This window comes from Parapedobacter deserti (assembly GCF_042646065.1).
GTDB lineage: Bacteria > Bacteroidota > Bacteroidia > Sphingobacteriales > Sphingobacteriaceae > Parapedobacter > Parapedobacter deserti.
Window position 1 is genome coordinate 115,343 of record NZ_JBHRTA010000016.1, and the last position, 57,671, is coordinate 173,013.

Consider the following 57,671-nt stretch of genomic DNA (forward strand, 5'->3'; position numbering starts at 1 on the left):
CTCCTTAGCAGAAAGGAAAATTTATCGAACGATGAGATCGCGGACCGATTGGGCATTTCGAAACGCAGTGTAGAAAACCAAATCACCCGTGCGCTCAAGCATTTAAGGGTTCAGTTGAAAACGTTAACCTATTTTGTCTGGTTGATCATAACAATTTTTCTATTCCTATGATCAACAACGTGTTTTATGACAACAACACCGAAGTGCGGTGCGGAAGTGCGGTGCGCAAAAAACGACTGGGCGGAGGGAAATGACGAAGTCGAAAAACCGATAAAAAAAGCCCCGAAATTGAGAAATCCGGGGCTTTAAACTAACCAATTATTAACCTAACTTATGAAAAGACAACCTTCATTATACGTAAAACGGATAAGCTATCGTTTTAGTATACGGTGCTCAAACTCTTTATCCCTTTCCCAAAATATTCAAGAAATCCATTCATAGCATTATGCTGAGGTTATTTCCTGACAAAGAAAGGGATATTGGCTGTGGCCACGTTGTTATTACCATCCGATACGTAAAGAAATAACCGATAAGCTCCTTCTTTTTCAGGCGCCGTCAGCAATGCTCGATCATACGCCTGCGCTTCAACGAGTCCCGGAAGGGCCTCCGGCCTGCTTTCACGGTCGCCCCCCTCTTTCAGGTCTGTGCTTTCCGGCAGAAGTTCCCAACGCGTCGTCAACTCATCACCATCCGGATCGGATACAAAGACATCTGCTTCATACACATCGCCTGGCTGGAGGTAGATGAAGTCAAGCGTCCGTTTGCCGTCAAGCAGTACCGAGTCCAAATGCGGAGCCCGATTCGCTGGCCATTGACCTGTCCAAAGATACTGCATCACATCGACCACTTCGCTTTCCTCGCCCGCTTCGGTAAACAACCCATACCATGTGGGCGTCCGCTCCTGTTTCTGCCCCCACAAAAATACGTAGGAACCTATGCACCGCTTGTCCTTGGCGATAGAAGCTTCATAGCGACTTTTGTAAACTGCGGCCTTTTCACTGCTCGTTTCCTCCACGGAAGCGTTCCACGGCGTCTGCGGACCTTCCCAGTGACCCGTGGGACCCCATTCAGTAACCATATAGGCTTTGTCCCAGCCTACGGCACTGATCCGCTCAGGCACGGAGGCCAGTCCCCCATAGACCTGCACCGCAATCAGATCCAACGCCGGACACCGCGATCTGATATGGTCAATTTCGTCCTGATTGATTCCTGCCAGCATGGTGGTGACGAGGTGATTGGTGTCAAGTTCATGAATCATTTCGGCCACAGCATTAACCGCATCCCAAACCTTCGGATTGGTGTAATGCAAATTCAGCTCATTGCCAATGCCCCAGGCGAGCAATGCCGGGTGGTCTTTGTATTTCAGCACTTCTTGACGGACTCGTTCCAACTGTTCCGCTACGGCGGCTTCGTCATCATAGTCGAATCCATGTCGCTCGGTGCCCATGCTAATCCCCATGGTTACAGTCAGCCCCAATGCATGCGCTTTGTCAAGCAGCTCCTGTCCGTTATGTGTGCTCCACGTCCTGATGGAATTTCCACCATAGGCCTGCAGTCGATCTAGGTAGTTGGTCCCACCGGCGCCCTTGATGAAGTATGGCTCACCCCCGCGCAACAGAGTGAATCCCCCATCGTGGGCAACAATCTCCACCTTTACAGGGCCATCACTTGTTTTCGTGCAGGAGGTGAGCCCCATGCAAAACAGCCCAAAAAACATCAGCATCGTTAACCTCGAAAAAATTTTGTCCATCCTTTTATAAATAATGTATCCGTTTCGGCTATCTTAAATTGGTGTTGGCATCGATCTGCGCTTGCGGTATAGGCAAATATTCGCTTTGTCCGGGCGTAAAACGAGGACCGAATACTTGCTGTGCCCTCCCTGTGCGCACCAGGTCGTTGAACCGCTCGCCCCACCATTCGCAGGCAAACTCCGCTCTGCGCTCATCGAGAATCTCGTCGAGTGTCACGCCGGTAATCGGCGCTAGGTTCACACGTTCACGCACCAATCGGAAAGGCTCATCGCCGTTTTGTCCTTTGCGTACCTTAGCCTCTGCATTCAGCAACAATACATCCGCGTAACGTAAGATGCGCACGTTGTTGTTGGCACCGTATTCGATACGGCCTTCGGTCATCTGTGACACGGGCAGATAGGTTTTGCCGTTGAAATACTTTATCCCAAACGGGTTGCCATACACGCGATCGCCGCTTGGTGTTTCCACATAGGTGTTCGGATCGCCATCCACACCGCAATACAGGATCGTGGTCTGAAGGCGGGTGTGATCTTCCCGTTCGGTGAGGAAATCGACGATATCCTGTGATGGTGGTACCCACCCTGCGCCAGAGATAGGGCTTCCGCGCTGATCGCCAGACGGCCCCTGCCACCTAAAAAACGTACCCCAATCAACGCCGGGGCGCACGATGTCCCCGGTGGGAAGCCCGAAATCTGAATACTGAAGCTCAAATAATGACTCATCAGACAACCTGCCCGGGAGCTTGAAAAGCTGGTAGAAATTTGGATAGAGTGAGAACTTGTTGCTGCCGATGATCTCGTTGGTAGCTTCTAACACCATGTCCCAGTACGGACTTGCATTATCATTCCCCGCAAGGTCTGCCGCCGCCTTAGCTTTCAAAAGCAACGCTGAATAGCGAGTCACCGCACCTACATGTTGCGACTGATTCGGCCGGGCATCTTCCAGATGAGCCGCGCACACATCCATTTCCTCAATGATGAATTGCCTGACTTCGGCAGCCGTACTCTTCTCTATGGTAGTCAACGCTGCGATGTCATCGCTGTTCGACAGAATCGGCACGTCACCAAAAAGACGTGACGCCATCAGATGTGCATATGCCCGCAAAAACCGTACTTCAGCCTTATACTGATTATTCCGTGCGGCCGCTTCTGTGTTTTCAGACGAAATGGTCTCGGCAAAGTGGTCAAGCTCGATCAAGGCGTTGTTGGCGGCGATGGCAAGGCTGTAGTAGCTGATCCAAGACTGATTTAGCCCCCAATAGGATTGGATGGTTACATCGCGCTGGAAATTTTTGATCGCCATCAGCTCTGGGTTGTCGTTGGGAGTGGGCGCGCCCTGCTGGTAGTCATCTTCCCGCACACAACGAATGGAAAGGTCTATCCAATGCACGAGGTTGTCATCGGCCGCTGCCCGGTATACGCCGGACACCGGGGCATACATCAGGGAAAGATTCGTGTAGTCGATTTCTTCCGACCGCTGCTGATTCTCCAGCGGCTTGTCCAGGAATTTTTCACACCCGCTCAGCAGCGATGCGATGCCAATGCATCCGCTCAATATGATATATTTATAATTATTCATAGCTTTCATGCTGTATATATTCAAAATTAGAAGGTAACTCTTACGCCCATGCTGTAGGTGGCTGACACGGGATAAACGTTCGCGTCGTACCCTATTCCTGTCACTTCGGGCGTAAATCCGTTATACCGTGTGAAGATAAACGGCCTATCTGCCGTGGCAAACACCCGTACCGGTATAGATTCTCTCAGATTAAAGCTGTACCCCAGCTGGATGTTCTGGATACGCAAGTAAGCTCCGCTTTCTACAAAGAAAGAGCTTGCTTGGAGGTTCCAAGAAGCCACGCTGCCCTGAGCCGAGGGGTATTCGTTGGTCGATCCCTCACCGGTCCAAAACCCTGTAACGAAGGCCTCATCTGCGTTCATCTGCGAATATCTGCGTCGCATGGCCCTGTTTAGGTTATGGATCTTGTTGCCCGCAACACCTTGGACGGCTACGCTAAAATCAAAGCGTTTGTAATCCAAGCTGATGTTAAGGCCATAAGTCAACGACGGAAGGTAATTTCCCAAGTTCACGCGATCGTCCTCATCCAGTTCGCCATTGCCGTTCTGGTCTTTGAATTTCAGGTAGCCGGGCACGATTGGAGCACCAGGATTCAGCTCATTGTACTGCCGGGCAATTGGGTCAGCATCGATCTCGGCTTGATTCTGATAGACCCCGGCGACCTCATAACCATAATAATAGTTGATCGGGTGGTTTTCCTCGATCCGAGCAGGAAATTCGGCAGCCCATTCGGGAAACCCATTCATGATATTTGCCAAGCCACCCAGATCGGTGACCCTGTTCTTAAGTGTCGTGGCATTTGCCCCGATTGTATAGCCCAGTTGACCCGCTTTGTCCCGCCATTGCAGGCCAAACTCCCAACCGCTGTTGGCCACGCTTCCCCAGTTGCCATATACCCGATCCCACATGAACGGGATGGGACGGTCGAAGGCGAGGTCTTTCGTCTTGCGGTAATAGTAGTCTACCGTACCGCTCAGCCGGTTGTTGAGCAGCGCAAAGTCGATACCGCCATCCCACTCTTCGACCACTTCCCACCGTACCTGGGTGAAGAACCGGCTTACTTGATATCCCGGAATCCGGCTCCCATAAGATGATCCGATCGCACCGAATATCGCGGAGGCATTGTTGCCCGAGTTAACAATGGCATATCCGGCATTCGGCTGGATACCGTCGTTGCCCAGCAGCCCCCAGCTTCCGCGGATCTTGAGCAAATCGAACAACGATTGGTTGGCCATGAATTGCTCGCGGCTTAGCACCCATCCCAATCCGACCGAGGGGAAATATCCCCATTTAGTCTGATATTTAGAGCTGCCGTCTGCGCGAAACGTAGCCGTCAGCAAGTATTTGTTGTCATAATCATACGTACCTCTCGCGAAGTAGGAAATACCAGCGTTGCGAAAGCCGCCCTCGCCGTAGCCAGTAGCTGATCCGGTTCCCTGCGCGCCCTGGCCTACATACCAAAACTCGCGCGAGGGCGGTACGTCATTGGCAGATACCCACGTTTGCCGCCAGCGCTCTTCCCGCGTGGACTGGCCGAGGAGTACCGTCCAATGATGGGCGCCCGCCTCATCGCGGTAAGTTAGCAGGTTATCAAGTATGAAATCCGTATTCCTGCCCTGCGTCGATTGCAGGTAGGACCGGTCGGCCCGCTGGTCGTTGTCGATATAATATACCGGCGTATATTGCATCGCATGCGTCGATTGATATCGCTGGCTCAGTTGTGAACGGAAGGTCAACTTATTGTTCCAAAACTCCGCTTCGACATAGGCGCTGGGCAAAATTTGGAACCCACGGTTTTCATTGTGGTTGTAGTGGGCCGTTGCAACGGGATTGTTAAACCAAAACCCACTCGGGATACCCAACGTAGTGCTGGAACCGAATTTAACGGGGTCCGCCAGTTCGAGATCTGGGTCATATGCAGGATAAAGCGGAGAAGCGAAGTAAGCCTGGCGGAACGCCGCATTATTCGGCAAAAACTCATTGAAATTGCTCAAGTGCCCAGTAAAACCTATTTTCAGCCATGGGGTTACTCTAGCCTCGACTTGCGTACGGATGTTGTACTTACGATGGTGATTTTCCGCATCCATGATCCCATCTTGGTCGAGGTAGTTGACACCGAAGGTGTACGAAATGCTTTCACCGCCGCCCTGCACGTCGATATTGTGGTTGGTGATCAGTGCGCCGGATCTCAGCAGCTCGCCATACCAGTCGGTACTCATCGCGGGGTTATTCAGGTCTCCGCCGAAACGCTCGACCGAACGTTCGACAATAGCCTGCTCTCCCTTGGCCGCAGCATATGCCGCGTACTGCGCGCCGTTGGCCATTTTCAGCATATTAGCTGGCGTCTGTACACCCACGTAGCCGTTATAAGTAATGCGCGGCTTCATGTTCAGGCTTCCCTTCTTGGTCGTAACGATAATCACTCCGTTCGCCGCCCGCACCCCATAGATAGCCGCACCGGAAGCGTCTTTCAACACCGACATGTCGGCAATATCGTTGGGGTTTAGAAAATCAATGTTATCCATGAACATGCCGTCAACGACGTACAGCGGGCTCTCGTTATTAAACGAACCTACCCCCCGCACGCGGACGGTCGGCGTAGACCCCGGCGCACCGGAACTCACCACCTGCACCCCAGGTACCGAACCCTGCACCGCATCCATTGGACTAGCGACGGTACGCCTATTAGCCGTCTCCATATCCACGGTGGCCACGGGAGCCGTAAGGTCTCCTTTCCGTTGCGTACCGTACCCAACAACAACCACCTCATCAAGGTTGAAACTGCCATCAGCCTGAAGTTGAACATTAACCATATTGCCCGTAATGGCAACGGTTTGCCGGACATAGCCAACGGAAGAAACCACCAGCGAATCGGCTGTCTGTGGAACAGATAAGGTGAAGGCTCCGCGTTCGTCAGTCGTGGTACCAACGCCCGGCGTGTTTTTAACAACGATTGAGGCCGTTACCGGGTTGCCCAAATGGTCGGCTACCGTTCCAGTGATCGTCCGGGTCTGCGCCCTGGCGTAACCGGACACGCCCGATAAAAGTGCAGCGATAGCAACTATTAATACACTCTTCTTCATGCACAATCAATTTAAATTAGGAATTTTGTTTATAAATCAGCTGGGCAAAAGTAGCATCCCCGAAGACAAAAAGGGCAATTTACACTACATCATTTCTACATCATCACGCGTATGTGGCTTTAATTCTTATTTTTGTAACTACATATACGCTTATATAAACCCTGATGAAGCTGACCCTTTGGATAATATTTCCTTTACTATCCATGCTCCCCGGCCATGCATTCGGCCAAAACACGCTGGGGTTTCCGTTGGTGCATCACTACGACAAAACGGTATTTCAAGGGGGAAGCCGCACTTGGGACATCAAGCAGGATAGCAGGGGTATACTTTATTTTGCCAACAATGAGGGGCTAATCACATTCGACGGGAGCCACTGGAAGCAGTATCCCTTGCCCAACCACACGATCCTCCGCTCGCTGTACATCGATGAGCAAGATCGGATTTTTGCTGGGGGTCAGGGTGAATTCGGTTATTTTGAAGGTGGCGCCGGCGGGGCTCTTCATTATACCTCATTAACAGCACTCATCCCTTTGCACAAGCGGAAGTTTGCCGATGTGTGGAACACAGCTGCACACGGCGGGTCCGTTTTCTTTAGGACATCCGACCGGATTTTCGAATTTACCGAGGGCCGCATCGTTGTCCACCCCGCTACGACGGAATGGCGCTTCCTTGGGTACGCAGAAGGACGGCTCTTCGCGCAGGACCGGGAGGGCGGATTGTTGGAATTTAACGGCGGTAGCTGGTCAACCCTGCAAGGAGACAACAAAATGGAAGGTGCGGCCGTTGCAAAGGCTTTCTCGATTGGCAAAGACAGCGTTTTCTTTGCTACTATTAGCAACGGCACTTACCTATTGGCTGGCAGCACCCTCCGACGTATGGACAAGGGTCCGCGGGAGGACCTTTATACGCCTTCGCTCTCTAAACTATCTGACTCGACGTATGCCGTGGCCACCTCAACAGCAGGCTGCCTGGTGCGCGACATACGGGGCCGCGTGATCCAGCGGATAGCCCACGCGGAAGGCTTGCCGAATAACAACGTCTCTGCGGTCTTCGCTGACGCCGACCAAAATATATGGGTGGGCGTGGATAATGCGATCGCGGTGATCAGCTACAACAGTTCGCTCAAATATTTCCGCCCTAACCTGGAAAACGATGTCACAGGTTTTTCGACACGTGTATTCGAAGAAAATCTCTATGTTTCCTCTTCCAATGGCGTGTATCAAGCTCCTTTGAAGTTAAGTGAGGCAGACCACAGTTTCTGTCAGGGCAGCTTTTCGTTGGTTGCCGGAAGCGACCGGGGCGAAGCCTGGCGGCTGGAACAGATTAATGGCCAGTTGCTACTCGCTCATAACAGTGGCATCTTCAGGATACGCAATGGCATCGCGGAGCCGGTAGCGATGGGGATGGGATCGTGGATCTTTTTGCCACTCTCTTCTGCGCTTCCGGTAGCACAAACACTGGTGGGTACTTACCAGGGGCTGGATATGCTAAGCTATGCAAACGGCCGGTTTTGGAACTCAGGGACACTTTCCGGCCCAGCAGATTCTTACCGTTTTCTGGAACAGGAGGAAAACGGAGACATCTGGGCAGCGCATCCCTATCGGGGCATATACCGTTTGCGTATATCCGCGGATAATATGAAATACGACGTCCGCCTTTTCACCAACGACGACGGCCTACCGTCGCCTTTCCAAAATTATGTGTTTAAAATCAACGACAGCATCGTCTTTGCAACGGAAGCCGGAGTCTATGAATTTGACAGCGCCACCCAACGCTTTTCGCCCTCCCCGACATTCGCCCATTTCCACGGAATTCCTATTAAATATCTCAGGGACGATGCCGATGGCAACGTGTGGTTTTGCAGCGGAAAGAAAGTTGGCGTAGCTCGTCATGCCGACGGAGGAGCACGCCACGAAATCAACTATTTCCCGGAGATCGAAGGGCTACACACTTCCGGATTTGAAAATATCTATCCTTATGACAGGCACAACATCTATATCGGTTCAGAAAAAGGAATCATCCACATTAATTACGAAAAGTACAAGCGCAGTAGTTCATCACCACCGAAGGTCTTGTTGTCTTCTGTAAAAACCGCCGGAAAGAAAGACAGCACCATCTTCGGAGGCTATTTTGCAAAAAGCAGCACCAACATGTACGAACAGAGCTCGTCGCAAATTCCCAAGTTACACCCAGCATTTGATTCTTACCACTTTGTATACGGCTCGCCAAGTTATGGAATATCAAATCACGTTACCTACAGTTACCGCCTGGAAGGCTACGACACGGATTGGTCGCCGTGGAGTACAGCCACCGAAAAACACTACACCAATTTGCCGAGCGGTACTTATACATTCAAATTGAAAGCGCGGAAAAATCCCATCAGCGAATCCGAAATTATCGCCTATACGTTTGTCATTAATCCTCCTTGGTACAAGACGGTTTGGGCAATGCTTAGTTACTTCGCTGCTTCCCTTGCGGGGATATACCTACTGGTTAAATGGCAAAAAAAAGCTTGGCGTAATCAACAGCTTAAATACGAGCGGCAGCTCGCACAAATGCGCTATATCCATCAGTTGGAAATAGAGAAAAACGAAAAGGAAATCGTGAAACTGCAGAATGAAAAGCTTGAAAACGAAGTGTTAACCAAAACAAAGGAACTGGCCAGCGCTAGCATGCATCTGATGGAAAACTCGGGCGCCCTTTCTAAACTGCGTGTTGAATTGGCTAAGTTGAACCTGAGCACCGAAGACGAAAGCGAGCTGAAACGAATAACCTCTTTACTTAAAGACGTGGAACGGAACACAGCCAACTGGGACCAGTTTGCGTCCTATTTTGACGAGTTAAACGATGGCTTTCTAAACCGGCTGAAAGCAACACATCCGGCTTTGTCGCGCAATGATTTAAAAGTCTGTGCCTACCTGCGTTTGGGTTTTTCATCCAAGCAGATCGCGCAGTTGCAAAATATCTCCGTTCGCGGCATCGAAATACATCGCTACAGGCTCAGGAAAAAGCTGAGCTTGCATACCGAGCTTTCGCTGAATGAATACTTGACAACCATTTAAAACCGGCTCCGCGACTTGCTGATTGGTCTCGGATTGTTATCTTTGAGGTGAAGCAACACATTGTTATGCATATCAAAGAAGTCACCGCGAATACAACAGAGGTAAGCGAAGCGATATCTCGGTTGCTGCGCCAATTAACCACCAACGAACGGCAGATCACCGAATCGTATCTCAAGGCATTGATTGCCTCAGAAAACAGTCACCTGTTTGTTGCGGTAGATGACGGCGGCACCATTGCCGGAATGATCACCGTAGGCACCTATCTGGCGCCAACCGGACGCAAGGGGTGGATTGAAGATGTGGTGGTCGACGACACCTACCGTGGACGGGGGCTCGGTAAACTACTCGTCCGACACGCCATCGAATTCGCCAAACAAGCGCAGCTCAGCCTGTTGTCGTTGACATCAAATCCGTCACGCATCGCAGCAAACCAGCTGTATCCGAAAACCGGATTCTCGCTCAAAGAGACCAATGTGTACGTAATGAACTTAAATTAGCTTTTAGCCCGGCGTTTCATTTTTTCGAGCTCATCCCACACGTCATCAGGCACAGCTTCCAGTCCACTAAACTGTCCGGCGCCCTGCAACCATTCTCCGCCATCGATAGTGATTACTTCTCCATTGATATACCCAGCAAAGTCGGAAAGCAGGAAAGCGGCCACGTTGGCCAATTCCTGATGCTCACCAACGCGTTTGAGCGGTACACGGTTTTTAAAGTTGAACCGCTCTGACAGGTCGCCGGGCAGGAGCCGCTCCCAGGCACCCTTGGTCGGAAACGGGCCAGGCGCGATTGCGTTGCTGCGAATACCATACTTGCCCCACTCCACGGCTAACGATCGCGTAAGGGCCAGTACACCGCCCTTTGCAGCCGCGGATGGCACTACATAGGCCGATCCTGTAAAGGCATAGGTGGTGACAATATTAAGTATGCTTGCCGCCTGCTTCTGTGCGATCCAATGTTTGCCGAACGCGAGCGTGCAATTGGCCGTGCCCTTCAGCACGATGTCAACAATGGTGGAAAATGCATTGGCCGAAAGCCGCTCGGTGCGGGAAACGAAATTGCCTGCCGCATTGTTGACCAAAGCATCCACCCGGCCGAAATGCGTAAGCGACGTGGCCAGCAATTGTTCTACCTGTACCGTGTCGCGTACATCGCATGATACGGGAAGTACCGCCCCTCCCGTGTCGGCAATCATTTCGCCGGCGGCCTTCTCCAATACGTCCATTTTTCGGCTCGCTATAACCACACGTGCCCCCAGCCGTAGGAAGTAGGTTGCCATTGCGCGGCCCAAACCGGTACCGCCACCGGTGATGATGATGACTTTGCCCTGAAGCGCGTCATCACGCAACGCGCCTTTCCTTCGGTTAGTTTCGTTGTTCATTGTCTTTGCTTGCTAATGTGCTTAGCTTAACTGCGCTTTGCTGATTTCCTCGTCTTACTTTTATTAATCAGCAATTTGCAGATTGCCAAACCGGCGGACAACCAAATTACTTCTTCAGATTGTCAATGACCGTTTTCAGAATGGAACGCGTGGCAGGAGACCACCATTGTTTCAACACCGCGTCTATCGTCTCCTGCTGATCCGATTCAAACGCAGCGATGAGCGCTCGTCGAATGTTTCGCTTGCTTTGCCGCCAGGTATTCCGCTCGTATTGCGTATATTTCCGCAATTGCCGCTCCGCGGCTGTCCGAATGCTCTTGCCATCGACCACTTCGTCCACCAAGCCAGCCTCGAACGCTTCTTTCGGCTTGAACAGTTTGCCTTCCAAGAGGTAACGGCTGGCGGCGGCCTGCCCCAACCAAAAGCTGTACAATAAAAAAATGCTTTCCGGAACGATGATGCCTACGGGGATCTCATTCAACCCGATAATGTAATCTCCATTGGCCATCACCCTGCAATCACAGCAGATCGCCAGCACGCAGCCAGCCGCCGGGCTATGCCCGCCTATGGCAGCAACAGCCGGCTTATCAAAGGAGACAAGCGCGCTGATGACATCCATAAAGGTAACCCAAAAACGACGGACTTCCGCTTCGTCGTACCCATACAGCGCAACGAGATCGAGACCGGCACTGAAAAACCCTTCTTTGCCGTGCAGAATGATGCCTTCAACAGCTTGATCGTCCTGTGCCGCCGCTATCGCCTGACGGAGTTCATCCAACATCTGCTGGTCAACGGCATTTGACTTACCCCGATCTAAGTAGATATGGGAAATCCGCTCGTCAACCGTTACTTTGATGAAATCCATTTGCATTTGCTTAGTTAACTGTAATATAATGCACCACACGCCCCAACCGCCCCTCGACATCTAGCCCTTCCACAACAATGCGGTAGGTGCCCGGACTGTCAGCGGTATAAAATTCGAACGAAGCATCCCCTGCCTTATCGGTAACAATGTTGGGTGCCCAGTGGACAGTGGTCCGGAGGTAGCGCATGCCCGCAAGCGAGTCCGCCGGTGCGCTGTAATCCGGCGCGTAAAACTCCCGCACTTCATAGTAGCCCTGCGGGCTGTGGGTAACGATACCGGGTGTATATAAATCGCGGTTGTAACCACCGCTATCCCCTCGTTTAGTGGTGATGATGAGCACCCCACCGCCTCCGCGCATACCATAAATCGCAGTATTGCTGATGTTACGCAGCACTTCGATTGTCTCCACGTCAAACGGGTTGATGATGGAAAGTGCATCCGCTTCCATAAACATTCCATCCAGTACTATCTGCATAGGTTGGTTGAACGAACGTGTAGAGTAGGGCACGCCGTTGCGAAAAACAACGCCGAGCAACCGCCCCTGCAGGCACATGTCTAACGTGGGACAGCCCATCATGAGCTCGTCTGCTGTAATGACCTGATCTGCATTGCCCGGGCCGTTAAGGTTACTCGAGTGCCTGACCCTGCTCTTCTCCGCTTCACGCGTCACTTTCACCTCTTCCAGTAATATGGTCCGCTCTTTCAGTCCGTATTTCTCCATTTCTTCGAACTGTTCCTGCGTATTCTTAAGATATGTGCTGATGGATTGGTTCACATTGACCGTGGCGTCAGGCGTATTTCGGTTGCGGGTCACCTGCTGCAGTGGGGTCTCATCAAGCCGAACGTCTACATTTTTACGGCCACGCTCATCTCGCGCCTGAACCACAAATTTGGTGTTGTCATAAAACAACAGGCGATCAAAGCTAAATCGGCCGTCGTCGCCGGTCACCGTATCGATAACTGCACCAAAGTTGCTCGTAGACAATATGGTCACGGTGGCATTGGGCACCGGGGTTTTGCCGTCGCGCTTAGTCACTACGCCGCTGATGCGCAGATCTTGCTCCGGATGGTAAGTGATGGCGGGAGTTCTTCCCGCAACCAGGTCCTGCCAATTTATCCTGCTCCATCCCTGCGTGAGCATCACGTTGTCCAGTTGCCGACGCTTGTTAACGTCCATTTCTTCAAAATAATATTCGGGAGTCTCGATATATCCCTTTATATCCGAGCTCAGCAATAACGATGCATGAATATTTCCTTCCCGCGTGGCACTATCTATTGGTACTTTGGCCAGATCAACCACGGCGGCGGATAGCGCCGCTATACGGCTGGTATCCGCTTGCCCGCCGGAAGTGATCCGTATGGCCACGCGCTCCTTCGGACCATACTCCGTCTTATCCGTGGCAACGGTTAATGGCAAGACGGAAGCCTCATTCACATTGAATATCGTACGCTCTGCCAGCGGCCTCATTTCTGGGCCGAAGAGTGTAATCTGCACGACGCCTGCTGGGACATTTTCGCGCGGCACGGAAAAAACCGCTTCGTTTTTTGACAACCTGCTTTTCGAGGCATAAAATACAGCACCGTTTCGCTGGAGCAGCAAAGTGATTTCCTGATCGCTTACCAAATCGTCGGAGGCGTAGGCCTGCACAAACACTTGCTTATCTAGTTCATTGTTCACCGCAAGGGCATAACCGGATGAGGCCACCGGGGGAAGCTTCTGTTCAACCTTACTTCCATCGTCGTAAGTCACCACGGCCGTATAGCTACTTCCTTTTTGTGGAATAAAGCTGAAATTTCCCATTCCTGCATGGGCCGATTCGAAACCCGCAACGCGCGTGCCTTTCTCGTCTACAATATAACCTTTGACCCCAATGCCCAGACCTTCCGGCTTCATCCCTTTGAACCCTACTTTGCTGAGATGGCCTGCCACGAGGTGGCCGCTTTCAGGGAAAAACCGGATGCTATTCGTGTCGGAAGTGGTTTTCAGCGGTATGGTCTTATTGATGGCCTGTTTTTCCGGTGACAACAGCGTGAGCTCCACTTTTCCGGTTTTCAAGTTGAAAGGCTGCTTGTTTACAAAGTCAAACGCTATCCGGCCCTGTTCGTCTGTCTTCTCCCTGCCGCGGCTAACATTCCGTCCCTCCATGACCACCTGATAGTTGACATCCATATCGGCCAACGGGCCGCCCTTCAGATCTGTAAATTCGATGGCCGTGCTGACCCTATGAACTGGGGAGTTTTCATAGGAAAACGAACTGCGGGTGACCACATGATCTGTGCGAGCATTGCCGATGGGTAATACACGGTCATAGAAGATGTCATTGTCAAAATTGCGCATCCAGTTGGTGTACGCGCGAATCCGGTAGTTGCCCTCCCTTAGCGAATCTGCCAACCGGAAATCCCCCATGGTAACCCCCGCTACGAGGGGCAGCCGGATAGACTGCACAATTTTTTCTTCCGGATTGATTAAATCGACATATAAAATCTTGCTGAGGCCCGAAAGGTTGTTGTATGGGCCAATGGTTACATAACCCTTGAACCATATGTCATCCCCCACCGTATAATAGGGTTTGTCTAAGTGCAGGTATACCTTCTCCTGGGGATATGCATCGGCATATTTATTTAACTTTTCCAATATTCCGTCTACAGCACCCTGTTGCGCAAGCGCGGTTGGCGCGGAAAGCCAAAAGATGACCAACACGGACAGGATACAGTAACGGATGAACAGGATACACATGGTTTCTCAACCTCCAATAGTGGTAAATATAAGCAAAAAAAATATCTTTGCAAGATGAATATCCTAATTATTGGTTCGGGCGGCCGGGAAAGTGCTTTTGCCTGGAAAATGGCCGAAAGCAAGAAGGTATCCCGACTGTACATCGCCCCCGGCAACGCCGGCACATCGCGCTACGGCAGCAATGTGGCCATCGGCGTCACTGATTTTGAAGCAATAGCCGACTTCGTGCTCCAGCACGATATCGGCATGGTGGTGGTCGGTCCGGAAGAACCTTTGGTAAGGGGTATTCATGATTATTTCCTCACCCGCGCAGACCTCCGTAAGATCTCCGTCATCGGGCCCCAGCAGCAAGGGGCGCAGCTGGAGGGCAGCAAGGACTTTGCCAAACAATTTATGGTTCGCCACGGCATTCCAACTGCGGCGTCGCAGACGTTCGACCAAACTACCTTGGCCGACGGGCTGGCGTTTCTGGAAACGCAGCGGCTGCCCATCGTACTCAAGGCGGACGGCTTGGCGGCGGGAAAAGGCGTACTGATCTGCAACACCCTAAAGGAAGCTCAAACCGAGCTGAAAGCCATGCTCGAAGACGCCAAATTCGGGGAAGCCAGCAACAGGGTAGTGATCGAGGAATACCTGAGCGGTATTGAGCTCTCCGTGTTTGTCCTGACAGATGGCGACAGTTACAAGGTATTGCCCGCAGCAAAAGATTATAAACGCATCGGAGAAGGCGATACGGGCCTCAACACCGGGGGGATGGGCGCGGTGTCTCCTGTTCCATTTGCTGACCACGTCTTCTTGGATCGGGTAGAGGAACGGATCATCGTTCCCACTATTGAAGGATTGAAAAAAGATGGCATTCCCTATAAAGGTTTCATCTTCATCGGTCTGATGAACGTAGCAGGAGAGCCCTATGTCATCGAATATAATGTCAGAATGGGCGATCCCGAAACGGAAAGCGTGCTTCCCCGCATCGAAAGCGATTTGGTGGATCTCTTGCTGGGTGTAGCTCAGGGCAACCTGTTCGACCGATCGCTTGTACTCTCCCCAAAAACCGCAGCCACGGTGATGCTTGTTTCTGGTGGATATCCCGGAGCTTATGAGTCCGGTAAAGCGATTAATAACATTGAAAACGTAAAAGACTCCATTGTCTTCCATGCGGGTACGAAAGACGAAAACGGGGTCACCCACACCGCCGGGGGGCGCGTTTTGGCCGTTACTGCGTTGGAAGACACTCTTTTCGATGCGTTACAGCAGGCTACTGCGGATGCCGGACGCATCTACTTTGAAGGTAAGTATTTCCGCAAGGACATCGGCTTCGATCTCCTGTAGCTTTGCCGTCCTCCGCCTGTATCTGTCGTAGCAACCCATAGGGCGGCAGCCGGCAATGCACATCATGAGGGCCCAAAATCAGGTTGCTGTATCGCATTTTGATAACTGATCGATAACCTTTACCTTTGACGTATCGTTAATTTTCTACTTATCGCAAACTTATTTCGTATGCAAAATCAAGAAGTGGTCACCTTCGACAACTTTAACGATCACTGGGAAAAATTCTGGTCAGCGGCCATTGAGTGGGGTCCTCGCATGGCAATAGCACTGATTTCCTCGGTATTGATCTTCCTCGTAGGTTCGTGGGTGATCAAAATTTTCATGAGGTACCTGACTACCATGTTTGAACGGCGGAGAGTCGATATTTCGCTTAGGAAATTCCTGGGTACGTTCGTCAGGTGGATGCTTAATATCCTGCTGTTTGTACTGATCATTACGCAATTAGGCGTGCAAACGTCGGCTTTTGTAGCAATGATCGGCGCTGCGGGTCTGGCTGTCGGTCTGGCATTGCAAGGCTCACTCTCCAACTTTGCGGGCGGTATTCTGATCCTTACGCTCAAGCCGTTCCGGGTGGGAGACTACATACAGTCAAGCAGCGGTGAGTCGGGCACCGTGAAAGAAATTGACATATTTGCCACCAAATTGCACACACCACAGAACCAACTGGTAGTGGTTCCGAATGGCTCACTGTCCAACAGTAGCATCATCAATTACTCGCTGTTGGGTACCCGGCGAACCTGGTTTGACATCGGCGTATCCTACAACGCGGACCTCCGGCTAGCTAAACAGCTGCTATTGGAGGTGGTACAAAGCAACGAGCATGCTTTTACCGACCCCGCCCCACAGATTGTGGTAACAGAGTTGGGTGATAGTGCAGTCAACCTTTCTGTACGCGTGACGACCAGCAATGAACACTTCTGGGAAATGCAGGAGCAACTCATTATCGACTGCAAGGCGGCATTGGACAACGCCGGCATTGAGATTCCATTTCCCCAGCGCGACGTGCATATCAAAAATAAAAATTAGGTCAGCCCGAAATAGCTCTTCGCATTGAAATAGCTGATATCCTGTATGATCTTGCCCGTCCAGGCGATGTCGCTGGGCAAAAGCCCCTTTTCGATGTCTTCAGCAAAAAGGTTGCAAAGCAGCCGCCTGAAATACTCATGCCTAGAATAGGACAGGAAACTTCGCGAGTCGGTTAGCATGCCCACAAAACAGCTGATGAGCCCAATGTTTGATAGGGTATTTATCTGGTGCGTCATGCCGTCTAGTTGGTCCAAAAACCACCATCCGGAACCAAATTGCATTTTTCCTTTCACCCCTTCACGCTGAAAGTTGCCCATCATCGCGGCAAACACCGCATTGTCGGACGGGTTGAGGTTATAAACCACCGTTTTGGCCAATCGGTCTTCTTCCTCCAACGCGTTGAAAAACTGTTGCATGGCCTCCGCTTGCCTGAAATCCCCGATCGAGTCATATCCTGTATCTGCTCCCAGCTCCCGTAGCTTCCTGCTATTGGTGTCGCGCAGTGGGCCGAGGTGAAATTGCTGTACCCAGCCTTTGTCATGGTATAGTTTGCACAGCTCCGATAGGACCGCATAGGTAAAAGCCTCTTCGTGTTCGGCGGCAAGTCGGTCATCCCCGCTGAGCACCTGTTTGAACACCTCATTGAGAGAAATGGACGATGTACCCTTATGAGGCAAGTGACTCAGCCCGTGGTCGGCGATGCGGCAGCCCTGACTGTGGAAATAATATAATCGATTCCATAGTGCATCCAACAAGGTGTCTATATCGACAATAGCCACTCCGCTGCTTGACTGCAACCGCTCAATATACTGCCGGTAAGCATCGCCCCGGCTGAGCTGGAACGCCTTGTCGGGCCTGAATGTCGGCAGTACTTTCGTCTGAAATCCCGATTTGCCGATGGCTTGGTGGTGCTTCAGGTCATCTGCCGGGTCATCTGTCGTACCCACCATTTCTACACGGAAATGCCCAAGCAAACCTCGGGGCGAAAACCCCGGAGCCTGCAGTTGTGCCGTCGTGGTTTCGAAAATAGCGTCTGCATTATCCGGGCCTAAGAGCTCGTGGATACCGAACGGATTTTTCAGCTCCATATGAGTCCAATGGTACAGTGGATTGCGCAAAGTATAGGGCACCGCTTCGGCCCATTTCCGGAATTTATCGCGATCATCCGCGTCGCCAGTGATGTACCGCTCCGCAATACCCAAGGCACGCTGTGCCCGCCATTTGTAATGATCCCCAGCCAGCCAGATGTCAGTGATGTTGCGGAAGTTCGCATCGGAAGCAACCACATCGGGGGGGAGGTGTGAATGGTAATCAATTATCGGCAATTCCTTTGCGTATTCGTGGTAAAGCCTAACCGCGGTATTCGACAGCAACAAGAAGTTATCGTGGAGGAAGTAAGCCATAATTATTCGGTTCGTGTAGCAATTATTGTCCAAGAATTCCTAATTCCAGCCCCCGCAGCTCTGCCAGTCCCCGAAGACGGCCTATGGCGGAATAGCCTGGAGCAGTGGTTTTTTGCAAGTCGTCCAACATTTGGTGACCATGGTCTGGCCGGAATGGGATTGCTTGATCCCTCCGTTGATTTTCCGCCGTCAATGCGTTCATCAACGTATACATATTGACATCACCGTCCAAGTGATCAGCCTCAAAAAAGTTGCCCTGATCATCTTTCTTTACATTACGCAAGTGCGCAAAATAAACCCGCTCCTTCACCGCGTCAAAAATGGCCGGGATGTCATTCGATACGCCAGCACCCAACGAGCCCGTACAGAAGCAGATGCCATTGAACGGCTTATCCAGCTCACGGATAATGTACAGCAGGTCTTCTTTGCTGCTGGCAATGCGCGGCAACCCCAGGATGGGATAAGGAGGGTCGTCGGGGTGAATGGTCATCCGGATACCGCTTTCCTCACAAACGTCCGCAATAGCCGATAGAAACCAAATCAGGTTTCGGCGAAGACCGTCGAAACCGATGGCGCCATATTCGCGGATACTCTCACGCAGTTCGTCCAACTCGATGCTGCGCTCGCCCGGAATACCCATCAGGATATTGCTGTTCAGCAACTCGATTTGCTGCTGCGTATACACGTCAAACCGCTTTTCGGCTTCCTCCTTTATTTCCTCCGAATAGTCCTGCTCAGCTCCCGCCCTTTTCAAGACAAACAAGTCGAATACGGCCAAATCATTCCAGTTGAAATACAACGCCTTTGAACCGTCCTTCATCTGTAGATCGAGTTGCGTGCGCGTCCAGTCCAAGACCGGCATGAAGTTGTAGCAAACGGTCTTGATGCCTTCCTGGGAAAGGTTTCGCAAGCTTTGCCGATAATTATCAAGGTATTGCTCCGCATCAGGCCTGCGCGTTTTAATGGCTTCGTGCACCGGCAGGCTTTCTACCACACTCCAGGTAAGCCCCGCAGCTTCTATCTCGGCCCTGCGCTCACGGATATCCTGCAGCGGCCACACGTCACCGTGCGGTATATGATGGAGCGCCGTAACGATGCCTGTGGCGCCGGCCTGTTTGATGTCTTGCAGGGAAACCGAGTCAGCAGGTCCATACCACCTCCAAGTTTGTTCAAGTTTTTTGATCATTTGCATTCATTTTATTGGTCTCAGCCGTCAGCTAACAGCCTTCAGCGTTATCCTTCCTCGTTGTTGCTCCTTAATCGTCAATCTCGATTCTTTGCGCTTCATTTTCCAACTTATCCTCTCCGTTGCCTGATTCCCTTGCTCGCCGGCTTTCTTCATTCACTTAGCCACTTTCACACCCCACTCCACGCGTTAAATCCACCGTCTACCAAAATGGTTTCGCCGGTGATAAAACCTGAAGCATCACTCAATAAAAAAATCAACGCCCCGGTCAGCTCTTCCGGCGCGCCAAGCCTGCCGTAGGCTGTATTATTTACGAAGCGCTGTGCCCGGTCGGTGTACGATCCATCTGAGTTGGTGAGCAGCGTGCGGTTTTGCTCCGTGAGGAATACACCTGGCGCAATAGCATTGACACGCACCTTGTCGCCGTATCGTTGCGCCAACTCTACAGCCATCCATTTAGTATAGCCCTCAACCGCGCATTTAGCCATATTGTAGCCCATCACCCGGGTGATTGCCTGCTGCGCGGCCAGCGACGAGATATTCACGATGGATCCTTTGCCTTTCTCTGCGATTACCCTTCCAAATATCTGCGTAGGTATCACTGTTCCGAATAAGTTCAGCTCGACCGCCCTTTGGGTATCGGCAATACTGGTATCAAATAAGTTTTGTTCAGGACCGATCGTCGCTCCCGGGATGTTTCCGCCTGCCGCGTTAACCAACCCATCGATCGTGCCCCACGCGTCCAATATTTCGTTTTTCGCCCGCTGTAGGGCCTGTTCGTCCAGCACATCGGTGATGACAGCCATCGCCTCGCCCCCAGAGGACGTAATGGCAGCAACGCGAGCCTCAGCGCGCTCCCGGTTGCGCCCCAGCACAGCCACCTTGGCTCCCGCTGCAGCGGTAGCAAGCGCAAAAGACTCCCCCAAAACCCCCGTGGCACCGGTAATTACCACTACCTTGCCAGCTAACGAAAACTGCTGTATTCCTTCCATAATAATAATTAAAGGTCTATCGTTTCTAAACTCCAATATTAGTCAAAATTGGGCTTACCCACACACCTTTTTCCGGGAAATATCTACGAAAACGTTGTAGCACTGGTTTTCGAAAAAATGGCCAAAGCCATTCATTTACAAATTTTTAACATTTTTATTTTAAGATGTCGTTTTAAAGCGATACTTTTGCATCCCCAACAAGGAGAGGGCTTACGTGTTGAAAAATAAATAATTACAAAAAATATAGATATGACTAAAGCAGAAATTATCGCAGAGATCTCTAATAAGACAGGGTTAGAGAAAGTAGATGTTCAGGAAACGGTAGAAGCCTTTTTTAAAGTGGTAAAAAATGCGATGGTTAGTGGAGAGAATGTTTATGTAAGGGGTTTCGGTAGTTTTGTCGTGAAAAAAAGAGCGGAAAAAACCGCACGCAATATCTCAAAGAATACCGCAATCATTATCCCTGCGCACTTCGTGCCTACATTTAAGCCGGCAAAGACCTTTGTCGAAAAAGTAAAGGCAGGCAATAAATAATTTCTGCTCCCTTCCGGGCAATTTATCATACCCAACTATGCAGCAAAGGACCAAACAGATAGCCGCCGTCGCCCTTACTATTTCACTTATGGGGTTTCTTTTGGCGCAACCTATCAAAGGTTTGGTCAACGAAGATAAAAGCGATGCGGCCAACACCGGGGCTTCGCAATTGGTCACCCTCGAGTCGGTTTCCCAGCAGGCTAAACAAGGGCTTAATGCTAATATTATTAAGGATATCTCGGATATAGAGCGTCAACTGCAGGCCGCCTCGGACACCGAAAAAGTCAGCCTGTTGCAACAGCTGGCATCAAAGTGGGACGATGTAAACAGGCCCGCTCCACTTGGTTTCGTTTACGAGGAGCTGGCGAATCTTGAATCCAGGTTTGAGTACTGGCTGAACGCGGGTAATGCGTATCGCACGTCATACACCAATATGCAGGATACGCTGGCGGCAAGAGCGCTCAATGAAAAGGCAATACATGCATACCAAAGAGCCCTGGAGCTTGACGCGGATAACCTGGACGCAAAAACAGGGCTCGGAAGTGCTTACGTAAGCGGCACGAACAACCCTATGGCTGGAATCGCACTCCTGCAGGAAGTGGTTAAAGCTGACCCCTCGCATATCGAAGCAAACAAGAGCTTAGGACTGTTCTCGATGCAGTCGCGCCAGTTCGACCGTGCTATCGACCGCTTTAAAACCGTCGTGTCATTACAGCCGGACGCTGAATCTTATTTTTACCTAGCCACAAGCTACGAAAACATCGGGTTGAAACGGGAGGCTATCGCTGCTTATGAAAACAGCCGCGATCTTGCTGCCGACCCAACTCTCACTCAGTTCATCAATCGGAAAATCGACGAATTGAGTAAGTAATCATTATATTATTCATTTAAAAAAATTTAAGCTATGCCAAGCGGAAAGAAAAGAAAAAGACACAAAATGGCTACCCACAAGCGTAAAAAACGTTTAAGAAAAAACAGGCATAAGAAGAAATAGCCCTTCCTGACACAGGTACCCACTTCTGGCATGGGGTATATAAATGAACGTGATTTCACCATCGAACTCTGCCTCATTTAACACGACCAGAAGAATTGGGTGTGTTGGTTAATTAAACGTTTTATTGTTTTATTCGAAGCGGTGCATTGGCTGCATTAGCCACTTGTCCGCTTTGCAAAAAAAAGTAGCTGTTGATAAAGGAGTTAATCATCGATTCAGCTCCCGATAAGGGAGTTACTATCGCTTTACTTCAGGATAAACAGCTTGTAGAGCTCAACAAGGAACAGGTAAACAACAACTACGCTGTAGGTGATATTTATCTCGGCAGGATAAAAAAGATAATGCCCGGCCTCAACGCCGCCTTCGTGGATGTTGGATATTCCAAGGACGCTTTCCTGCATTACCTCGACTTGGGGCCTCAGGTCCAGTCGCTCATCAAGCTCACCAAACTGGTAAAGAACGGCAGTTACAAAGAAAAACTGCTTGATAGTCTAAAGTTAGAAAAAGACATCAACAAGGCGGGAAAAATTTCAGAGGTGTTGTCCCGCAACATGTTGCTGCCGGTCCAGATAGCAAAAGAGCCCATCTCTACCAAGGGGCCCCGGCTGAGCTCAGACCTGTCCATTGCGGGCCGGTATGTGGTATTGGTACCGTTTTCCAGCGCCGTATCTATCTCAAAGCGTATAAAAGGAAATGCGGAGCGCAGTCGGCTCAAAAAAATCGTAGAAAGCATCAAGCCGTCCAATTTCGGCGTCATCATCCGGACGGTTTCGGAAGGTAAGGGAGTAGCTGAGCTACAAAAGGATTTACTGGATCTCATTTCCAAGTGGGAAGTGCTAACCAGCCGCTTACGCTCAACAGAACCCTCGCAGAAAGTGCTTGGGGAGATGGACCGTACTTCTACCATCCTCAGGGACATCCTTACCGATGAGTTTTCACATATCCATGTGAATGACCCGGCCATCTATGAGGAAACACGGTCCTACGTGCAGGAGATTTCACCTGACTTAGAAAAGATCGTAAAGCTGTATAAGCATAAGGAGCCCATTTTCGAACATTTCGGTGTGGAGCGGCAAATCAAAGCGGCCTTCGGCAAGACGGTAAACCTGCACGGCGGAGCTTACCTTGTCATCGAACATACGGAGGCGCTGCACGTCATTGACGTCAATAGCGGCAACCGAACGGCCAACAAGGAAAATCAGGAAGAAAACGCACTTCAGGTAAACATGGAAGCGGCTAAGGAGATTGCGCGTCAATTGCGTCTCCGTGACATGGGGGGAATCGTGGTCATTGATTTCATCGACATGCACAAGCCCGCTAACCGCAAAGAGCTACATGCGTTTCTTAAGCAATGCATGGCAGCAGACCGCGCGCGGCATACGATACTACCCCCCAGCAAGTTCGGCTTGGTACAGATTACCCGGCAGCGGGTGCGGCCCGAAATGAACATCGTTACCAACGAAAAATGCCCGGCCTGCGACGGTACAGGCGAAATCCGCTCAAGCATCGTTTTGATGGATGATATTGAAAACAACCTCAGCTTTATCCTCCAAGAGCAGAACGAAAAGGACATTACGCTGTGTGTTCATCCGTATATCTATGCCTTTATCAAGTCCGGCTTTATTTCCCGTCGGATGAAATGGTATTTCAAATTCGGGAGATGGATCAAGGTAAAACCGGTTGCATCCTATTACCTGACCGAGTTCCATTTCTTCAACGGCAAGGACGTAGAAATCAAGTTGTAAACATAGCAACGCGGGGCGGCAGGATGATAATTGGCAAACACAATCGGTGCTAAATTGCGCAACCGATTGTGCTGCTGAGATAATCCATAAGGTCAGGTTACCGGAGCCAGGATGCCAATATAAAGGTGCACTGTTCTTCAACCGGACCTTCCTTCAACCACTGAATCCTTATTCCGTCTTTCTCCATCTTCCGAAAGTAGGTCATTTGCCGCTTGGCGTAACGGTGGATTTCGGTGTTGAGCCGGGCAAAAAACGTCGGATAATCCAGTTCGCCCAACAAGTACTGGGTAGTGAATTTGTATTCAAGGCCATAATACTTCAGTCGCTCGGCGGGTACTCCTTTTTGCAGCAGCCCTCTTACCTCATCCACCAAGCCGGCATCGAGGCGCTGCTGGAGCCGGTTCGTGATTCTTTGGCGGCGCTGTTCAACCGGAGGGTTTAGCCCGAAAACGACGGCTTTCGGAATAGCCGTCTGCATGGGCAGGGCGTTTGCCTCACACCAATGAGCTATTTCTACCGCCCGAATCACCCGCTTGCGGGTGCTGACGTCGGCGGTAAACCCAGTTGGAAGCACCAGCTGGCCCAGCCGCACCCGCAGCGCTTCGATCGACATAACCGCCAGCTCCGATCGCAAGGCAGGGTTTACGGGCACATCGCTGTAGGCAAAGTCTTGTATCACGGATTGGATATATAGTCCGGTACCGCCACATAAAATCGGCTGCTTCCCCGCTGCACAGATGGTATCAAGGGCTTTCCGGAAATCTTCTCGGTACTGAGACACATGGTATACATCCCCCGCTTCACGGATATCGATGAGGCGGTGGGACACATCGCCATAGACATCAAGATCCTTACCGGTGCCTACGTCCATCCCGCGAAACACCTGCCGGGAGTCTGCGCTGATGATGACCCCGTTTATTCGCTTGGCCACCTCCACAGACAATCGTGTCTTGCCAGACGCCGTGGGGCCGAGGATGACCAGCAGCTTTTTCATCCGAAATGCAGCTTGTTCTTATACGCTTTTCACCAGCTTAATGCTGCCGGCACTATACACAGGGTTGTATCCGCGCTTCCTGCGCTCTTCAATTGACTTATTCGCAATATCTGGAGGAAGCGTACTTTCATAATACCGTTTCATGGTGCGCGTGTCTACCCAAAACACCTGGGGTTCGATTTCACCAACGATTATGAAGCCTGTATTGCGGTAACTGCTGCCGTCCGACCAGTCCTTGTCGGCATAAGTCATGATGTCTCCCGGCATGAATTCCTGTTCGAAGGCGTCAAGCAGCTTGCTGAAGCCGCCCACTACCTGGAGACCCTGCTTATGGCAAAACCGGAGCAGCTCATAAGATCGATAGTTTTCCGGCTTGCCTTCCATCTTCCGCCCCCCGCTGAAGACAGCAGCCGCCACTAACTCCCCTTGGTGATACAAACCATATCGATATTTACCCGGTAAGGACACCTGCAGGTGGTGCTCCTCCTGGAAAGCCAATGCAGTGGGTTTATCTATACGCGCAGCCACGGTGTTCCTCGCATGGATGCGCCGCGCCTGACCGCCCAAAGCAGCCAACCGACTGAGCAAAATGTCCGGCTTTGTAATCCATAGGTCCTCATCGACATGGATACAGCGCGTCCCGTTACTTACCGTTACTCGCCTTTCTGCACCACTAAGGTAATATACAACGCTGATGGGCAGATCTTCGGCATATAAAAAGCAGATGCTTTCCGAGAGCGCCTTTAGCTCAAATTCCGTATGCAGCCGGCCTTGCAAAGCCGTAAGGAACTTATAAAACGAACTGTTGATGTTAAACATGAAACAGGTTAATGAAACACAAAAATCACAAAAATTCCAAGAGATAGCTATTTTTTGTGCAAATTAGCGATATTCGTTTTCATATGAGAAAAATCCTTTCATTATTATGGCTTACTTTGTGTTGTTTCCATGGCAGCTACACGGTGCTTGCACAAGTGCAGCGGCCAAAAACCAACTTGACAGTCCTACTCAATAACCAAACAAGGGTTATCCCGTTGCGCAATCTCGATAAGCGCGATATTGCGTGTATTACTCCGCCGAACAACCCTGTGCTGTCCGCATTTGGAGATTACCTCTCCCGGTACGCTCCTGTCGCTCACTGTAAGCAACCAACAGACGCTGCAAGCTTCAGCGATACCGATAAACAATTGAAGTTCTATAACACCGTCATAATCGCCGTGAATGCGGCAGATCTGGGAGATAAGCGCCTGCTACAATTTATCAGTACACAAGCCATAGGCAAGCAGATAGTTCTGTCCGTATTCGGAGGCGGCCCGAACTTGCATGAACTCGATTTAATCCATTATCCTATCTTGTGGAACCCGGAAGCAACTGAGACGGCCGCAAGGAATTCGGCGATGTCCGTATTCGGTGGGCTTGCCTGTACGGCGCGCCTGCCGCAGTCGCTTTCAGCGAGGTATGCATCCGGTGCCGGCTTTACCACCGAGCAGACGAGGCTTGCGTATGCTGATGCCACAGCATTGGGCATTGATGGCGCACGTTTAGAGGCCGATATTGATGCTATCGTGGCTGAAGCCATCCGCGAACAGGCCACTCCCGGGGCCGTGGTCATGGTAGCCAGAAACGGTAGTGTGATTTTCGAGAAAGCTTATGGTCACCATACCTATGAAAAGCAAACACTCACGGCCGTATCCGATATTTTTGACATGGCCTCTATCACTAAAATCGCAGCAACGACACCCGCAATCATGCGTCTTGCCGAGCGGGGTGTCATCAATCTCGACAGCACCATAGGCCACTACCTGCTTCAGGCGCAAGGCACTAATAAAGACCGGTCCACGCTGCGCGACGTGATGCTCCACGAAGCCGGCTTTATCCCGTTTATCCCCTTTTACCGCGAATTGAAACCTAGCGACCTCAGCACGGATTCATCCGCGGCATATGCGGTCAAGGTGGCGGATGGCTGCTACATCCGCACAGGCTATTACGAAGATGTAATGTGGCCGACTATGCTCCATTCCAAGCTCAACGCATCGGGTTCTTATGTATATAGCGACATCAGCATGTATGTAATGAAGGAAGTGGCCGAGCACCAAACCGGAATTCCCATCCAGAATTACATCCAACGGGAGTTTTACCGCCCCTTGGGCATGCAGACTGCCGGATATCTGCCGCGCCTGCGTTTTCTGAAAAAACACATTGTGCCCACCGAAGACGACAAGACATTCAGAAAAACGCTGTTGCAAGGCTATGTGCATGACCAGGGGGCAGCTATGGCCGGCGGTGTAGCAGGCCATGCGGGCTTGTTTGCCACGGCAAACGACCTGGCTATTTATGGGCAAATGTTGCTTAACAGAGGCGTTTACGGCGGCGAACGATACTTTAAAGCAGAAACCGTGGATTTGTTTACCTCCCGCCAATCGGCCACCAGCAGACGCGGGCTTGGTTTTGACCGCTGGGATCCTGATACAACAAAGCACTATCCGTCGAAGCTGGCTTCAGATGCAACCTATGGACATACCGGGTATACGGGCACCTGCATCTGGATTGATCCAAAAGAACAGCTGACCTATATCTTTCTCTCCAACCGGGTGCACCCGGCTGTTAGCTCCAAATTGATCACGCTCAACATCAGGAGCAGGATTCAGGATGCCATCTACGGAGCGATCAATACCGCGAAATGAACCGAATAAAACAATCCTTGATCTGTTGTGCCTGCATGCTGTGGGTGTGCCAGGCTCTGGCACAGGATACCCGAGTTCAGCGCATTCATGAGGAAGCCCTCGTCATCGATGCGCACAATGACGTGCTGTACCGATCTGTCATGCGGGGAAAGGACATCGGTCGCCGAATCCAGACCGGTCATTCCGACCTGCCCCGTCTCCGTGAAGGCGGGGTCGATGTGCAAGTATTTGCCGTATGGTGCGACGAAAAATACGGCGAAGGAACAGCCTTCGCCTATGCCAACAAGCAGATCGACGCATTGATGAGCGTGATTCGGGACTATCCCGGGGCGATCGCGCTGGCGACCGACGTTAAAAGCATCAAGCAGGTTGTAAGCCAAGGGAAAATCGCGGCACTTATCGGCATCGAAGGAGGCCACATGATCGAATCACGCATCGATTACCTCGATAGCTTATTCAAACGTGGGGCACGCTACCTTACGCTCACCTGGAACAACAGCTTACCCTGGGCATCCTCCGCAACGGACGAAGCGAGGAACCCCCAGCGGTTAAAGCACAAGGGGCTGAACGACTTCGGCCGTCAGGTTGTCCGAAGGATGAACGAACTGGGCATGATGGTCGATCTTTCGCACGTAGGCCGCCAAACGTTTTTCGATGTCATGCAAGTTACCACAAAGCCCATACTCGTGTCGCACAGCAACGCGTATGCGTTGATGGCACACCCGCGCAACCTACAGGACGACCAGATCAAAGCCGTTGCTGAAAACGGCGGCGTAATCTGTCTCAACTTCTACTCCGGGTTCCTTGACCCCATACACTACGCCAAAATCAATCAGCTATATAAAAAGTATGTTGCCGTCCACGATACCGTCAAACGCTCCACTGACGCTAAATATAACTTGTTACCGCCGACAGCGAAAGAACAGCTCCGACCGTCGCTGTCGATCTTGCTGGATCACATTGATTACATGGTGAATGTAGCGGGGATTAACCATGTAGGCATCGGTAGCGATTTTGATGGCATCACATCTACCCCGAAAGGTTTGGATGATTGCCGTGATTTCCCAAAGATTACTGCGGGACTGCTCCAGCGGGGTTACTCCGAAGCCGATATCAGAAAAATACTGGGGGAAAATGTGCTTCGCGTGATGGAAGCACAGGAGGAATAGCAATGGCAAAAACAAAGACCACATATTTCTGTCAAAACTGCGGCTACGAATCGGCCAAATGGCTTGGCAAGTGCCCGTCGTGCAATGAATGGAACACCTTCGTCGAAGAGATAGCAACAAAAACGGGCGTACGTGCCCCGGATTGGCGAACAGCGACCGGCACGGCCAAGCGGACCAGTCGTGCCGCTGCGATCCACGAGATTGTCCACGCCGAAGAAATGCGCATCGTCACACCTGACGGCGAACTCAACCGGGTGCTGGGCGGCGGTATCGTGCCGGGTTCATTGGTCCTCATCGGCGGCGAGCCCGGCATCGGCAAATCTACGCTGCTACTGCAGCTCGCCCTCAACATACCTGGAACGAAAACCCTTTACATTTCAGGCGAAGAAAGCGAACAGCAACTTAAAATGCGGGCCGAACGGCTTTCTCAGGCGTCTAAAGCGGAGTGCTATATTCTCACGGAAACGGCTACCCAGCATATATTCAAGCAAATTGAGGTCCTTGCCCCTCAATTGATCGTTATCGATTCAATACAGACCTTGCATTCCGTCCACATCGATGCTGCCCCAGGCAGCGTGTCTCAGGTACGCGAATGCACGGCTGAGCTGCTGCGCTTTGCTAAAGAAACGGCGATACCGGTACTTATAATCGGCCACATCACTAAAGATGGCGCCATCGCCGGCCCCAAGGTGCTGGAGCACATGGTCGATACCGTCCTGCAGTTTGAGGGCGACCGCCACCATGCATACCGCATCCTGCGCTCGGTGAAAAACCGGTTTGGCTCGGCTTCCGAACTGGGTATCTACGAAATGCAAGGGACAGGGCTCAGGGAGGTGAGCAACCCCTCTGAAATCCTCCTCTCGCAACGAGAAGACCGGATGAGCGGCATTGCCATCGCCGCCATGCTAGAGGGCATGCGTCCCATGCTTATCGAGGTACAGGCGTTGGTGAGCAACTCCGCGTACGGCACACCCCAGCGCTCGTCAACCGGATTTGACACGCGGAGGATGAACATGCTGCTGGCTGTACTTGAAAAGCGCTTCGGCTTCCGGCTCAGTGCACAGGATGTGTTCCTGAATATCGCCGGCGGCTTACGTGTAGAAGACCCCGCCATAGACCTGGCCGTGATTACCGCAATCATCTCATCGCAGCAGGATATTCCCGTGGCAACCACGGAGACGTTCGCCGGGGAAGTGGGTTTATCGGGCGAAATACGTGCCGTGAATCGCATCGAACAGCGCATAGCAGAGGCCGAAAAACTCGGCTTTGGCACAATTTATATATCGAAGTACAATACAAGGGGGTTAGATGCAGGCAAATACGGCATCCGCGTCAAACCTGTCGCGAAGGTAGAGGAGGTATTTCAAGCTATCTTCGGATAGGTCGATGGTGTCAGTTCACCTGTCAGTTTACCGACTTCCCAAACGGCGTAAACGCAAGCGCCATGAGCTTGAAATGCTGCCTTCCAAAGGGGATGCCAATGATCGTGATGCAGAGAATCACCCCGAAGAAGAAATGCGTGAGGGCCACCCAGATCCCACCGAACACAATCCATACGATATTCATCAAGGTAAATAGACAACCGGTACTGGACGGGCGGTTGGTCACCACGGTGCCAAAGGGTATCAATGAGGCAATAGCCAACTTGAACAGCTGTATTCCGAAAGGGATGCCCACAATGGTCAGGCACAACACGAATCCGCCGATAATGTATTCCAGACAGATAAGAAATCCACCGAAAAGGATCCAGACCAAGTTGCCGATCAGGTTCATGTCACGACATCGTTAAGTGAGTGACAAGATCTTCTTCGGCCAACCGTCGCTGCTCGCCGCTCTGCATGTCTTTAAGCGATAACAGCCCGCTTTGAATTTCCTCTTCCCCGATAAGGACGACGTACGGAATCCGCTTGGCATCAGCATAAGCCAGTTGTTTTTTCAGCTTGGTTGCTGCAGGATACAGTTCGGCCGCTAACCCTTTATCGCGCAACTTGCGCAACAGCGGTAGCGCATACAGTTCGGCCAACTTGTCGAAATTACTGATCAGGACCTTTGTAGACTGCCCTGTTCCTGCCGGAAAAAGCGACAGCTCCTCCATCACGTCATAGATGCGGTCAGCCCCGAAAGACACGCCCACGCCCGTAAGCCCCTTCAAGCCAAACATGCTTGTCAGGTCGTCGTAACGGCCGCCGCCGCCGATGCTTCCCATGACCACCTCATTTGTCTTTACTTCAAAAATGCATCCGGTATAATAATTGAGCCCGCGCGCTAGGGTGATATCCACCTCCACAAAACGGTTTGTGAGCGCTTTATCGCCTGTCAGCCGTTCCACGTACCCCAGCACGGTTTCGACCTCATCGATGCCCTGGAGCCCCTTGGCGGAGGGGGCAAGCACCTGCTTTAGATGCTCAATTTTTTCCTCATTGCTACCTTCCAGCTCAATGAGGGGCTGAAGCCTTTTTAGGTCCTCCGGCGAAAAACCACGGTCGAGGAGCTCGGTTACCACCCCATCCACGCCGATCTTGTCCAGCTTATCGATGGCAACGGTCATTGCAACGATCAGTTCAGGTTTGCCTAGTATCTCCGCGATGCCGGTCAGTATTTTGCGGTTGTTCAGCTTGATCGTAAAGTCGGTCAACCCTAAGTTGGCCAATGCTTCATGATAGATGAGTATAAACTCTGCCTCATTAAGTAGACTGTCGGAACCCACGACATCTACGTCGCATTGATAAAACTCGCGGTATCGTCCACGCTGCGGCCGGTCGGCACGCCACACTGGCTGTATTTGGAAGCGCTTGAAGGGCAATGTTAGTTCATGCTGACGCATCACAACGTACCGTGCAAACGGCACGGTAAGATCGTAGCGCAAGGCCTTTTCGGCAATATGCGGAACCAGCGGTGCAGATGCACGGTCAGCCAACAGGTTTGCCGGCACCTTAGTGAGGTAATCACCGGAATTGAGAATCTTAAAAATCAGCTTGTCTCCCTCGTCTCCATACTTGCCGGTAAGCGTTTGAAGGTTCTCAAAGGAAGGGGTCTGTATCTCGCGGTATCCGTACTTAGCAAAGACGCTTTTCAGCGTTTCAAAAATAAAATTACGCTTTTCCATCTCCAACGGAGAGAAATCACGTGTGCCCTTTGCCAACGAAGGTTTGATCACTGCCATGCTGCAAAGGTAGCGAAAAACAACAACTAAAGTACACTAAGCAGCTCACAAGCCTTTTCGGCGGCTATTTTCTCTGCACTCTTTTTATTGTAATCGCGGCCGGTCCCGCACACCTCACCGTCTACCACGGCATCGATGGTAAAGATTCTGGCACTGTCGCCTTCGGCATTTTCCGTTTGGACGAAACTTACCTCCTTACCTGCCTGTTGGCACCACTCGATCAGACGGCTCTTGAAGTTAGTTTCGGTCTGTTCTAATGTCTGGATATCAACGTGGGGCTTGATGATGCGGCTGATCAGAAAGTTTTTGGTAAACACGTACCCCTTATCTAAGTAAATGGCCCCGATCAGCGCCTCAAAAGCATCGCCAAGTAAAGAGCCTTGCTTACTGGGGTAGTTGATCATGCGAGCGTCGTATTGGATAAGTTCGTTGAGTCCCAGTTTTCTGGACAATTGGTTGAGGTGTGCGCGGCTCACGATCTTCGAACGCATCTCCGTCAAAAAGCCCTCCCCCTTGTAAGGATATTTTTTGAAAAGCAATTCGGCAACCACCGACCCAAGAACTGCGTCCCCCAAAAATTCCAGCCGTTCATTACTGTTTTTTGTGCCGTCTTTTACCGGCACGGCCACCGACTTATGGCGAAAAGCCAATTGGTAAAGGTGGAGATTGCCCGGGACAAAGCCAAGCAAATTCTTCAGCGCCTTTACGTATTGGCGATTGGACGAAAAATGCAGTTTGTAAATTTTTGAAATAGGCATCTATTTACTCACCTGATGAAACTAGCAAAGGGGCGCTGCCCCTTTCGCCCAAATGCCTTCAAACCTACGCTTCGAACTTCTTAAAAATAACCGTTGCATTATGTCCACCAAAACCAAACGTGTTGCTCATGGCGGCGCCAACAGTCCGTTGCTGTGCCGTATTGAATGTTAAATTCAACTTGGGGTCAAGGTTCGGGTCATCTGTAAAATGATTGATGGTTGGAGGAACGATGTCGTTTCTCACAGCCAGGATCGAAGCGATAGACTCCACGGCGCCGGCAGCACCCAATAAGTGTCCTGTCATTGACTTTGTCGAGCTGATGTTGAGCGCATAAGCATGCTGTCCAAACAGTTCTAAGATAGCCATTATTTCACTGGGATCGCCAACTGGTGTAGAGGTGCCATGCACGTTGATGTAATCGATGTCCTCATTCTTGAGCCGGGCGTCCGCTATCGCATTGCCCATAGCAAGCCGAGCCCCAAGGCCTTCGGGATGGGATGCAGTGATGTGATAAGCGTCAGCACTCATCCCGCCGCCCACAAGCTCAGCGTAAATCTTAGCCCCACGGGCTTTCGCATGCTCAAGACTTTCCAGTACAATGGCCCCAGCGCCCTCTCCGGCCACAAAACCATCCCGGTCTTTGTCAAATGGACGCGAGGCCGTCTTTGGATCGTCGTTGCGGGTAGACAAGGCGTGCATCGCATTGAAGCCGCCGATCCCCGCCTCATTGATAATCGCCTCGGAGCCGCCGGTAATGATCACATCGGCAAACCCCGTACGAATGTAGTTAAGGGAGTCTATCAGCGCATGGGTAGATGATGCACAGGCTGACACCGTAGAAAAATTGGGCCCATGCAGCCCGTGCCGCATAGAAATATGTCCCGGAGCAATGTCCAGAATCATTTTCGGAATAAAAAAAGGATTAAATCGGGGAGTGCCGTCGCCTTTCGCAAAACCGCTTACCTCATCAAGAAACGTTTTAAGGCCGCCTATTCCTGACCCCCAGATCACGCCTATACGGTTGGTGTTGAGCTTCTTAAACTCAAGCGAAGCGTCTGCTATCGCTTCATCAGTAACGGCTATGGCAAAATGTACAAATGGATCTACTTTCCGAGCTTCCTTCCGCTCCATGAATTCTTCGGCGTTGAACCCCTTTACCTCGCAGGCAAAACGGGTCTTAAACTTCGAAGCGTCAAATTTGGTGATAGGAGCAGCGCCGCTTACCCCTTTGACAAGGTTGTCCCAGAATTCTGGAACGGTATTCCCAATAGGAGTAAGCGCACCTAACCCTGTTACTACTACTCTTTTAAGCTCCATTTATTGCGATTAGCCTAATGAAATTAGTTAGTTAACGTTTTTTTCTAAATAAGCGATTGCTTGTCCTACCGTGCTGATGGTTTCCGCCTGGTCATCTGGGATAGCTACGTTGAATTCCTTTTCAAATTCCATGATCAGCTCAACGGTGTCAAGGGAGTCGGCGCCCAAATCATTGGTAAATGACGCTTCCGGGGTGACCTCGTTTTCGTCTACACCTAGCTTTTCAACGATAATTGCTTTAACTCTTGATGCGATATCAGACATGATTTTATAGTTTAATTGTTTAATAAATCTGTGCAAAGAAAAATAAATTTCGGCAAATAGTAAAACGTTTTTGATTTTTAAACCATTATTCAGCGCTCCCTCGGCAAACTAAATTACGGTTTTTATATCAACGATTTAGCTCGATTTTCCGTAAGTCCATACGTTTTCAAGTCTATACGTCGGCCAATTGCCGAACAACCGCTACATCAACTTCTCCCATTATCTTTGTATAATTGTAATATCAAACTTTTTGTTTTCGTAATTTTGCGTTGAATATAGAAAATACTTTGAATAAAATCACATTAAAATACGAAATAGACTTAGATTTCATACTCATCGCGATCGCTTCTCCGCTCAAAGATTATCGCCTGTGCTATTTCATCAACAAGCTTACCGGGTTGAAGCTGGCGAAAGTTGACGACCACGAGATCTGGATGTCCGCGCAAATAGGTCGGCTATACTTCAGCAGGTACGCCTGCTTCTCGGCCACATCCGATACCGAATATCACTTGCTGGCCAACAGGGGCACTGAAGGGGGGGTACTGATTCCGGAAATGCGCCACTCGGATTATTTCCTGATAATTAAAAATTTCATTGATGAGGAAGATCTCGTTGCGATCCAGGAGCGCATCGCCGAAATACCCGAAGTGGTGGTAGCCACCGAAATATCCCCACAAAAATTGAAATCCAAAGAAAATCTAATATTTTAGCGGCGTATTTGCCAGAGTGTATCTATCACACCACTAAAGAAACAGACAGGACTGGAAAGCAAAACATATATTCCCCCTAAGCGAGGGGTGATACGACAAACAAAAAACAACACTATATAAATGGAAAAGGTTCAAAAAAGAACTAAAATCGTGGCCACCTTAGGGCCCGCATCAGCCAAGAAAGACGTATTAACCAGCATGATCGCTAAGGGCGTGGACGTATGCCGTCTTAATTTTTCGCATGGCAGCCAAGAAGACCACCTCAATACGCTTCGTACCATACGCGAAATAGGCCAGGAACACCAGATCAACATCAGTATCTTAGCCGACCTTCAGGGCCCCAAGATCCGGATAGGCAAGATGAAGGAAGGCGGAGCCGTGTTACTTAATGGCTCGCAGTTGGAAATCACCACCAAAGAACAGATCGGCGATGAAAGCCGCATTTATATTACTTATGAAAACTTTCCGCGAGACGTGAAAGAAGGGGAGATCATCCTGCTGGATGACGGCAAAATACAACTGCGCGTACTGCGCACCAACTTCAGTGATACGGTTTGGTGCGAGGTTGTTCATGGGGGCGTGCTTACTTCACGCAAAGGTGTAAACCTGCCCAATACGAAAGTATCTATCCCCAGCCTTACGGAAGAAGATCTGGACAACCTTAACTTTGTGCTCCAATATGACGTCGAGTGGATCGGCATGTCTTTTGTCCGGACAGCGGAAGATATTGTGAGGCTAAAGGAAATCATCGCATCAAAAGGCAAGTCTGCCCGCGTAATCGCCAAAATTGAAAAACCAGAGGCCATCGATAATATCGATGCTATCATTGCCGTTACGGATGGCATTATGGTCGCTCGCGGCGACCTCGGTGTGGAGATGCCCATGGAAGATGTTCCGGTGCTCCAAAAAATGATTGTAAAGAAATGCCGCAATGCATCCAAACCGGTCATTATCGCTACGCAGATGCTGGAGAGCATGATCACCACGCCGCGTCCCACCCGTGCGGAAGTGAACGACGTGGCCAACTCTGTGCTTGACGGTGCGGATGCCGTTATGCTGAGCGGCGAAACGTCGGTCGGCGAGTTTCCCGAAATCGTGATCGAAACAATGAGCAAAATCATTGTGCATGTTGAAGAGACATCTTACCCTTACTACAGCCTCAAAAAGTCCGAGCATGACGCAGCATCTATGATCCCAGATGCCATCTGTGGATCCTCGGTGTACTTGGCTGAAAAAACCAATGCGTCGGCCATCGTAGCCATGACTTATTCAGGTTATACAGCGTTCGAAATATCCAGTTTCCGCCCCAACGCCGACATCTATATCTTTACCGGCAACCCGACCCTGCTTAACACATTGAGCCTGCTCTGGGGCGTCAAGACATTTTTCTATGACAAATTCGAGAGCACGGATGGAAGCATCCAGGATGTCAATTCGCTGCTGAAAACGAAAAAACTGGTACAACCCGGGCAGATTGTCATCAACACCGCTTCGACGCCTTTGCATAAAAAGGGTAAGACGAATACCATTAAGGTAACAGCGGTAGAATAAGGATAGCACCCCGTGTTCGGCGTTCGGTAAAAACATTTGTAGGCCGTTAACGTTAAATACGGAGTAATACGTAATTGCATACCGGCCGCAATATGCCGGAAAAAACAAGCTGAATGATTGCCGAACGGTTGCGAACTAAAGCGCTTGCCCTTTTCTATGCCATTACCGGCGACGAGCGGGCCCACCTCATGCAGGTCATGGCCAACCGCCTGACCTATCTGGGATCCAAAGACCTGTTAAATCTGTACGCGGCGGCCAAGGCGGTGGAGCAGGCGCACATCGAAGGATTGTTTATCGAAACAGGATGCGCGCTCGGCGGGTCCTCCATCGCAATAGGTAAAGCGAAGGAAAAACACCGGCAATTCCGGATCTATGATGCCTTTGGGATGATTCCTCCACCTTCGGAGAAAGATGAGGGCGACGTACATGCGCGGTATGAAGAGATCAAAAGCGGAAAAGCAAGGGGGCTTGGAAACAATCAGTACTATGGGTATACGAATAACTTACTGGACGTAGTAACCGCCAACCTGACAGCGTTTGGTTTGCCCCCCGGAGAGAACAACATCTCGCTCATCAAAGGGTATTTTGAGGATACGCTTTACATCACGGAACCCGTTGCGTTCGCACATATCGACTGCGACTGGTATGCCTCTGTAATGAGCTGCCTGGTACAGATCGAACCCAACTTGTCCATCGGTGGTAAAATCGTCCTGGATGATTATTACCAGTGGTCAGGCTGTCGCAAAGCGGTGGATGAGTATTTTAGCGATAAAAGCGGCTATACGTTTACCACCAAAGGCAGAAAACTTCATGTAACGAAAACCGGCAACTAGGCACAGCCGGCGTTACCGAGGCGGCCGCACGGTCGGTTTCTCGTTTTCTTTTTTACGCCAATAATCTTTCAACGCATTGCGTTGTTGTATGCTGTCCGACGGGCTGGGCACGCCGGCAGGCCCCCCATATACGTTTGGCATAGGGACACAATCGTCGCCCAGGTACACATTGGGCATGGACACACAGTTATCCCCGCGATATGCGTTTGGCATGGGGTGGGTGGAAAACCTTGTGTCAACCGGCTTGGTGTTTCCCGTAGAATCCACCGTAAAATCCTTACTTTTATCCGAAAGCACCCAAAATAAAGTAGCCGCCTTGTCGCCGCGTAACACAGATGTTTGCCCTTTCTCGCGCTCTTTCTGGCCAAATACAACGGCAAAAGGACAAATCGTAATGGCCAGCGCAATCAAAAGCCTTTCCATGGTGTCAATAATTTGTTGTATCAAAAGTAAAGAAAAAAAGGGCAAACCCGTCCAACGCCCGGTGTTAAAATATGTTAAATGCTGCGCTTTGCCCTTAAGCTTGCGTATTTTTGTGTGGGATGAAGCACAAAAGTATCGGATTGATTATTGGGTTGATGACAGTGGCCCTGTTGGGTGTGGTGGCCATGCAATATTTCTTTATCAGGCAGTCATACGTCCTGAAAGTGCAACTATTTGATGAATCCGTGAAGGCCGCGCTTAACGCAGTGGCCGCCAAAGCTGAGAAAAGGGAAATCATACAACTCGCCAAAACTCAACTAGAAAACAAGGAGAAGCTGGAGCGTGAGCAGCGGAAGCTGGAGGAGCAGCTCCGGCTAAAGACGGAAATCGAACAGCTCCGCGAAAAACAAGCCGATCTCTTTGCGGCATTCAAGCAACAGGAGGAGGCATTGTATACGGAGTATGGATTTGTTATACCGATCGAAAGCAACGACTTTTATGAAACATACATCAAGGATCCGGCAAACCGGACGTTAGTAGAGGTAGACCTGGGCTACAACTACATTATCGACGGCGCTATACAGCGCAACGACAATACTGCAAACATATATGCGATCAAGCGCATACCGATGCGCAAAGCTAAGGACGACAGCGTGAGGTACCTCGTTGTAGTCGGCACAAACTCTTTCGCCTCACGAAGCCTCAACTACGCGTATACCGTAAAAACGCTCCCGCCGCGGCATGATCTGAAGCTAAAAAACGAAATCGCCCTCAAAGAACGGCGGCTTCAGTTGCTGCAGGCCAACACACTGTTGGATACCATCGCGATACTTAGCGGCAAGAACCCACAGCTTGTCAAAGACTACGCTGCCGAAATTGAACTGGCCAAACGCCCTTTGAGCCAGCGGATAGATGTCGCGTATATTAAACGGGAGCTGGAAAAGGAATTGGGGAGCAGGGGCATCAAGTCTGCATTCAACCTTGAAATAAAGGACAAGAATACGACCTTATATTCCTTCGCCAACTTTTTAGCGGAAGATCCCTCGACGATGAGTCTGTTTTCCACGGAGTTGTTCCGGGCAGACAATGAAAGCTCTTCCGGCCACCTTTCCGTGTACTTCCCCAACAAAAACAACCTCGTCATGGGCAACATGGCCGTCATGCTGTTTTCGTCGGGAACCCTTTTGCTGGTGCTGATCGGTTGTTTTACCTATACAATTTTCACTATGCTGCGCCAGAAGAAAATATCTGAGATGAAAACGGATTTCATCAACAACATGACCCATGAGTTCAAAACGCCGGTGGCCACCATCATGATTGCCAGCGAATCGCTGCGTGATCCTGAGATCGCCTCCGACCAAACCCGGGCGGCGCGCCTGGCAAACATCATCTATGACGAAAATGTGCGCTTGGGCAACCACATCGAGCGCGTGCTCAACATTGCCCGCCTTGAAAAGGACAATTTGAAACTGGAGCACCGTGACGTGGACATCAATGACCTGGCCCAAGCCGTAGTAGATAGCATGGAGCTCCAATTGCAGAAGAACGGAGCCAAGGTGTATACACACCTTGATGCTACCAACGCAGTGGTCGTTGGAGACGAGTTGCACTTGTCCAATGTGCTGTTCAACTTGGTCGACAACGCGATCAAATACAGCAAGGATCACCCCGAAATCACCATCAGGACAAAAAACATCGGCAAACAGATACAAATTACGGTAGCGGATAAGGGTATTGGGATGAGCCGGGACCAATTGTCCAAGATTTTTGACCAGTTTTACCGTATTCCTACCGGCAATCGGCACGACGTTAAAGGATTCGGACTTGGCCTGAGTTACGTCAGCGATATCGTGAAACGATGCGGCGGAAAGGTGCAGGTCAGAAGCGAAAAGGATAAAGGGACGACCTTTGATATCACGCTGCCCCTTAAAGGATAGGGAAACATTTCATAAAAATCCGCTTAGCAGCCCCTTAACAAATCAGGAACAATGATCGCATACGAAACATCTTTGCCGACAAAACAAATTATTCTATGAAAATTCTATTAGCCGAAGACGACCCCAACCTGGGCGACATCTTAAAAGACTATTTGGAGCTTAAGGGAAAATTTGAGGTTGTGCTCTGCAAAGATGGGGACGAGGGGCTCCGCCAGTTCAACAAGGAAAAATTTGACCTCTGCATTCTCGATGTCATGATGCCCCGCAAGGACGGATTCACACTGGGCAAGGAAATCCGTAAAATCAACGCCGACATACCCATCATTTTCGCTACCGCTAAAGGGATGATGGAAGACAAGTCCGAAGCTTTCGGTCTCGGTGGCGATGACTATATCACCAAGCCATTCCGCGTGGAGGAGCTGCTGCTCCGCATCAATGCTTTGCTCAAACGGGCATCAAGGGAAAAGCAGGCCGAAGAAGAGTTTCCCGATAAATTCCGGATTGGCGACTACCACTTCGATTATGTTACCCAGCAGATTACCTACAACGGGCAACAGCAAAAGCTGTCGACCAAAGAAGCCGAACTGCTGCGGCTGCTCTGCCTCAAAAAAAATGACGTGCTTACCCGGGAAGAGGCCCTGCTCAAAATCTGGCATGACGATAATTACTTCAACGGCCGGAGTATGGACGTATTCTTGAGCAAACTCCGTAAATACCTTCGCGATGACCCCAAAGTAGAAATCGTAAACGTGCATGGCAAGGGGTATAAGCTGTTGGTGAGTTAATTATTTTTGCAAATTCCAATCCTAATTCCGATATTAGCCGCCGCTTATGGAGAAAGGCAGAGGGAATGGACCCTGTGAAGCCTTAGCAACCTGTCACCAGACAAGGTGCTAAATTCTACCCGCTGGTAGGCGGGAAAAATAAGCAGACACAACTCACCTTGTGCCCTCTCCCCAAAGCAATAGTAAACAGCGGTGTTGTAAATTGTCATACTTTATTTATATCTCATGTTAAAAACCAATAATTTGGGTTATCCGCGCATCGGAGCCTTACGCGAACTTAAGAAAGCTAATGAGGCCTATTGGGCAAAGAAGACCGGACGGGACGAGCTGCTTCAAGCCGCAAAAGCCATCCGGGAGAGCAATTGGAAGACCCAACAGGAGGCAGGCATAGACCTGATTCCTTCGAATGACTTTTCGTTCTACGACCAAGTTCTGGACCTCACGCTTACTGTTGGTGCAGTTCCCGCCCGCTATCAAGGGTTCACGCTGGAAGGAGCTTCTTCCTATAACCTTGATTTATATTTTGCGATGGCCCGCGGCTTTCAGCAAGATGGCTTGGACGTCACCGCCATGGAAATGACCAAATGGTTCGATACCAACTACCATTACATTGTCCCCGAATTTGTTAAAGACCAGCAATTTCGGCTTACCTCCGAAAAGGCGGTCAGCGAATTTAATGAGGCAAAACAACTGGGCATCACCACTAAGCCGGTGCTGATCGGCCCAATCACTTACTTATTATTGGGCAAAGAGAAAGAAGCCGGCTTCGATCGCCTCGACTTAATCGACCGCCTGTTGCCGGTATACGAAGAAATTCTCGGCAAACTGGCCCAAGCGGGAGCTGAATGGGTACAGTTTGATGAGCCGTTCCTCGCGCTGGATATCGACGATAAGACACGCGCGCTTTACCAAGCGGTATACGGGCGTCTTGCCGCTGCAGCAAAGGGCAGCAAGCTCGTTGTCGCAACTTACTTTGAATCGTTGCGCGAAAACGCGCGTACCGCATTGAGTTTGCCCGTACAAGCGCTCCATATCGACCTGGTGCGCGGCGAAAACCAACTTAACGAATTGCTGAACAACGTGCCTGCCGGCCTTAGCTTGTCGCTTGGTGTGGTGGATGGTCGCAATATCTGGAAAAATGATTATGAGGCATCGCTCCAAAAGATCAAACAGGCAGTCGACGCGCTGGGTGCCGACCGGGTATGGGTTGCTCCGTCCAGTTCGTTGCTGCACGTTCCGTTCGACCTGGATCTGGAAGATAACGAGCAGTCACTGCCGGCCGAGGTTAAAAACTGGCTTGCTTTTGCAAAACAAAAGCTTACGGAAGTAACCGACTTGGCCACATTGGCTACAGATGATGCTAGCAGCGCTGTTACAGCCCGTTTCGAGGCCAACCGCGACGCGCAGCAAAGCCGCCGCACCTCTTCCCTCATCCACCGCGACGATGTGAAAACGCGGGTAAAAAACATCACGGATGAAGACGCGAAGCGCACGAGCCCGTTTGCCGAGCGAAAGGCGAAACAACAGGCCCGGTTTAACCTGCCAGCATTCGCCACTACCACCATCGGCTCATTCCCACAGACAAGGGACGTACGCAAATGGCGTGCTGACCTCAAAAAGGGCGCGATTACACAACAAGAATACGATAGGCTTATCGCCGAAGAGACCGAGCGGACCATACGTCTGCAGGAAGAACTCGGCATCGATGTGCTGGTGCACGGCGAGTTTGAGCGCAACGATATGGTGGAATACTTTGGCGAACAATTGTCCGGATATGCCTTTACCAAAAATGGCTGGGTACAGTCGTATGGCTCGCGCTGTGTGAAGCCGCCCATTATTTATGGCGATGTTTCCCGTCCGAATGATATGACCGTTTACTGGTCGGCTTACGCACAGACGCTCACCGACCGTCCTGTAAAAGGCATGTTGACCGGCCCGGTAACCATTTTGCAATGGTCATTCGTGCGCAACGACCAACCGCGATCGGAAACCACGTATCAAATTGCATTGGCTATCCTCGATGAGGTGCAGGCGCTGGAAAAAGCCGGTATCAAGATTATTCAGATCGACGAGCCCGCCATCCGCGAGGGACTGCCGCTACGTAAGGCCGATCACAAAGCCTACCTCGATTGGGCAGTCCGTGCGTTCCGCGTGTCTTCATCCAATGTGGAAGACGATACACAAATCCATACGCACATGTGTTATTCGGAGTTCAACGACATCATCGAACACATCGCTGCCATGGATGCCGACGTAATTACCATTGAGACGTCGCGTTCGCAGATGGAACTACTCGATGCGTTTGCCAACTTCAACTATCCCAACGATATCGGCCCAGGGGTGTATGACATCCATTCACCGCGCGTGCCCAGCAAAGAAGAAATGGTAAAGCTGCTGGAAAAAGCGAAAGCCGTTATCCCGGCTGAACAGCTTTGGGTAAACCCCGACTGCGGACTGAAAACCCGCGCATGGCCTGAAACGAAAGCAGCGCTGGAAGCCATGGTTGAGGCTGCCAAGACGCTCCGCGGCGTAGCAGAAGCGGTGTAATACCCGATCAACCCGATACAGCCCCGCTACCCCTCCCGTAGTGGGGCTTTTTATATCTCGGGCAAATGCCTCCCTTAGTCAGCAATATGTGTATCGTGAAAGGGGTCATACAGAAAGAGCGACAGACAACGCAAAATAAACGCTATCTTTGCCCCATGCGGTTCGACATCATCACGGTGCTTCCTGGCTTACTGGAAAGCCCTTTTGCCCATTCCATTTTGCAACGTGCGCAGAAAAAGGGGCTCTGCGAAATCGCGGTGCACAACCTGCGTGACTACGCCAATAACAAACACAAGAGCGTAGATGATTATCCTTATGGGGGAGGAAGCGGTATGGTGATGCAAATCGAACCTTTTGCGGCCTGTATCGAGCAGCTGCAGGCGGCGAGACCTTACAACGAAATCATCTTCATGACACCCGACGGGGAGACGCTCAATCAGACCATCGCCAATCACCTGTCTACAAAAGACAACATAATTATTTTATGCGGACATTATAAAGGCATCGATCAGCGCATCCGCGACCTCTACGTTACCCGTGAATTGTCCATCGGAGACTACGTGCTTTCCGGGGGTGAGCTCCCGGCGGCAGTGCTCGTTGATGCCGTGGTCAGGCTGATCCCTGGGGTGCTTTCCGATGAAACATCCGCACTTTCGGACTCCTTTCAAGGCGGTTTGCTCGATGCTCCGGTATATACGCGCCCTGCCGACTGGCGGGGCCATAAGGTGCCCGGTGTGTTGCTCAGTGGCAACGAGGCGGCCATCAACCAGTGGCGCGATGAGCAGGCCATCGCCCGCACGAAAGCCCGTAGGCCGGATTTATTGGATGAGTGACGATTTTTTTCCGTTTTTGGGAGGAAAGGTTTGTTTACTTAATTTTTTTTATAAATTTGCTGCCGTATGTTGACAATGAACTTCCGCATTGATGCATGGTGGTGGCCCGGTGAGAAAAACGTCGGGTCGGGGGGAGCGATAACGTATTCCTAATCAACCAAGGCTTGGAATATTTAGCCCGACGTTTTGAAAAATCCGTCGGGTTTTTTTATGATGTTTAGTAAAGAAAATATGGCATATCGATTTAAAACAACGTACAAACATTTGCTGGCAGATACCGCCACACCTGTGAGTATTTATTTGCGGATTCGTGATGTGTTTCCCAATAGCCTGCTGCTGGAAAGTTCGGATTACCACAGCCGTGAAAACAACATAAGCTACATTTGCTGCCAGCCCATCGCTGGCATTAAGCTGGATGGCGACTCCCTGAATGTCCAGTATCCCGGTGGCAAGACCGAGCAGAAGCCCGCCTCAACCATCGATCTCCGCGAGGAGGTGTCTCAATTCAGGAACGCCTTTGCCGATGCCGAAGATATCGCCTTTCCGTTTAATTCCAATGGCTTGTTCGGCTTTTTTACATTTGATACCGTAGCCCACTTCGAGGACATCATACTCCAAAGCCCGAAAGACCCAGCACGCGACATCCCTTACCTACAATACCATGTATATCGGTATGTCATCGCCATTGATCACTTTCGCAACCAGCTGTATATCTTCGAACACCAGCTCGAAGGTGAAACGCTGCCCTCAGGATTGGAAAAAATCCAATATCTTATCCAAAACAAAAACTTCCCCGAATACAGCTTCACGCTTAACGGGGCGGAAACATCCTCCGTGACCGACGAGGGCTTCCGGGCGCTCGTAGAGCAGATGAAGACCCACATTTATCGGGGCGATGTTTTCCAAATTGTGCCTTCGCGTGGCTTTTCCCGCCCTTTTCTGGGCGACGAATTCAACGTATACCGCACCTTGCGGTCCATCAACCCGTCTCCTTACCTGTTTTACTTTGACTACGGCGACTTCAAGCTGTTCGGTTCTTCCCCCGAGGCACAGTTGACCATCCGCAACCGGGAAGCCACTATTTATCCCATTGCCGGAACATTCAAGCGCAGCGGCAATGCTGAACAGGATGAGCAACTGGCCGCGGCGCTGAAGGAAGACCCGAAGGAGAGCGCCGAACATGTGATGCTTGTAGACCTGGCACGCAACGACCTCAGCCGGCATTGTGAAAATGTGCATGTCAAGTCATACAAAGAAACCCAGTATTATTCACATATCATCCATTTGGTCTCCAAAGTATGTGGTACACTGAAAAAAGGTGTCAACCCCTTTGATGTCGTGGGCGATACCTTCCCTGCAGGTACGCTCAGCGGTGCCCCCAAACACATGGCCATGCAGCTGATAGACCGCTATGAAAACCAGCAACGCAGCTTTTACAGCGGGGCCATCGGATACATGGGGTTCAACGGTGACTTCAATCACGCTATTATGATACGGTCATTCCTCAGCCGGCGCAACGTCCTGCATTATCAGGCGGGAGCGGGCATTGTGGCCGACTCAGAACCCGAAAAAGAACTTCAGGAAGTAAACAATAAAATTGCGGCACTGCGCAAGGCCCTTGAGTTGGCGCAGGATATTTAGCTATAAGAAGATGAGCAGTCTACAACTACATTCACCGAAAATACTGGTGATAGACAACTACGATTCCTTCACATTCAACTTAGTCCATCTGTTGTACGAGTGCGGGCATGAAGCAACCGTATGGCGCAACGATAAGTTTGCGCTGGAAGAGGTGGCAGCTTTTGACAAAATCCTGCTCTCGCCCGGTCCGGGTATACCGGAAGAGGCTGGCCTGCTCCTGGAAGTCATCCGGAAATATGGGCCGTCCAAAAGCATCCTCGGTATCTGCCTCGGGCAGCAGGCCATCGCTGAAGTATATGGGGGGTCGCTCTATAATCTCAGCAAACCGGTGCACGGCACAGCCACCCCGCTGGTCATTACCGATCGCGATGAGCCGCTGTTTAAGGGCCTTCCGTTGTCGTTTCCGATAGGCCGCTATCACTCCTGGGCCGTATCGCGCGAGGGGCTGCCCGATACGCTCCGCATTACCGCCGAAGACGAACATCAGGTCATCATGGCGATTTCTCATAAAACAGATGATGTAAGAGGGCTGCAGTTTCATCCCGAATCGGTGCTTACCCAATACGGCAGGGAAATGATTGCCAACTGGCTGGATGCAAAGCAACCGAACGCCGAGCCGACGGAGGGACACAGCATACACGCGAAACCTATCGCATAGCATGACGCCAAAGGAAATGACCATCTTAGACAAAATCATCATCAGGAAACGGACGGAAGTAGATCTGGCCAAAGCATCGACCACCATGGCCGAGCTGGAAAAAAAGCCCATGTTTGCCAGGGCTTGTCTTCCATTGCGTGATTCGGTACTCGACAAAACTAAAAACGGTATCATTGCTGAATACAAGCGGGCATCCCCCTCTAAGGGGACGATCAACGACCGTTCGTCGGTAGAAGACGTCGTCCGCGGCTATCAGCAGACGGGTGTCTCAGCGGTGTCCGTACTCACGGATTCAGAGTTTTTCAAGGGGAGCCTCACCGACCTTGTGAAGGCACGAACCGCATTGCAGGTTCCGTTGTTACGTAAAGAGTTCATCATCGATGAATACCAGATCCTTGAAGCAAAGGCCTATGGTGCAGACATCATCCTGCTGATTGCAGCGGTACTCAACCCTGTTCAGCTGGAAAGCCTGTCCACATTTGCCCGGTCTATCGGCATGAACGTGCTGCTTGAAGTGCACAACCGGGAGGAACTGGAGCGAAGCGTGATGGACAGCATAGACGCCATCGGCGTGAACAACCGCAACCTCAACGACTTTTCCGTTTCATTGGATCATTCGCTAGCACTGGTAGGCCTGATTCCGGACCGGTTCATCAAGGTTTCAGAAAGCGGGATCAGTGATCCGGCAACAATCCGGCAATTGCGAGCGGCTGGATTCCAAGGGTTTCTCATCGGCGAAAATTTTATGAAAACAGCGGATCCGGTGAAAGCGATCAAGTCGTTTGCGGCGTCCTTGTAGCCGATATGTTTAGTTTTCTGTATCTTTGCACCGGATACTGGTAACTTAGCATGGCCGTGCGGATCGGAAATATCGACTTAGGGGAGTTTCCCTTGCTGCTTGCTCCCATGGAGGACGTGAGCGACCCACCGTTCCGCTTTGTGTGCAAGCAAAGCGGGGCGGACCTCATGTACACCGAATTCATCTCTTCCGAAGGGCTCATCCGGGATGCCGCCAAAAGCCGGCAGAAACTGGACATTTTCGAGTATGAGCGGCCCATCGGCATTCAGATTTTCGGCAGCGACATTGACACCATGCGAGAGGCCACCGAAATCGCCTCGCAGGTGGGGCCCGACCTGATTGACATCAACTATGGTTGTCCGGTCAAAAATGTGGCTTGCCGTGGGGCAGGGGCAAGCCTGCTGCAGGATATCGATAAAATGACCGCCATGACGAAGGCTGTCGTCGAAGCCACCCACCTGCCCGTTACGGTGAAAACACGCCTCGGATGGGACGACAACACGAAGAACATTTACGAAGTAGCCGAACGCCTGCAGGATGTGGGTATCCAGGCACTGAGTATTCACGGCCGTACTCGATCACAAATGTACAAAGGCCGGGCCGACTGGCAGCTCATCCGCGAGGTAAAGCGCAACCCGCGCGTCCGAATACCCATTTTCGGTAATGGCGACGTGGATAGTGTGGAAAAAGCCGCAGCATGGCGCATGGAATACGAAGTTGACGGCATCATGATTGGGCGCGCATCCATCGGCTACCCGTGGATATTCCGTGAAATCAAACACTTCTACCAAACCGGCGAATACCTCCCCGCACCCACCATCGCCGAACGGGTGGCCGTCTGCCGCACGCATTTCGAGAAGTCCATCCAGTGGAAAGGGGAGAAAACCGGCATCTTCGAGATGCGCCGCCACTATGCCAACTACTTCAAGGGTATACCGCACTTCAAGGAATACCGCACCAAGCTGGTTTCACTCACCAGCGTAGCTGATATTCACGCCGTGCTCGACGAGATCGGCGAACAATTCGTCATGGAAGAGGTTGCTTAATTCCTACGCAGGATAGCTAGCAGCGTTTTTCGCTCGATAAGCAACGTTGTTCCCGCAAAAGCCGTAAACAATAGGTTGCCGGCAACAAGGTGGCGGTCAAACACGTCAAATGCCAACCAGCTAACCACGATCCCAGCCAAGATATAGCCGACGTTTTTGCCGACACGGTAGGGGATGGGGTAATGGCGCTGCCCCCATAGGTAGGAGATCAGCACCATGCTGCCATAGGCCAGCAGGGTCACCCACGCCGAGGCTACATAACTGTACCTTGGAATGAAAATAACATTAAATACGAGCGTAATAACCGCTCCGATGCCCGAAATGTAAAGTGCAAACCGCGTCTGGTCAGACAGCTTATACCAGATCGATAGGTTCATATAAACGCCCAGCAACACGTAGTTCAGGAGCAGAATAGGGATAATATGGAGGCCCGACCAGTATGCGGCCTGCTCGGCGGGGCTGTCGCCCTCGATGAAGTACTTCAGCCATTCGATATTTACCGTGATGCCCACCATCACCAGCACCATCGCGATGATGAAATAATCCATGATAAGCGCGTAGGTCTTACGAGCATTTTTGTTCTTTGCATAGCTGAAGAAGAACGGCTCGGCCCCCAAGCGGAATGCCTGGACGCCGATACTTAGGAAAACAGCAATTTTGGACACCGCACCGTAAATCCCCAGATCCCGGTCGCCCACCGGCCCGGGAAGCAATTTCGGAATCAGTATCTTGTCGAGATGCTCATTGATGATAAACGAAATGTTGGCTACCAGCACCGGAAAACTGTAGACAGCCATATCCATGGCCAGCTTCCGGTCGAGGCGTAGTTTTAGTTTGACGATTTCCGGCAGCAGGAGCAACAGTGTCAGCCCGCTGGCCGCCAAGTTCGCCAGAAAAACATAACCGACCCAGCCTTCGCGGTACCATGTGCTGATACCTGCCGAGCCGGTCGCGCCTTGCTCCAGCAGTCGGGGAATAGCCACAATAAACAGCAGGTTGAGGCTAACGAAAGTTAGGATATTAACCAGTTTAAGCAGGGCAAAGCGCACCGCCCGGCCCTCAGCCCGCAGGCGGGCATATGGAATGACAGCCAAGGCGTCTGCCACCAGAGTCCACGCTAAATAATGCACATAACGGTGGTAATCCGCATCATAGCGGCCATTGTTTAGCCATGCTGCGATGCTTCCTGAAAATAGGTGCACCGTGATGATGAACACCGCTGAAGTAAAAAGGACGATGACAAAACTGTTGTTGTATACCTGTTCGCGGTTTCCCTCATGCTTTTGCAGGTACCGGAAATACGTGGTTTCCATTCCGAAAGCCAGCACGGCGCTGAGCATTGCAGCCCAACTGTATAGGTTAGTGAAAATACCGTATACAGAGGGAGAAAACCGGTTTACAAACAACGGCGTAAGCACAAAATTGATCAACCTTGCGACGATCGTGCTCAGCCCATAGATGGCCGTTTGTCCGGCGAAGTTCCTGAGTACAGACAAGCGTTAAAACATTAAGGTCAGCCCTGCGTTTTTCTGATGACCTCAAAGTTACGATAGTTTTTCATTCCGCCCTCTACGCATTCCACTTTTTCCACCACCGCCTTCTCAGGCCCCTCCCGGCACCACTCCAGGAATGATTCCAGCGCAAACTCATCGCCTTCCGCTTCAATATACACCGTGCCGTCCGGCCGGTTCTGTGCCGTGCCCTTCACGCCCAGCTGGTCGGCCACCGCCTTGGTTATCAACCTGAAATATACCCCCTGGACCTTACCGTGCACCGCGATGTTAAGGTGTTTCTTTTCGTTCATTTTATTACAATACCGCTTCCAGCTTAAACACCCATGCGTGTTCGCAGGGCATTGTGGCCGGCGTTATCGGGGGAGGCGTAATGGTAAGCCAGCTGCCGCCAGCCTTTGCCTTTACCGCGGTGGGTGAGCCCAGCAGGGAAACGGACGCAGGCCGCTTCACGCCGGGTATCCGCAAGGGGGCCGCAGGCCACTGCGTGCAGATTACGTACAGGTCCTCACCCTTGCGGGTATAATAGACCTGCGGCTGCTCGCTCGCCGCTGGCCGCTCCAGCCATGCCGTGGTGCCATAGATCGCTTCCCCGTTTACATCAAGCCACCGTCCGATATCGAGCAAACGCTGTTCCATAATCACAGGAATAAGCCCATTGGCTTTCGGGCCGACATTAAGCAGCAGGTTGCCCCCGTTGCTTACCTTGTCGACCAGCAGCGCTATCAGCTGCTTGGAAGAAAAATAATGCGCTGTGGTTTCGAACTGGTTATATCCATACGATGTGCCGATCCCGCGACTCTCTTCCCACGGATGCGTAGCCTTGTCTCCGATGCCCTTCTCGTTGTGCACCAAATCGTACTCCGTTGTAAAGTAATCGCCGTGCTTACTCCTTGTTTCCTCTCCCCAACGGTCATTTACCACTACGCTTTCCTTTACAGTCGATTCGTTATATAGCCAAGCCAAAAACTCGGTGCTTTTTAGGGTCCCGCTCGGGTAGTCCCACTCCCCGTCCGAGAAAATCACTTCCGGTTGATAGGCTTCCACCAGCTCTTTCATCTGTGGTATCATGTGGGTATCTACCCATTCATTGATGGTTTCCTTTTTATACAAGGGATGACTCCACTCTAGCAGGGAATAATAGAAGCCCATCCGTAGCCCGGCATCCCTTACCGCTTTGGTAAGCTCTCCCGCCAAGTCGCGGTTGGCACCGATATCCATGCTGTTCCATCTGGGGCTGTATTGGCTAGGCCATAGACAGAATCCGTCGTGATGCTTGGAAGTCAGCACCACATATTTAGCGCCGGCACGGCTGAAGAGGTCAGCCCATTTGCCCGCATCGAAATGCTCAGCCTTGAACATTGGTGCAAAATCTCGGTAAGTGAAGTGTTCGCCATATGTCTTCCGGTGGTAGTCGGTAAAAAGTTTATTGTTATGCAGCAGCCGATTTTCATAATGTTCTGCATACTTTTCGTATACCCCTTCTACCTCATCTACAGGGGCATATGCCGGAACAGCATAGGGACCCCAGTGAATGAAAATGCCGAACTTGGCATCGCGCCACCACTGCGGCGTTTCGCGCATGTCGAGTGATTCCCAGTTGGGCTGATAGGGCTGGGCCGCTAGCTCCGCCGCGATGAAAAGGGCTAAAAGACCTGCAAATAAAGACTTCATGGCGTATAATTGTTTTTACAACCACGAATGTAATAAATCAGCCTGATGCTTCCTGCTTTTTCGGCAATACAGATTACAAATAGGCTAATCGGACTGAATCCAACAGTAGAGTCAATGGGTCCTTCATCTGCTGCTGGAACGCTGATGTGGTCAAAAAGCTGGCTTTGCACACATACAGAAGTTTCACGGCCAAGCACAAGCGGTAGGATTAAATCCGTAAATTTGCAGGTACATGAGCAACATCATACCGCCTGCGTTGGTGCGCCGTCTGGGTGCTTTCGCCGGATTTGACACCGCCGCATTTCAGGCCGTACACGAAGAGGAGGAAGGGGTTTCCGCTATCCGGATAAACCCCGCGAAACCTCACCGTACGGATACTTCCGTTTTGCAGCGCGTACCCTGGTGCGACACTGGCTTCTACCTGCCTCGTCGGCCTGTATTCACCTTGGATCCGCTGTTCCACGCCGGTTGTTATTATGTCCAGGACGCCTCCTCCATGTTTTTGGCCCATGCCGTGAAGGCACTCGCGCTGGATCAACGGCCGCTGATAGCCTTAGATCTCTGCGCCGCGCCGGGAGGAAAAAGCACCCTGCTGAACACCTACCTCCATGCCGACAGCCTGCTCATTGCCAATGAGCCAATCAAAGCCCGCGCAACCACGCTGGCAGACAACCTTGTCCGCTGGGGACTTCCCAATACCGTTGTGACAAATAATGACCCCTCGGCGTTCAGCCACCTACCGGGATATGTCGATTTCATGCTTGTGGATGCCCCATGCTCCGGCTCGGGCATGTTCCGCAAGGACCGCGGAACTATAGCCGAGTGGTCGGAAGGGATCGTCCAGCTATGCAGCGAGCGACAGCGGCGTATTTTGGCAGACAGCCTGCCTACCCTGAAGGAGGGCGGCGTCCTCCTGTATGCTACCTGTTCCTATTCGGAGGAGGAGAATGAGCAGGTTTCCGACTGGCTGTGCGAGACGCAGGGCGTTGAACCAATAGCGATACCCATCGACGAAGCCTGGGGGATTGAACCGACCCATTCCGAAAAACATGGCTGCCCCGGCTACCGGTTTTACCCTCATAAACTGCGGGGCGAAGGGTTTTTCATCGCCGCTTTCCGCAAAACGCGGAGTCAGGCAACTTTCGACAGACGAAAATTGAAGCCGGGCAAGGCGACCTTTTTCCCTGAGCTCAAAAACTGGGTAACCACAAGCGACCAATTGACTTCATTTACCGTTGGCGAAGACAGCTACGTTTTGCCTGAAGCCTGGGAGCCCGACCTGCGTATCCTGCAAAGCATCCTCTACCTGAGAAACGCCGGAACGCGGGTGGGGCGCATAGCCAAGAAAGCGTTCGTCCCCGCGCATGACCTTACAATGAGCACACTCCAGCACCTTGAGCTTCCGAAGTTGCCGCTGGATTTTGACTTATCACTTGAATACCTGCGCAAGGGAAACCTGCCACCGTCGGTCAATACAAAGGGACTTTCGGGGTGGGCACTCGCTACATATAACGGCGTTCCGCTCGGGTGGACTAAGTTGCTTCCCAACCGCATAAATAATTACTATCCCAAGGAATGGCGGATAGTCACGCTTTAAAGCAAATCATTAGCCAAATTGGCCAATTCACTGCGCTCACCTTTCTGCAACGTAATATGCGCATATAACGGGTGATTTTTCACATTTTCGATGAGGTAAGAGAGTCCATTGCTCTCGGCGTCGAGATAAGGCGTATCAATCTGGTAAATGTCGCCCGTGAACACGATTTTGGTGTGTTCACCGGCCCTGGAGATGATGGTCTTGATTTCATGGGGCGTCAGGTTCTGCGCCTCATCCACAATAAAGAAGATCTTGGTCAACGTACGTCCCCGAATGAAGGCGAGCGGCGCGATAGCAATTTTTTCCGTAGCGATCAGCTCGTCAATCTTATCCAGCATTTTTCCGTCGTCGGCGTATTGCTCCTTGATAAAGCGCAGATTATCCCAGATCGGTGCCAGAAAGGGGTCTGTTTTCGACTTGGCGTCGCCCGGCAAGAATCCGATTTCCCGGTTGCTCAGCGGGATGACAGGTCGCGTGATGTAAATCTGCCGGTAACTTCTGCGTTGTTCAAGGGCACTTGCTAGTGCCAGCAAAGTCTTGCCGGTGCCAGCATTACCTTGGATGCTGACCAAGCGGATGGAGGGATCAAGTAGTGCATGAAGCGCAAAGGCTTGCTCGGGATTAAGGGGCTTGATACGGAAAACCGGAGCCATTGACACCGGCGTCAGCGTGTTGGTGCCCTTGCGGTAAAAAGCAAGTAGTGTTTTGCGCTTATCTTTAACCGCATAAAATTGGTTGGCCCCGATATGGCCAAGCGCCATCCTTTCTACAGGCACGGCAGTTTTGCTTTTCAATCCGTCAATCACAAACTGGGGAAAGTCCTTTCGTATGGTCTTTCCCGTATAAAGCGCCTCCACATCCTTGATCTTTCCAGTTTCATAGTCTTCAGCAAGTAGGTTCAAGGCTTTCGCCTTGAGGCGAAGGCAGATATCTTTTGACACAAGGACGATTTTCTTGTCCGGATTTTCCTCCATTAGAATCAGGGCGGCGTTAATGATTTGATGGTCATATTTTTCGTTTCCGAAAATTTTTTCCGCGTCGGCCCGCTGCGGTTTTCCTGAAAGAATAACCTTGAATTTGCCTTTCGTCTGCCCGTTTTTCAACGGTACCCATTGGTCGATCAGCCTTTTTCTGGAAAGACCGTCGATCAGTCGGATAAAGCTTCGTGCCTCGAAGTTCCGGGTCTCGTTGCCTCCCTTCAAATTGTCAAGCTCCTCCAGTACCTGTATCGGAATAGCAACATCGTGTTCCTGAAAATTGGTTAACGCATTGTGGTCGTACAAGATAACGGAGGTATCCAACACAAAAATTTTACGGGGGGCTTGCATGAGCGGTATTCTTTATTCAGCGATTTGTCGGCTTAAATTTACAGTTTTTTTGGCTTTTCTGACACGAAATGACCTAAAATACCGGACAGGAAGCGTAAGGCAAACACAGCGCTTTGTTAAAAACACGCTGGTCTTGGTTAAGAACATGTGGATAAGTCGCGTTTTCCTGTTGAGAAATTGTTAATAAAATGGGTGCTTTTTACTTGACAGGTAAACGTTTTGTTGCTATCTTAGCATCATATCAAGCATTAAGTTCTTTGATCGCCAAAAAGGGTGTCCATAGCATAACGGTGCCGAAGGGCAACTGTTCAGGATAGCTCACTGCGATGGATTGGCTCCCAAAGATATAATATCGGTGGGAGGTTCGCTAAACTTCCCTGAAATGGGGTAGCCCAATCAAAGCATACGCTTAGGGATTTGGATGTTATCACCAAAACTGCTACGGCAGCAAGGTAAACACCGAATGCATCGAAGCTTTCCCGTCTGGGGAAACCAACATGGATGCCGACAAAGAAATTTGACTTGATGCCTTTATTACAGCCACGGTTGTAATTAAGGTTAAAAACGGAGAATCCAAATCGAAAGAGGCGGTTCTCCGTTTTTTTTTCACCGATAACCGCCCCCAAAAGGGCATCAAAGCCGCAGATCAGCCCAAACCGGATAATGATCGGAGAGCTTTTCTTTTACGATCTGGTAATGCAGCACCTCGAATTCAGGGCTTGCGAGGATATAATCGATCTGGAAATTTGGGAAATCGCCGTTGTAGGTAACGCCCCATCCCCGCCCTTTTTGGCTGAATGCATTCTGTAGGCCGGAAGAGACCTGATTCACTGCATACGACAGCGGGGTGTCATTGAAATCCCCTGCAATAATATATGGCGTTTTACACGCGCTGCTGTGTGCGCGCAACGCCTCAGCCTGAGCCCCCCGGGCGCCAAACGCATGCTTCAAGCGGGAGCCGATCCGCCGAGTGGAGGCCGCGTCCCTTTCTATGGTCTTTGATGGGCTTTTGATGAAATCATAATCTTCCTTCTGGAAACCAAATGAGCGCAAGTGAACATTATAAACACGGAAGATCTGGCCTCCCTTGTCCAGGTCAGCGTAGATAACGCGGTTTACACCAAACTCATGTGCCGGCAGATGACCCGAGGCCACAATCGGATAACGGGAAAAGATCGCCATTCCATAGGCCTCGTAGTCGTTTTCAGCAGCGGGAAAAAAATAGTGGTGGTATGTCCCGATCTTCCGTTCAAATTCCTTAGCCATCCTGTACCGTCCTTTTTGCCTCGTGTAATACTCCTGAACACATATCACATCGGGAGATACGCTATCCATAAGCTCCATAGCCTCTTCAAGGATGGTGAGTTCGGTGTTCTCCTGTTCAAACGGCCTGAAAAAATGCACGTTGTAAGTAAGCAACCGGATGTGGGCGGTGTCCGGTGAATCAACAACCGACGCGGGCACCTTGGCGTTAAACCCGATATGCTTATTCAAGGTACCCCATCCCAGTAAAATTACTAGGAGCGAAATACCCGCATACCGCCACTTTCGAACCGCCCAATAAACGATAAAAAATAGATTGACTATTAGAAGTGGAAGATACGCAATGCCGAAGAAGGCGACAGGCCAAAAGGTATACGGATTGATAACCGGTGCCAAATAGCTCAAAAGCATCGCTGCCACGGCCAGGAGATTGACCAACAACATGGCCTTACCGAAGACACCCAGTTGATTTTTACGCCGTGATCTCCCTACCATCTGGCATCAGTATTCATTCTGGCTGGCCCTGCTTGCTGGCTTTAAACAGGACCTCTTTTTCCGCCTTCGAAAGGCTCTCATAGCCGGACTGCGAAATTTTGTCCAAAATACGGTCTATCACCTCTTGATTTGGCACTAACGGTTCGTCGTACTGCTGCGGCACCTCATTGTGAACCACGCGCAACTTGTGCTTCTTGCGCCTATTTCCCAATATCCCGCTCCAGTCCTGCCCGCTTTGCAACCGTTTGATGTAAACAACACCAAAGATTGCACCCCCGATGTGTGCAATGCTTCCGCCTGCGTTGAACCCCGCAATGCCGATCACGTCGATCACGATGAAAGCCAACGCCAAATATTTCAATTTGACGTTCCCGAAAAAAAGCATCCTTATGGTGTAGTCGGGCAATAATGTAGCCGTTGCAAACACAATGGCACTCACACCTGCGGAGGAGCCGACCAGCGCAGTACGGAACGCTTCAGCCTTCAACACCGGAATGAGGTTGTACGCCAAGAGGTAGAGCACTCCGCCCATAATGCCTCCAGCAAGATAGACAAAAGTAAACTGCCGCTTTTTCAGAAAGTCAAGAAAAATAATGCCGAGCCAAAACAGCCACAGCATGTTGAAGAGAATGTGAAACAGTCCCTGCTGAGTAAACATATAGGAGACTAAAGTCCAAGGCTTATACAGCCAATCGGTCAAAGCGGCCGGAAGCTGCAGCCAGGACATCAGGTAGCCCGCTAGTGGGACGTTGATAATGCCTAATGCTGTTACCAACGAAAGCGCATTGATCACCAGAAATACCAGAATATTGATTGCAATAAACAGGTAAAGCGGACTTCCAGAACGAAAAGCCTTATGCCATAAGTCGCCAATCATTGACCTTTTCATCGCTGCGATTCCTGATAAGAGTGGCTAATATATGAAAAAAATTTCTTTGCCCAGCTTTCGGGCGGCAAAAACGTGGTCGAGCCTACCAATAGTTCGGCCGACGGATCCCCCATGCTTTAATTAACAAAAACCCGAACAATGCACCACCAATATGCGCAAAGTGTGCAATTGACGTGCCAGTACGGGACACGCCCAAGAATAGCTCGATGAGAATCATCACCGGGATAAAATACTTGGCTTTAATAGGCACTGGCAAAAAAATCAACATCAACGGCGTATTGGGAAACAGGTAGCCGAAGGCAATCAGCAAGCCGTAAATCGCACCAGATGCCCCTACCATTGGGGTGGTATATACTGATAGGAGCGTCATCCGATCCTCCGGGGCTAGACCTGCGTCTATTCTTGCGCTTCTCTCGGCTACGTTAATGTCCGAAATGAACTGCCGAGCCGACACAGAGTCCACGATCGAGTAAACTTCCAATGCTTGAACGGCAAACTGAAGTACCAACGCTCCGAGACCGGTAATCAAATAAAAATTCAGAAACCGTTTTGAACCAAATACCTGTTCCAGAATCGGCCCGAACATGAACAGCGCAAACATGTTGAAAAAGATGTGGGCAATACCTCCATGCATAAACATATAGGTGATTACTTGCCAGACATGAAAACCGGGGGAATCAGGGTAGTACACACCGAACAGATCGTTGGCCCGGTTGAAAATCAGCGCACCACCAGCGAAACAGATGATGTTGATAATCAATAGATTCTTGACGACTGGAGGTATTCCGGAAAAAGGGGATGCAGTGTTGTTATACATACGTTCTTGTTCTTAGCGCTCGAACCGTTCAGACAGTTCATGCAATGTAAAAGTAACGATCACCGGTTTGCCGTTCAACGAAACATTCGGCATTTCGCACGCAAACAGGCGGTCAATCAAATTGGTCATGTCATCCTCAGACAGCACGGTGCCGGGCTTGATGGCCGTATGCCGGGCTAAACTCCTTGCCAGTTTATCCCGCTTCGGCAATTTAAGCTCCGCTTTATTGTTTTTATAGTCTTCAAGCAATTGTTCGAGTACCTGTCGCTCACTTACCCCGGATGTAAGGTCGGCAGGAATGCCTTCCACCACAAACGT

Annotated in this window: 48 protein-coding genes and 1 riboswitch (2 of these 49 running past the window's edge); of the genes, 23 read left to right on the forward strand and 25 right to left on the reverse strand. The window is 50.9% G+C overall.

What is annotated here, in order from left to right; genetic code table 11:
* On the forward strand, positions 1–171 hold the 3' portion of the coding sequence (locus tag ACFOET_RS05990) for an RNA polymerase sigma factor (RefSeq protein WP_379020583.1). 447 nt of this gene lie to the left of the window's left edge; only the last 171 of its 618 coding nucleotides appear in the window; its start codon lies off the left edge, out of view; the stop codon is at positions 169–171.
* Between the two features lie 283 nt (positions 172–454).
* Here ACFOET_RS05990 and ACFOET_RS05995 read toward each other — a convergent pair whose 3' ends face one another.
* Genes ACFOET_RS05995 through ACFOET_RS06005 form a run of 3 tightly spaced genes read right to left on the reverse strand, consistent with a single transcriptional unit; the run spans position 455 to position 6,412 of the window.
* Positions 455–1,723 carry a glycoside hydrolase family 2 TIM barrel-domain containing protein gene (locus tag ACFOET_RS05995; RefSeq protein ID WP_379020585.1) on the reverse strand — a complete coding sequence of 423 codons (1,269 nt, stop codon included), beginning with the start codon at positions 1,721–1,723 and terminating at the stop codon, positions 455–457.
* Between the two features lie 55 nt (positions 1,724–1,778).
* Positions 1,779–3,329, reverse strand: coding sequence for a RagB/SusD family nutrient uptake outer membrane protein (locus ACFOET_RS06000; RefSeq protein WP_379020587.1), 1,551 nt, complete (start codon positions 3,327–3,329; stop codon positions 1,779–1,781).
* A gap of 26 nt (positions 3,330–3,355) precedes the next feature.
* Complete coding sequence (locus ACFOET_RS06005) at positions 3,356–6,412, reverse strand: SusC/RagA family TonB-linked outer membrane protein (RefSeq protein ID WP_379020589.1); 3,057 nt, start codon at positions 6,410–6,412, stop codon at positions 3,356–3,358.
* A gap of 164 nt (positions 6,413–6,576) precedes the next feature.
* On the opposite strand from ACFOET_RS06005, the gene ACFOET_RS06010 reads away from it, so the two are divergent.
* Together ACFOET_RS06010 and ACFOET_RS06015 are read left to right on the forward strand one after the other, a co-directional pair.
* Positions 6,577–9,474: a triple tyrosine motif-containing protein gene (locus tag ACFOET_RS06010; protein WP_379020591.1), complete on the forward strand. Its 2,898-nt coding sequence runs from the start codon at positions 6,577–6,579 to the stop codon at positions 9,472–9,474.
* 65 nt (positions 9,475–9,539) lie between these two features.
* Entirely contained in the window at positions 9,540–9,971 is a 432-nt protein-coding gene (locus ACFOET_RS06015) for a GNAT family N-acetyltransferase (RefSeq protein WP_379020593.1), read from the forward strand.
* Here ACFOET_RS06015 and ACFOET_RS06020 read toward each other — a convergent pair.
* The 3 genes from ACFOET_RS06020 to ACFOET_RS06030 all read right to left on the reverse strand — a co-directional run bounded on the left by ACFOET_RS06020 (position 9,968) and on the right by ACFOET_RS06030 (position 14,457).
* Positions 9,968–10,855 carry an SDR family oxidoreductase gene (locus ACFOET_RS06020; RefSeq protein ID WP_379020595.1) on the reverse strand — a complete coding sequence of 296 codons (888 nt, stop codon included), beginning with the start codon at positions 10,853–10,855 and terminating at the stop codon, positions 9,968–9,970. The two genes, ACFOET_RS06015 and ACFOET_RS06020, sit on opposite strands and share 4 nt — an antisense overlap.
* 106 nt (positions 10,856–10,961) lie before the next feature.
* Positions 10,962–11,720 (reverse strand): enoyl-CoA hydratase/isomerase family protein, encoded by a 759-nt coding sequence (locus ACFOET_RS06025; RefSeq protein WP_379020597.1) that lies wholly within the window; start codon positions 11,718–11,720, stop codon positions 10,962–10,964.
* Between the two features lie 10 nt (positions 11,721–11,730).
* Positions 11,731–14,457, reverse strand: a complete 2,727-nt coding sequence (locus tag ACFOET_RS06030) for a TonB-dependent receptor plug domain-containing protein (protein ID WP_379020599.1) — start codon at positions 14,455–14,457, stop codon at positions 11,731–11,733.
* Between the two features lie 54 nt (positions 14,458–14,511).
* Between ACFOET_RS06030 and purD the strand changes: the two genes are divergently transcribed.
* Together purD and ACFOET_RS06040 are read left to right on the forward strand one after the other, a co-directional pair.
* Complete coding sequence (gene purD, locus ACFOET_RS06035; protein ID WP_379020601.1) at positions 14,512–15,786, forward strand: phosphoribosylamine--glycine ligase; 1,275 nt, start codon at positions 14,512–14,514, stop codon at positions 15,784–15,786.
* Between the two features lie 168 nt (positions 15,787–15,954).
* On the forward strand, positions 15,955–16,812 hold the full coding sequence (locus tag ACFOET_RS06040) for a mechanosensitive ion channel family protein (protein WP_379020603.1): 858 nt from the start codon (positions 15,955–15,957) through the stop codon (positions 16,810–16,812).
* On the opposite strand, the gene uxaC is transcribed toward ACFOET_RS06040, so the two are convergent.
* The 3 genes from uxaC to ACFOET_RS06055 all read right to left on the reverse strand — a co-directional run bounded on the left by uxaC (position 16,809) and on the right by ACFOET_RS06055 (position 20,393).
* Entirely contained in the window at positions 16,809–18,215 is a 1,407-nt protein-coding gene (uxaC, locus tag ACFOET_RS06045; RefSeq protein ID WP_379020605.1) for a glucuronate isomerase, read from the reverse strand. The two genes, ACFOET_RS06040 and uxaC, sit on opposite strands and share 4 nt — an antisense overlap.
* Before the next feature lie 22 nt (positions 18,216–18,237).
* On the reverse strand, positions 18,238–19,407 hold the full coding sequence (gene uxuA, locus ACFOET_RS06050; RefSeq protein ID WP_379020607.1) for a mannonate dehydratase: 1,170 nt from the start codon (positions 19,405–19,407) through the stop codon (positions 18,238–18,240).
* 164 nt (positions 19,408–19,571) lie between these two features.
* Positions 19,572–20,393: an SDR family oxidoreductase gene (locus tag ACFOET_RS06055; protein ID WP_379020609.1), complete on the reverse strand. Its 822-nt coding sequence runs from the start codon at positions 20,391–20,393 to the stop codon at positions 19,572–19,574.
* A gap of 249 nt (positions 20,394–20,642) precedes the next feature.
* On the opposite strand from ACFOET_RS06055, the gene ACFOET_RS06060 reads away from it, so the two are divergent.
* The 3 genes from ACFOET_RS06060 to ACFOET_RS06070 all read left to right on the forward strand — a co-directional run bounded on the left by ACFOET_RS06060 (position 20,643) and on the right by ACFOET_RS06070 (position 23,666).
* On the forward strand, positions 20,643–20,927 hold the full coding sequence (locus ACFOET_RS06060) for an HU family DNA-binding protein (RefSeq protein ID WP_379020611.1): 285 nt from the start codon (positions 20,643–20,645) through the stop codon (positions 20,925–20,927).
* Positions 20,928–20,964: 37 nt separating this feature from the next.
* Complete coding sequence (locus ACFOET_RS06065; protein ID WP_379020613.1) at positions 20,965–21,798, forward strand: tetratricopeptide repeat protein; 834 nt, start codon at positions 20,965–20,967, stop codon at positions 21,796–21,798.
* 314 nt (positions 21,799–22,112) lie between these two features.
* Positions 22,113–23,666, forward strand: coding sequence for an Rne/Rng family ribonuclease (locus ACFOET_RS06070; RefSeq protein ID WP_379020615.1), 1,554 nt, complete (start codon positions 22,113–22,115; stop codon positions 23,664–23,666).
* A 97-nt stretch (positions 23,667–23,763) separates the two neighbouring features.
* Here ACFOET_RS06070 and miaA read toward each other — a convergent pair whose 3' ends face one another.
* On the reverse strand, positions 23,764–24,660 hold the full coding sequence (gene miaA / locus ACFOET_RS06075) for a tRNA (adenosine(37)-N6)-dimethylallyltransferase MiaA (RefSeq protein ID WP_379020617.1): 897 nt from the start codon (positions 24,658–24,660) through the stop codon (positions 23,764–23,766).
* 18 nt (positions 24,661–24,678) lie between these two features.
* A complete protein-coding gene (locus ACFOET_RS06080; protein ID WP_379020619.1) occupies positions 24,679–25,479 on the reverse strand; it encodes a hypothetical protein in 801 nt (266 codons plus the stop codon).
* A gap of 83 nt (positions 25,480–25,562) precedes the next feature.
* Between ACFOET_RS06080 and ACFOET_RS06085 the strand changes: the two genes are divergently transcribed.
* The 3 genes from ACFOET_RS06085 to radA are packed head-to-tail and all read left to right on the forward strand — an operon-like array spanning position 25,563 to position 29,895.
* Positions 25,563–27,344 carry a serine hydrolase domain-containing protein gene (locus tag ACFOET_RS06085; RefSeq protein WP_379020621.1) on the forward strand — a complete coding sequence of 594 codons (1,782 nt, stop codon included), beginning with the start codon at positions 25,563–25,565 and terminating at the stop codon, positions 27,342–27,344.
* Positions 27,341–28,513 carry a dipeptidase gene (locus ACFOET_RS06090; RefSeq protein WP_379020623.1) on the forward strand — a complete coding sequence of 391 codons (1,173 nt, stop codon included), beginning with the start codon at positions 27,341–27,343 and terminating at the stop codon, positions 28,511–28,513. Before ACFOET_RS06085 ends, ACFOET_RS06090 begins: the two co-directional genes overlap by 4 nt.
* A 2-nt stretch (positions 28,514–28,515) precedes the next feature.
* The gene (radA, locus tag ACFOET_RS06095) at positions 28,516–29,895 is read left to right on the forward strand and encodes a DNA repair protein RadA (protein ID WP_379020625.1); all 1,380 of its coding nucleotides are present in this window, start codon (positions 28,516–28,518) and stop codon (positions 29,893–29,895) included.
* Positions 29,896–29,917: 22 nt separating this feature from the next.
* Here radA and ACFOET_RS06100 read toward each other — a convergent pair whose 3' ends face one another.
* The 5 genes from ACFOET_RS06100 to ACFOET_RS06120 form a co-directional block, all read right to left on the reverse strand.
* Positions 29,918–30,286 (reverse strand): YccF domain-containing protein, encoded by a 369-nt coding sequence (locus ACFOET_RS06100; protein WP_379020627.1) that lies wholly within the window; start codon positions 30,284–30,286, stop codon positions 29,918–29,920.
* Between the two features lies 1 nt (position 30,287).
* Positions 30,288–31,676, reverse strand: coding sequence for a histidine--tRNA ligase (gene hisS / locus ACFOET_RS06105; RefSeq protein ID WP_379020629.1), 1,389 nt, complete (start codon positions 31,674–31,676; stop codon positions 30,288–30,290).
* Positions 31,677–31,702: 26 nt separating this feature from the next.
* The gene (rnc, locus tag ACFOET_RS06110; RefSeq protein WP_379020631.1) at positions 31,703–32,434 is read right to left on the reverse strand and encodes a ribonuclease III; all 732 of its coding nucleotides are present in this window, start codon (positions 32,432–32,434) and stop codon (positions 31,703–31,705) included.
* 64 nt (positions 32,435–32,498) lie between these two features.
* A complete protein-coding gene (gene fabF / locus ACFOET_RS06115) occupies positions 32,499–33,752 on the reverse strand; it encodes a beta-ketoacyl-ACP synthase II (RefSeq protein WP_379020633.1) in 1,254 nt (417 codons plus the stop codon).
* 27 nt (positions 33,753–33,779) lie between these two features.
* On the reverse strand, positions 33,780–34,016 hold the full coding sequence (locus ACFOET_RS06120; protein ID WP_079717265.1) for an acyl carrier protein: 237 nt from the start codon (positions 34,014–34,016) through the stop codon (positions 33,780–33,782).
* A gap of 287 nt (positions 34,017–34,303) precedes the next feature.
* Between ACFOET_RS06120 and ACFOET_RS06125 the strand changes: the two genes are divergently transcribed.
* From ACFOET_RS06125 to ACFOET_RS06135, 3 genes are all read left to right on the forward strand, one after another.
* Positions 34,304–34,726, forward strand: coding sequence for an IPExxxVDY family protein (locus ACFOET_RS06125; protein WP_379020635.1), 423 nt, complete (start codon positions 34,304–34,306; stop codon positions 34,724–34,726).
* A 120-nt stretch (positions 34,727–34,846) separates the two neighbouring features.
* Positions 34,847–36,277 carry a pyruvate kinase gene (gene pyk / locus ACFOET_RS06130; RefSeq protein WP_379020637.1) on the forward strand — a complete coding sequence of 477 codons (1,431 nt, stop codon included), beginning with the start codon at positions 34,847–34,849 and terminating at the stop codon, positions 36,275–36,277.
* Between the two features lie 113 nt (positions 36,278–36,390).
* A complete protein-coding gene (locus ACFOET_RS06135) occupies positions 36,391–37,110 on the forward strand; it encodes a TylF/MycF/NovP-related O-methyltransferase (RefSeq protein WP_379020639.1) in 720 nt (239 codons plus the stop codon).
* Between the two features lie 12 nt (positions 37,111–37,122).
* Here the strand turns inward: ACFOET_RS06135 and ACFOET_RS06140 are convergent, their stop codons facing one another.
* A complete protein-coding gene (locus tag ACFOET_RS06140) occupies positions 37,123–37,533 on the reverse strand; it encodes a hypothetical protein (RefSeq protein WP_379020641.1) in 411 nt (136 codons plus the stop codon).
* A gap of 119 nt (positions 37,534–37,652) precedes the next feature.
* On the opposite strand from ACFOET_RS06140, the gene ACFOET_RS06145 reads away from it, so the two are divergent.
* From ACFOET_RS06145 to dusB, 8 genes are all read left to right on the forward strand, one after another.
* Positions 37,653–39,470, forward strand: a complete 1,818-nt coding sequence (locus tag ACFOET_RS06145) for an ATP-binding protein (protein WP_379020643.1) — start codon at positions 37,653–37,655, stop codon at positions 39,468–39,470.
* A 95-nt stretch (positions 39,471–39,565) separates the two neighbouring features.
* On the forward strand, positions 39,566–40,255 hold the full coding sequence (locus ACFOET_RS06150) for a response regulator transcription factor (RefSeq protein WP_379020645.1): 690 nt from the start codon (positions 39,566–39,568) through the stop codon (positions 40,253–40,255).
* Positions 40,256–40,296: 41 nt separating this feature from the next.
* Positions 40,297–40,400, forward strand: a riboswitch (SAM riboswitch).
* Positions 40,401–40,480: 80 nt separating this feature from the next.
* Positions 40,481–42,802 carry a 5-methyltetrahydropteroyltriglutamate--homocysteine S-methyltransferase gene (gene metE / locus ACFOET_RS06155; RefSeq protein WP_379020647.1) on the forward strand — a complete coding sequence of 774 codons (2,322 nt, stop codon included), beginning with the start codon at positions 40,481–40,483 and terminating at the stop codon, positions 42,800–42,802.
* Positions 42,803–42,957: 155 nt separating this feature from the next.
* Positions 42,958–43,635 carry a tRNA (guanosine(37)-N1)-methyltransferase TrmD gene (gene trmD, locus ACFOET_RS06160; RefSeq protein ID WP_379020824.1) on the forward strand — a complete coding sequence of 226 codons (678 nt, stop codon included), beginning with the start codon at positions 42,958–42,960 and terminating at the stop codon, positions 43,633–43,635.
* A 231-nt stretch (positions 43,636–43,866) separates the two neighbouring features.
* A complete protein-coding gene (locus ACFOET_RS06165; RefSeq protein WP_379020649.1) occupies positions 43,867–45,276 on the forward strand; it encodes an anthranilate synthase component I family protein in 1,410 nt (469 codons plus the stop codon).
* 10 nt (positions 45,277–45,286) lie between these two features.
* Positions 45,287–45,934: an anthranilate synthase component II gene (locus tag ACFOET_RS06170; RefSeq protein WP_379020651.1), complete on the forward strand. Its 648-nt coding sequence runs from the start codon at positions 45,287–45,289 to the stop codon at positions 45,932–45,934.
* Between the two features lie 16 nt (positions 45,935–45,950).
* A complete protein-coding gene (gene trpC, locus ACFOET_RS06175; RefSeq protein WP_379020826.1) occupies positions 45,951–46,733 on the forward strand; it encodes an indole-3-glycerol phosphate synthase TrpC in 783 nt (260 codons plus the stop codon).
* A 50-nt stretch (positions 46,734–46,783) separates the two neighbouring features.
* The gene (gene dusB / locus ACFOET_RS06180) at positions 46,784–47,779 is read left to right on the forward strand and encodes a tRNA dihydrouridine synthase DusB (protein ID WP_379020653.1); all 996 of its coding nucleotides are present in this window, start codon (positions 46,784–46,786) and stop codon (positions 47,777–47,779) included.
* Here dusB and ACFOET_RS06185 read toward each other — a convergent pair.
* From ACFOET_RS06185 to ACFOET_RS06195, 3 genes are read right to left on the reverse strand one after another with little or no spacing between them, the layout of a single operon-like run.
* Positions 47,776–49,275, reverse strand: a complete 1,500-nt coding sequence (locus ACFOET_RS06185; RefSeq protein ID WP_379020655.1) for a lipopolysaccharide biosynthesis protein — start codon at positions 49,273–49,275, stop codon at positions 47,776–47,778. The two genes, dusB and ACFOET_RS06185, sit on opposite strands and share 4 nt — an antisense overlap.
* Before the next feature lie 17 nt (positions 49,276–49,292).
* Positions 49,293–49,583 (reverse strand): acylphosphatase, encoded by a 291-nt coding sequence (locus ACFOET_RS06190; RefSeq protein ID WP_379020657.1) that lies wholly within the window; start codon positions 49,581–49,583, stop codon positions 49,293–49,295.
* 4 nt (positions 49,584–49,587) lie between these two features.
* The gene (locus ACFOET_RS06195; protein WP_379020659.1) at positions 49,588–50,964 is read right to left on the reverse strand and encodes an alpha-L-fucosidase; all 1,377 of its coding nucleotides are present in this window, start codon (positions 50,962–50,964) and stop codon (positions 49,588–49,590) included.
* Between the two features lie 232 nt (positions 50,965–51,196).
* Here ACFOET_RS06195 and ACFOET_RS06200 point away from each other — a divergent pair, with 232 nt between their 5' ends.
* On the forward strand, positions 51,197–52,561 hold the full coding sequence (locus ACFOET_RS06200) for a methyltransferase RsmF C-terminal domain-like protein (protein WP_379020661.1): 1,365 nt from the start codon (positions 51,197–51,199) through the stop codon (positions 52,559–52,561).
* Here the strand turns inward: ACFOET_RS06200 and ACFOET_RS06205 are convergent.
* From ACFOET_RS06205 to mutL, 5 genes are all read right to left on the reverse strand, one after another.
* A complete protein-coding gene (locus tag ACFOET_RS06205) occupies positions 52,558–53,889 on the reverse strand; it encodes a PhoH family protein (RefSeq protein WP_379020663.1) in 1,332 nt (443 codons plus the stop codon). The two genes, ACFOET_RS06200 and ACFOET_RS06205, sit on opposite strands and share 4 nt — an antisense overlap.
* 633 nt (positions 53,890–54,522) lie before the next feature.
* On the reverse strand, positions 54,523–55,647 hold the full coding sequence (locus tag ACFOET_RS06210; protein ID WP_379020665.1) for an endonuclease/exonuclease/phosphatase family protein: 1,125 nt from the start codon (positions 55,645–55,647) through the stop codon (positions 54,523–54,525).
* Between the two features lie 13 nt (positions 55,648–55,660).
* Entirely contained in the window at positions 55,661–56,536 is an 876-nt protein-coding gene (locus tag ACFOET_RS06215; RefSeq protein ID WP_379020667.1) for a rhomboid family intramembrane serine protease, read from the reverse strand.
* A gap of 82 nt (positions 56,537–56,618) precedes the next feature.
* Positions 56,619–57,353, reverse strand: coding sequence for a rhomboid family intramembrane serine protease (locus tag ACFOET_RS06220; protein WP_379020669.1), 735 nt, complete (start codon positions 57,351–57,353; stop codon positions 56,619–56,621).
* Between the two features lie 12 nt (positions 57,354–57,365).
* Positions 57,366–57,671, reverse strand: the 3' portion of a protein-coding gene (gene mutL, locus ACFOET_RS06225) for a DNA mismatch repair endonuclease MutL (RefSeq protein WP_379020671.1). Its footprint extends 1,524 nt past the window's final position; the window shows 306 of its 1,830 coding nt (coding positions 1,525–1,830); its start codon lies beyond the right edge, outside the window; it ends in the stop codon at positions 57,366–57,368.

Excerpts from the sequence above, each read along its gene's own strand:
- ACFOET_RS06215 (WP_379020667.1), bottom strand. The coding sequence starts at position 56,536 with ATGAAAAGGTCAATGATTGGCGACTTATGGCATAAGGCTTTTCGTTCT.
- pyk (WP_379020637.1), top strand. The coding sequence starts at position 34,847 with ATGGAAAAGGTTCAAAAAAGAACTAAAATCGTGGCCACCTTAGGGCCC.
- hisS (WP_379020629.1), bottom strand. The coding sequence starts at position 31,676 with ATGGCAGTGATCAAACCTTCGTTGGCAAAGGGCACACGTGATTTCTCT.
- ACFOET_RS06170 (WP_379020651.1), top strand. The coding sequence starts at position 45,287 with ATGAGCAGTCTACAACTACATTCACCGAAAATACTGGTGATAGACAAC.
- uxuA (WP_379020607.1), bottom strand. The coding sequence starts at position 19,407 with ATGCAAATGATCAAAAAACTTGAACAAACTTGGAGGTGGTATGGACCT.
- ACFOET_RS06030 (WP_379020599.1), bottom strand. The coding sequence starts at position 14,457 with ATGTGTATCCTGTTCATCCGTTACTGTATCCTGTCCGTGTTGGTCATC.
- ACFOET_RS06205 (WP_379020663.1), bottom strand. The coding sequence starts at position 53,889 with ATGCAAGCCCCCCGTAAAATTTTTGTGTTGGATACCTCCGTTATCTTG.
- metE (WP_379020647.1), top strand. The coding sequence starts at position 40,481 with ATGTTAAAAACCAATAATTTGGGTTATCCGCGCATCGGAGCCTTACGC.
- ACFOET_RS06150 (WP_379020645.1), top strand. The coding sequence starts at position 39,566 with ATGAAAATTCTATTAGCCGAAGACGACCCCAACCTGGGCGACATCTTA.
- ACFOET_RS06210 (WP_379020665.1), bottom strand. The coding sequence starts at position 55,647 with ATGGTAGGGAGATCACGGCGTAAAAATCAACTGGGTGTCTTCGGTAAG.
- ACFOET_RS06190 (WP_379020657.1), bottom strand. The coding sequence starts at position 49,583 with ATGAACGAAAAGAAACACCTTAACATCGCGGTGCACGGTAAGGTCCAG.
- ACFOET_RS06065 (WP_379020613.1), top strand. The coding sequence starts at position 20,965 with ATGCAGCAAAGGACCAAACAGATAGCCGCCGTCGCCCTTACTATTTCA.
- ACFOET_RS06200 (WP_379020661.1), top strand. The coding sequence starts at position 51,197 with ATGAGCAACATCATACCGCCTGCGTTGGTGCGCCGTCTGGGTGCTTTC.
- radA (WP_379020625.1), top strand. The coding sequence starts at position 28,516 with ATGGCAAAAACAAAGACCACATATTTCTGTCAAAACTGCGGCTACGAA.
- rnc (WP_379020631.1), bottom strand. The coding sequence starts at position 32,434 with ATGCCTATTTCAAAAATTTACAAACTGCATTTTTCGTCCAATCGCCAA.
- ACFOET_RS06090 (WP_379020623.1), top strand. The coding sequence starts at position 27,341 with ATGAACCGAATAAAACAATCCTTGATCTGTTGTGCCTGCATGCTGTGG.
- ACFOET_RS06060 (WP_379020611.1), top strand. The coding sequence starts at position 20,643 with ATGACTAAAGCAGAAATTATCGCAGAGATCTCTAATAAGACAGGGTTA.
- ACFOET_RS06015 (WP_379020593.1), top strand. The coding sequence starts at position 9,540 with ATGCATATCAAAGAAGTCACCGCGAATACAACAGAGGTAAGCGAAGCG.
- ACFOET_RS06040 (WP_379020603.1), top strand. The coding sequence starts at position 15,955 with ATGCAAAATCAAGAAGTGGTCACCTTCGACAACTTTAACGATCACTGG.
- ACFOET_RS05995 (WP_379020585.1), bottom strand. The coding sequence starts at position 1,723 with ATGCTGATGTTTTTTGGGCTGTTTTGCATGGGGCTCACCTCCTGCACG.
- fabF (WP_379020633.1), bottom strand. The coding sequence starts at position 33,752 with ATGGAGCTTAAAAGAGTAGTAGTAACAGGGTTAGGTGCGCTTACTCCT.
- ACFOET_RS06010 (WP_379020591.1), top strand. The coding sequence starts at position 6,577 with ATGAAGCTGACCCTTTGGATAATATTTCCTTTACTATCCATGCTCCCC.
- ACFOET_RS06025 (WP_379020597.1), bottom strand. The coding sequence starts at position 11,720 with ATGGATTTCATCAAAGTAACGGTTGACGAGCGGATTTCCCATATCTAC.
- miaA (WP_379020617.1), bottom strand. The coding sequence starts at position 24,660 with ATGAAAAAGCTGCTGGTCATCCTCGGCCCCACGGCGTCTGGCAAGACA.
- ACFOET_RS06100 (WP_379020627.1), bottom strand. The coding sequence starts at position 30,286 with ATGAACCTGATCGGCAACTTGGTCTGGATCCTTTTCGGTGGATTTCTT.
- ACFOET_RS06055 (WP_379020609.1), bottom strand. The coding sequence starts at position 20,393 with ATGGAAGGAATACAGCAGTTTTCGTTAGCTGGCAAGGTAGTGGTAATT.
- ACFOET_RS06000 (WP_379020587.1), bottom strand. The coding sequence starts at position 3,329 with ATGAATAATTATAAATATATCATATTGAGCGGATGCATTGGCATCGCA.
- ACFOET_RS06120 (WP_079717265.1), bottom strand. The coding sequence starts at position 34,016 with ATGTCTGATATCGCATCAAGAGTTAAAGCAATTATCGTTGAAAAGCTA.
- trmD (WP_379020824.1), top strand. The coding sequence starts at position 42,958 with ATGCGGTTCGACATCATCACGGTGCTTCCTGGCTTACTGGAAAGCCCT.
- ACFOET_RS06135 (WP_379020639.1), top strand. The coding sequence starts at position 36,391 with ATGATTGCCGAACGGTTGCGAACTAAAGCGCTTGCCCTTTTCTATGCC.
- ACFOET_RS06145 (WP_379020643.1), top strand. The coding sequence starts at position 37,653 with ATGAAGCACAAAAGTATCGGATTGATTATTGGGTTGATGACAGTGGCC.
- uxaC (WP_379020605.1), bottom strand. The coding sequence starts at position 18,215 with ATGGCTTACTTCCTCCACGATAACTTCTTGTTGCTGTCGAATACCGCG.
- ACFOET_RS06020 (WP_379020595.1), bottom strand. The coding sequence starts at position 10,855 with ATGAACAACGAAACTAACCGAAGGAAAGGCGCGTTGCGTGATGACGCG.
- trpC (WP_379020826.1), top strand. The coding sequence starts at position 45,951 with ATGACCATCTTAGACAAAATCATCATCAGGAAACGGACGGAAGTAGAT.
- ACFOET_RS06220 (WP_379020669.1), bottom strand. The coding sequence starts at position 57,353 with ATGTATAACAACACTGCATCCCCTTTTTCCGGAATACCTCCAGTCGTC.
- ACFOET_RS06085 (WP_379020621.1), top strand. The coding sequence starts at position 25,563 with ATGAGAAAAATCCTTTCATTATTATGGCTTACTTTGTGTTGTTTCCAT.
- ACFOET_RS06140 (WP_379020641.1), bottom strand. The coding sequence starts at position 37,533 with ATGGAAAGGCTTTTGATTGCGCTGGCCATTACGATTTGTCCTTTTGCC.
- ACFOET_RS06080 (WP_379020619.1), bottom strand. The coding sequence starts at position 25,479 with ATGTTTAACATCAACAGTTCGTTTTATAAGTTCCTTACGGCTTTGCAA.
- ACFOET_RS06005 (WP_379020589.1), bottom strand. The coding sequence starts at position 6,412 with ATGAAGAAGAGTGTATTAATAGTTGCTATCGCTGCACTTTTATCGGGC.
- purD (WP_379020601.1), top strand. The coding sequence starts at position 14,512 with ATGAATATCCTAATTATTGGTTCGGGCGGCCGGGAAAGTGCTTTTGCC.
- ACFOET_RS06165 (WP_379020649.1), top strand. The coding sequence starts at position 43,867 with ATGGCATATCGATTTAAAACAACGTACAAACATTTGCTGGCAGATACC.
- ACFOET_RS06195 (WP_379020659.1), bottom strand. The coding sequence starts at position 50,964 with ATGAAGTCTTTATTTGCAGGTCTTTTAGCCCTTTTCATCGCGGCGGAG.
- dusB (WP_379020653.1), top strand. The coding sequence starts at position 46,784 with ATGGCCGTGCGGATCGGAAATATCGACTTAGGGGAGTTTCCCTTGCTG.